Origin of the sequence: Nocardia sp. NBC_00565 (genome assembly GCF_036345915.1) — a bacterium.
Taxonomy (GTDB): Bacteria; Actinomycetota; Actinomycetes; order Mycobacteriales; family Mycobacteriaceae; genus Nocardia.
The window spans coordinates 1-47,640 of sequence record NZ_CP107785.1; the positions used below are offsets into that span (position 1 = coordinate 1).

The 47,640-nt window shown below is 63.9% G+C and carries 100 protein-coding genes (1 of these 100 only partly in view); 94 read left to right on the top strand and 6 right to left on the bottom strand.

Annotated features, from left to right (window positions below; all coding sequences use genetic code 11):
- The first annotated feature begins 157 nt into the window (after positions 1 to 157).
- Entirely contained in the window at positions 158 to 1,570 is a 1,413-nt protein-coding gene (locus tag OG874_RS00005) for a tyrosine-type recombinase/integrase (protein WP_330253032.1), read from the top strand.
- A gap of 602 nt (positions 1,571 to 2,172) precedes the next feature.
- Here the strand turns inward: OG874_RS00005 and OG874_RS00010 are convergent.
- A complete protein-coding gene (locus OG874_RS00010; RefSeq protein ID WP_330253033.1) occupies positions 2,173 to 2,601 on the bottom strand; it encodes a helix-turn-helix domain-containing protein in 429 nt (142 codons plus the stop codon).
- 165 nt (positions 2,602 to 2,766) lie between these two features.
- Here OG874_RS00010 and OG874_RS00015 point away from each other — a divergent pair, with 165 nt between their 5' ends.
- The 44 genes from OG874_RS00015 to OG874_RS00225 all read left to right on the top strand — a co-directional run bounded on the left by OG874_RS00015 (position 2,767) and on the right by OG874_RS00225 (position 22,271).
- On the top strand, positions 2,767 to 3,021 hold the full coding sequence (locus OG874_RS00015; protein WP_330253034.1) for a helix-turn-helix domain-containing protein: 255 nt from the start codon (positions 2,767 to 2,769) through the stop codon (positions 3,019 to 3,021).
- Positions 3,018 to 3,983: a hypothetical protein gene (locus OG874_RS00020; RefSeq protein ID WP_330253035.1), complete on the top strand. Its 966-nt coding sequence runs from the start codon at positions 3,018 to 3,020 to the stop codon at positions 3,981 to 3,983. Before OG874_RS00015 ends, OG874_RS00020 begins: the two co-directional genes overlap by 4 nt.
- Positions 3,980 to 4,267, top strand: a complete 288-nt coding sequence (locus OG874_RS00025; RefSeq protein WP_330253036.1) for a hypothetical protein — start codon at positions 3,980 to 3,982, stop codon at positions 4,265 to 4,267. The genes OG874_RS00020 and OG874_RS00025 overlap by 4 nt, the downstream gene beginning before the upstream one ends.
- 207 nt (positions 4,268 to 4,474) lie before the next feature.
- The gene (locus OG874_RS00030) at positions 4,475 to 4,771 is read left to right on the top strand and encodes a hypothetical protein (RefSeq protein ID WP_330253037.1); all 297 of its coding nucleotides are present in this window, start codon (positions 4,475 to 4,477) and stop codon (positions 4,769 to 4,771) included.
- Positions 4,768 to 5,043 carry a hypothetical protein gene (locus tag OG874_RS00035; protein ID WP_330253038.1) on the top strand — a complete coding sequence of 92 codons (276 nt, stop codon included), beginning with the start codon at positions 4,768 to 4,770 and terminating at the stop codon, positions 5,041 to 5,043. The genes OG874_RS00030 and OG874_RS00035 overlap by 4 nt, the downstream gene beginning before the upstream one ends.
- Positions 5,040 to 5,474: a hypothetical protein gene (locus OG874_RS00040; protein WP_330253039.1), complete on the top strand. Its 435-nt coding sequence runs from the start codon at positions 5,040 to 5,042 to the stop codon at positions 5,472 to 5,474. Before OG874_RS00035 ends, OG874_RS00040 begins: the two co-directional genes overlap by 4 nt.
- 76 nt (positions 5,475 to 5,550) lie before the next feature.
- A complete protein-coding gene (locus OG874_RS00045) occupies positions 5,551 to 5,775 on the top strand; it encodes a hypothetical protein (RefSeq protein ID WP_330253040.1) in 225 nt (74 codons plus the stop codon).
- Positions 5,772 to 6,143 carry a hypothetical protein gene (locus OG874_RS00050; RefSeq protein ID WP_330253041.1) on the top strand — a complete coding sequence of 124 codons (372 nt, stop codon included), beginning with the start codon at positions 5,772 to 5,774 and terminating at the stop codon, positions 6,141 to 6,143. Before OG874_RS00045 ends, OG874_RS00050 begins: the two co-directional genes overlap by 4 nt.
- Positions 6,140 to 6,376, top strand: coding sequence for a hypothetical protein (locus OG874_RS00055; protein ID WP_330253042.1), 237 nt, complete (start codon positions 6,140 to 6,142; stop codon positions 6,374 to 6,376). Before OG874_RS00050 ends, OG874_RS00055 begins: the two co-directional genes overlap by 4 nt.
- Positions 6,373 to 6,591, top strand: a complete 219-nt coding sequence (locus tag OG874_RS00060) for a hypothetical protein (RefSeq protein WP_330253043.1) — start codon at positions 6,373 to 6,375, stop codon at positions 6,589 to 6,591. The genes OG874_RS00055 and OG874_RS00060 overlap by 4 nt, the downstream gene beginning before the upstream one ends.
- Positions 6,588 to 6,812, top strand: coding sequence for a hypothetical protein (locus OG874_RS00065; RefSeq protein WP_330253044.1), 225 nt, complete (start codon positions 6,588 to 6,590; stop codon positions 6,810 to 6,812). Before OG874_RS00060 ends, OG874_RS00065 begins: the two co-directional genes overlap by 4 nt.
- Positions 6,809 to 7,408 (top strand): hypothetical protein, encoded by a 600-nt coding sequence (locus OG874_RS00070; RefSeq protein WP_330253045.1) that lies wholly within the window; start codon positions 6,809 to 6,811, stop codon positions 7,406 to 7,408. Before OG874_RS00065 ends, OG874_RS00070 begins: the two co-directional genes overlap by 4 nt.
- Positions 7,405 to 7,587 (top strand): hypothetical protein, encoded by a 183-nt coding sequence (locus OG874_RS00075; RefSeq protein WP_330253046.1) that lies wholly within the window; start codon positions 7,405 to 7,407, stop codon positions 7,585 to 7,587. The genes OG874_RS00070 and OG874_RS00075 overlap by 4 nt, the downstream gene beginning before the upstream one ends.
- Positions 7,584 to 8,003, top strand: coding sequence for a DUF6283 family protein (locus tag OG874_RS00080; RefSeq protein WP_330253047.1), 420 nt, complete (start codon positions 7,584 to 7,586; stop codon positions 8,001 to 8,003). Before OG874_RS00075 ends, OG874_RS00080 begins: the two co-directional genes overlap by 4 nt.
- Positions 8,000 to 8,239 (top strand): hypothetical protein, encoded by a 240-nt coding sequence (locus tag OG874_RS00085; protein ID WP_330253048.1) that lies wholly within the window; start codon positions 8,000 to 8,002, stop codon positions 8,237 to 8,239. Before OG874_RS00080 ends, OG874_RS00085 begins: the two co-directional genes overlap by 4 nt.
- Positions 8,226 to 8,486 carry a hypothetical protein gene (locus OG874_RS00090; protein WP_330253049.1) on the top strand — a complete coding sequence of 87 codons (261 nt, stop codon included), beginning with the start codon at positions 8,226 to 8,228 and terminating at the stop codon, positions 8,484 to 8,486. Before OG874_RS00085 ends, OG874_RS00090 begins: the two co-directional genes overlap by 14 nt.
- Before the next feature lie 234 nt (positions 8,487 to 8,720).
- On the top strand, positions 8,721 to 9,080 hold the full coding sequence (locus tag OG874_RS00095; protein WP_330253050.1) for a hypothetical protein: 360 nt from the start codon (positions 8,721 to 8,723) through the stop codon (positions 9,078 to 9,080).
- A gap of 25 nt (positions 9,081 to 9,105) precedes the next feature.
- Positions 9,106 to 9,357, top strand: a complete 252-nt coding sequence (locus tag OG874_RS00100) for a hypothetical protein (protein ID WP_330253051.1) — start codon at positions 9,106 to 9,108, stop codon at positions 9,355 to 9,357.
- Entirely contained in the window at positions 9,354 to 9,521 is a 168-nt protein-coding gene (locus OG874_RS00105; protein WP_330253052.1) for a hypothetical protein, read from the top strand. The genes OG874_RS00100 and OG874_RS00105 overlap by 4 nt, the downstream gene beginning before the upstream one ends.
- The gene (locus OG874_RS00110) at positions 9,518 to 9,727 is read left to right on the top strand and encodes a hypothetical protein (protein ID WP_330253053.1); all 210 of its coding nucleotides are present in this window, start codon (positions 9,518 to 9,520) and stop codon (positions 9,725 to 9,727) included. Before OG874_RS00105 ends, OG874_RS00110 begins: the two co-directional genes overlap by 4 nt.
- The gene (locus OG874_RS00115) at positions 9,724 to 10,086 is read left to right on the top strand and encodes a helix-turn-helix domain-containing protein (protein ID WP_330253054.1); all 363 of its coding nucleotides are present in this window, start codon (positions 9,724 to 9,726) and stop codon (positions 10,084 to 10,086) included. The genes OG874_RS00110 and OG874_RS00115 overlap by 4 nt, the downstream gene beginning before the upstream one ends.
- A complete protein-coding gene (locus tag OG874_RS44560) occupies positions 10,083 to 10,367 on the top strand; it encodes a WhiB family transcriptional regulator (RefSeq protein ID WP_442943246.1) in 285 nt (94 codons plus the stop codon). The genes OG874_RS00115 and OG874_RS44560 overlap by 4 nt, the downstream gene beginning before the upstream one ends.
- Entirely contained in the window at positions 10,367 to 10,618 is a 252-nt protein-coding gene (locus tag OG874_RS00120; protein WP_330253055.1) for a hypothetical protein, read from the top strand. Before OG874_RS44560 ends, OG874_RS00120 begins: the two co-directional genes overlap by 1 nt.
- Positions 10,615 to 11,076 carry a hypothetical protein gene (locus OG874_RS00125; RefSeq protein WP_330253056.1) on the top strand — a complete coding sequence of 154 codons (462 nt, stop codon included), beginning with the start codon at positions 10,615 to 10,617 and terminating at the stop codon, positions 11,074 to 11,076. Before OG874_RS00120 ends, OG874_RS00125 begins: the two co-directional genes overlap by 4 nt.
- Entirely contained in the window at positions 11,073 to 11,261 is a 189-nt protein-coding gene (locus OG874_RS00130; protein WP_330253057.1) for a hypothetical protein, read from the top strand. The genes OG874_RS00125 and OG874_RS00130 overlap by 4 nt, the downstream gene beginning before the upstream one ends.
- A complete protein-coding gene (locus OG874_RS00135) occupies positions 11,258 to 12,181 on the top strand; it encodes a PD-(D/E)XK nuclease-like domain-containing protein (RefSeq protein ID WP_330253058.1) in 924 nt (307 codons plus the stop codon). The genes OG874_RS00130 and OG874_RS00135 overlap by 4 nt, the downstream gene beginning before the upstream one ends.
- Complete coding sequence (locus OG874_RS00140) at positions 12,178 to 12,729, top strand: hypothetical protein (RefSeq protein WP_330253059.1); 552 nt, start codon at positions 12,178 to 12,180, stop codon at positions 12,727 to 12,729. The genes OG874_RS00135 and OG874_RS00140 overlap by 4 nt, the downstream gene beginning before the upstream one ends.
- The gene (locus OG874_RS00145) at positions 12,726 to 13,082 is read left to right on the top strand and encodes a hypothetical protein (RefSeq protein WP_330253060.1); all 357 of its coding nucleotides are present in this window, start codon (positions 12,726 to 12,728) and stop codon (positions 13,080 to 13,082) included. The genes OG874_RS00140 and OG874_RS00145 overlap by 4 nt, the downstream gene beginning before the upstream one ends.
- Positions 13,079 to 13,780 carry an HNH endonuclease signature motif containing protein gene (locus OG874_RS00150; protein WP_330253061.1) on the top strand — a complete coding sequence of 234 codons (702 nt, stop codon included), beginning with the start codon at positions 13,079 to 13,081 and terminating at the stop codon, positions 13,778 to 13,780. The genes OG874_RS00145 and OG874_RS00150 overlap by 4 nt, the downstream gene beginning before the upstream one ends.
- Positions 13,777 to 14,229 carry a hypothetical protein gene (locus tag OG874_RS00155; protein WP_330253062.1) on the top strand — a complete coding sequence of 151 codons (453 nt, stop codon included), beginning with the start codon at positions 13,777 to 13,779 and terminating at the stop codon, positions 14,227 to 14,229. The genes OG874_RS00150 and OG874_RS00155 overlap by 4 nt, the downstream gene beginning before the upstream one ends.
- Positions 14,226 to 14,927, top strand: coding sequence for an N-6 DNA methylase (locus OG874_RS00160; protein WP_330253063.1), 702 nt, complete (start codon positions 14,226 to 14,228; stop codon positions 14,925 to 14,927). Before OG874_RS00155 ends, OG874_RS00160 begins: the two co-directional genes overlap by 4 nt.
- Positions 14,924 to 16,228 (top strand): DEAD/DEAH box helicase, encoded by a 1,305-nt coding sequence (locus tag OG874_RS00165; protein ID WP_330253064.1) that lies wholly within the window; start codon positions 14,924 to 14,926, stop codon positions 16,226 to 16,228. Before OG874_RS00160 ends, OG874_RS00165 begins: the two co-directional genes overlap by 4 nt.
- A complete protein-coding gene (locus OG874_RS00170; protein WP_330253065.1) occupies positions 16,225 to 17,178 on the top strand; it encodes a DNA-methyltransferase in 954 nt (317 codons plus the stop codon). The genes OG874_RS00165 and OG874_RS00170 overlap by 4 nt, the downstream gene beginning before the upstream one ends.
- 313 nt (positions 17,179 to 17,491) lie before the next feature.
- Entirely contained in the window at positions 17,492 to 18,229 is a 738-nt protein-coding gene (locus OG874_RS00175) for a PE-PPE domain-containing protein (RefSeq protein WP_330253066.1), read from the top strand.
- Complete coding sequence (locus tag OG874_RS00180) at positions 18,229 to 18,462, top strand: hypothetical protein (RefSeq protein WP_330253067.1); 234 nt, start codon at positions 18,229 to 18,231, stop codon at positions 18,460 to 18,462. The genes OG874_RS00175 and OG874_RS00180 overlap by 1 nt, the downstream gene beginning before the upstream one ends.
- Before the next feature lie 120 nt (positions 18,463 to 18,582).
- Positions 18,583 to 18,924, top strand: coding sequence for a helix-turn-helix domain-containing protein (locus tag OG874_RS00185; protein WP_330253068.1), 342 nt, complete (start codon positions 18,583 to 18,585; stop codon positions 18,922 to 18,924).
- A 457-nt stretch (positions 18,925 to 19,381) separates the two neighbouring features.
- A complete protein-coding gene (locus OG874_RS00190; protein ID WP_330253069.1) occupies positions 19,382 to 19,699 on the top strand; it encodes a hypothetical protein in 318 nt (105 codons plus the stop codon).
- Positions 19,692 to 19,973, top strand: a complete 282-nt coding sequence (locus tag OG874_RS00195; RefSeq protein ID WP_330253070.1) for a hypothetical protein — start codon at positions 19,692 to 19,694, stop codon at positions 19,971 to 19,973. Before OG874_RS00190 ends, OG874_RS00195 begins: the two co-directional genes overlap by 8 nt.
- On the top strand, positions 19,966 to 20,694 hold the full coding sequence (locus OG874_RS00200; RefSeq protein ID WP_330253071.1) for a hypothetical protein: 729 nt from the start codon (positions 19,966 to 19,968) through the stop codon (positions 20,692 to 20,694). The genes OG874_RS00195 and OG874_RS00200 overlap by 8 nt, the downstream gene beginning before the upstream one ends.
- The gene (locus tag OG874_RS00205; protein WP_330253072.1) at positions 20,687 to 21,037 is read left to right on the top strand and encodes a hypothetical protein; all 351 of its coding nucleotides are present in this window, start codon (positions 20,687 to 20,689) and stop codon (positions 21,035 to 21,037) included. Before OG874_RS00200 ends, OG874_RS00205 begins: the two co-directional genes overlap by 8 nt.
- The gene (locus tag OG874_RS00210; protein ID WP_330253073.1) at positions 21,030 to 21,488 is read left to right on the top strand and encodes an SLOG family protein; all 459 of its coding nucleotides are present in this window, start codon (positions 21,030 to 21,032) and stop codon (positions 21,486 to 21,488) included. The genes OG874_RS00205 and OG874_RS00210 overlap by 8 nt, the downstream gene beginning before the upstream one ends.
- A complete protein-coding gene (locus tag OG874_RS00215; protein WP_330253074.1) occupies positions 21,485 to 21,733 on the top strand; it encodes a hypothetical protein in 249 nt (82 codons plus the stop codon). Before OG874_RS00210 ends, OG874_RS00215 begins: the two co-directional genes overlap by 4 nt.
- A complete protein-coding gene (locus tag OG874_RS00220) occupies positions 21,730 to 21,963 on the top strand; it encodes a hypothetical protein (protein ID WP_330253075.1) in 234 nt (77 codons plus the stop codon). The genes OG874_RS00215 and OG874_RS00220 overlap by 4 nt, the downstream gene beginning before the upstream one ends.
- Positions 21,960 to 22,271, top strand: a complete 312-nt coding sequence (locus OG874_RS00225) for a hypothetical protein (RefSeq protein WP_330253076.1) — start codon at positions 21,960 to 21,962, stop codon at positions 22,269 to 22,271. Before OG874_RS00220 ends, OG874_RS00225 begins: the two co-directional genes overlap by 4 nt.
- Here OG874_RS00225 and OG874_RS00230 read toward each other — a convergent pair.
- Positions 22,247 to 22,522: a hypothetical protein gene (locus OG874_RS00230; protein WP_330253077.1), complete on the bottom strand. Its 276-nt coding sequence runs from the start codon at positions 22,520 to 22,522 to the stop codon at positions 22,247 to 22,249. The two genes, OG874_RS00225 and OG874_RS00230, sit on opposite strands and share 25 nt — an antisense overlap.
- A gap of 326 nt (positions 22,523 to 22,848) precedes the next feature.
- Between OG874_RS00230 and OG874_RS00235 the strand changes: the two genes are divergently transcribed.
- The 19 genes from OG874_RS00235 to OG874_RS00320 all read left to right on the top strand — a co-directional run bounded on the left by OG874_RS00235 (position 22,849) and on the right by OG874_RS00320 (position 30,080).
- Positions 22,849 to 23,244, top strand: coding sequence for a hypothetical protein (locus tag OG874_RS00235; protein WP_330253078.1), 396 nt, complete (start codon positions 22,849 to 22,851; stop codon positions 23,242 to 23,244).
- Between the two features lie 134 nt (positions 23,245 to 23,378).
- Positions 23,379 to 23,792: a hypothetical protein gene (locus OG874_RS00240; protein ID WP_330253079.1), complete on the top strand. Its 414-nt coding sequence runs from the start codon at positions 23,379 to 23,381 to the stop codon at positions 23,790 to 23,792.
- Entirely contained in the window at positions 23,789 to 24,037 is a 249-nt protein-coding gene (locus tag OG874_RS00245; protein WP_330253080.1) for a hypothetical protein, read from the top strand. The genes OG874_RS00240 and OG874_RS00245 overlap by 4 nt, the downstream gene beginning before the upstream one ends.
- Positions 24,027 to 24,389 carry a hypothetical protein gene (locus tag OG874_RS00250; protein WP_330253081.1) on the top strand — a complete coding sequence of 121 codons (363 nt, stop codon included), beginning with the start codon at positions 24,027 to 24,029 and terminating at the stop codon, positions 24,387 to 24,389. Before OG874_RS00245 ends, OG874_RS00250 begins: the two co-directional genes overlap by 11 nt.
- Before the next feature lie 59 nt (positions 24,390 to 24,448).
- Entirely contained in the window at positions 24,449 to 24,682 is a 234-nt protein-coding gene (locus OG874_RS00255; protein WP_330253082.1) for a hypothetical protein, read from the top strand.
- Positions 24,683 to 24,699: 17 nt separating this feature from the next.
- Positions 24,700 to 25,335, top strand: a complete 636-nt coding sequence (locus OG874_RS00260) for a hypothetical protein (protein WP_330253083.1) — start codon at positions 24,700 to 24,702, stop codon at positions 25,333 to 25,335.
- Positions 25,336 to 25,467: 132 nt separating this feature from the next.
- The gene (locus OG874_RS00265) at positions 25,468 to 25,590 is read left to right on the top strand and encodes a hypothetical protein (protein WP_330253084.1); all 123 of its coding nucleotides are present in this window, start codon (positions 25,468 to 25,470) and stop codon (positions 25,588 to 25,590) included.
- Positions 25,587 to 25,751, top strand: a complete 165-nt coding sequence (locus OG874_RS00270) for a hypothetical protein (RefSeq protein ID WP_330253085.1) — start codon at positions 25,587 to 25,589, stop codon at positions 25,749 to 25,751. The genes OG874_RS00265 and OG874_RS00270 overlap by 4 nt, the downstream gene beginning before the upstream one ends.
- Entirely contained in the window at positions 25,751 to 26,233 is a 483-nt protein-coding gene (locus OG874_RS00275; RefSeq protein ID WP_330253086.1) for a hypothetical protein, read from the top strand. Before OG874_RS00270 ends, OG874_RS00275 begins: the two co-directional genes overlap by 1 nt.
- Positions 26,230 to 26,514, top strand: coding sequence for a hypothetical protein (locus OG874_RS00280; protein WP_330253087.1), 285 nt, complete (start codon positions 26,230 to 26,232; stop codon positions 26,512 to 26,514). Before OG874_RS00275 ends, OG874_RS00280 begins: the two co-directional genes overlap by 4 nt.
- A 163-nt stretch (positions 26,515 to 26,677) precedes the next feature.
- Positions 26,678 to 27,061 carry a hypothetical protein gene (locus tag OG874_RS00285; RefSeq protein WP_330253088.1) on the top strand — a complete coding sequence of 128 codons (384 nt, stop codon included), beginning with the start codon at positions 26,678 to 26,680 and terminating at the stop codon, positions 27,059 to 27,061.
- On the top strand, positions 27,058 to 27,324 hold the full coding sequence (locus OG874_RS00290; protein WP_330253089.1) for a hypothetical protein: 267 nt from the start codon (positions 27,058 to 27,060) through the stop codon (positions 27,322 to 27,324). Before OG874_RS00285 ends, OG874_RS00290 begins: the two co-directional genes overlap by 4 nt.
- Positions 27,321 to 27,713: a hypothetical protein gene (locus OG874_RS00295; protein WP_330253090.1), complete on the top strand. Its 393-nt coding sequence runs from the start codon at positions 27,321 to 27,323 to the stop codon at positions 27,711 to 27,713. The genes OG874_RS00290 and OG874_RS00295 overlap by 4 nt, the downstream gene beginning before the upstream one ends.
- Positions 27,710 to 27,955 (top strand): hypothetical protein, encoded by a 246-nt coding sequence (locus OG874_RS00300; RefSeq protein WP_330253091.1) that lies wholly within the window; start codon positions 27,710 to 27,712, stop codon positions 27,953 to 27,955. The genes OG874_RS00295 and OG874_RS00300 overlap by 4 nt, the downstream gene beginning before the upstream one ends.
- The gene (locus OG874_RS44565) at positions 27,952 to 28,173 is read left to right on the top strand and encodes a zinc finger domain-containing protein (RefSeq protein WP_442943248.1); all 222 of its coding nucleotides are present in this window, start codon (positions 27,952 to 27,954) and stop codon (positions 28,171 to 28,173) included. Before OG874_RS00300 ends, OG874_RS44565 begins: the two co-directional genes overlap by 4 nt.
- A complete protein-coding gene (locus OG874_RS00305) occupies positions 28,166 to 28,453 on the top strand; it encodes a hypothetical protein (protein ID WP_330253092.1) in 288 nt (95 codons plus the stop codon). Before OG874_RS44565 ends, OG874_RS00305 begins: the two co-directional genes overlap by 8 nt.
- Positions 28,453 to 29,166: a GTP cyclohydrolase II RibA gene (gene ribA, locus OG874_RS00310; RefSeq protein WP_330253093.1), complete on the top strand. Its 714-nt coding sequence runs from the start codon at positions 28,453 to 28,455 to the stop codon at positions 29,164 to 29,166. The genes OG874_RS00305 and ribA overlap by 1 nt, the downstream gene beginning before the upstream one ends.
- Positions 29,166 to 29,561: a hypothetical protein gene (locus OG874_RS00315; RefSeq protein WP_330253094.1), complete on the top strand. Its 396-nt coding sequence runs from the start codon at positions 29,166 to 29,168 to the stop codon at positions 29,559 to 29,561. The genes ribA and OG874_RS00315 overlap by 1 nt, the downstream gene beginning before the upstream one ends.
- Positions 29,562 to 29,912: 351 nt before the next feature.
- Positions 29,913 to 30,080: a hypothetical protein gene (locus OG874_RS00320; RefSeq protein ID WP_330253095.1), complete on the top strand. Its 168-nt coding sequence runs from the start codon at positions 29,913 to 29,915 to the stop codon at positions 30,078 to 30,080.
- A 271-nt stretch (positions 30,081 to 30,351) separates the two neighbouring features.
- Here OG874_RS00320 and OG874_RS00325 read toward each other — a convergent pair whose 3' ends face one another.
- On the bottom strand, positions 30,352 to 30,609 hold the full coding sequence (locus tag OG874_RS00325; protein WP_330253096.1) for a hypothetical protein: 258 nt from the start codon (positions 30,607 to 30,609) through the stop codon (positions 30,352 to 30,354).
- 251 nt (positions 30,610 to 30,860) lie between these two features.
- Positions 30,861 to 31,016 (bottom strand): hypothetical protein, encoded by a 156-nt coding sequence (locus OG874_RS00330; RefSeq protein WP_330253097.1) that lies wholly within the window; start codon positions 31,014 to 31,016, stop codon positions 30,861 to 30,863.
- Positions 31,017 to 31,130: 114 nt separating this feature from the next.
- Between OG874_RS00330 and OG874_RS00335 the strand changes: the two genes are divergently transcribed.
- The 19 genes from OG874_RS00335 to OG874_RS00425 all read left to right on the top strand — a co-directional run bounded on the left by OG874_RS00335 (position 31,131) and on the right by OG874_RS00425 (position 40,123).
- A complete protein-coding gene (locus tag OG874_RS00335; RefSeq protein ID WP_330253098.1) occupies positions 31,131 to 31,298 on the top strand; it encodes a hypothetical protein in 168 nt (55 codons plus the stop codon).
- On the top strand, positions 31,295 to 31,555 hold the full coding sequence (locus tag OG874_RS00340) for a hypothetical protein (RefSeq protein WP_330253099.1): 261 nt from the start codon (positions 31,295 to 31,297) through the stop codon (positions 31,553 to 31,555). The genes OG874_RS00335 and OG874_RS00340 overlap by 4 nt, the downstream gene beginning before the upstream one ends.
- Positions 31,556 to 31,764: 209 nt before the next feature.
- Positions 31,765 to 32,061, top strand: coding sequence for a hypothetical protein (locus OG874_RS00345; protein WP_330253100.1), 297 nt, complete (start codon positions 31,765 to 31,767; stop codon positions 32,059 to 32,061).
- Positions 32,058 to 32,213, top strand: coding sequence for a hypothetical protein (locus OG874_RS00350; RefSeq protein ID WP_330253101.1), 156 nt, complete (start codon positions 32,058 to 32,060; stop codon positions 32,211 to 32,213). The genes OG874_RS00345 and OG874_RS00350 overlap by 4 nt, the downstream gene beginning before the upstream one ends.
- Positions 32,210 to 32,611, top strand: a complete 402-nt coding sequence (locus OG874_RS00355) for a hypothetical protein (protein WP_330253102.1) — start codon at positions 32,210 to 32,212, stop codon at positions 32,609 to 32,611. The genes OG874_RS00350 and OG874_RS00355 overlap by 4 nt, the downstream gene beginning before the upstream one ends.
- Entirely contained in the window at positions 32,608 to 33,060 is a 453-nt protein-coding gene (locus OG874_RS00360) for a hypothetical protein (protein WP_330253103.1), read from the top strand. The genes OG874_RS00355 and OG874_RS00360 overlap by 4 nt, the downstream gene beginning before the upstream one ends.
- A complete protein-coding gene (locus tag OG874_RS00365) occupies positions 33,057 to 33,227 on the top strand; it encodes a hypothetical protein (protein ID WP_330253104.1) in 171 nt (56 codons plus the stop codon). The genes OG874_RS00360 and OG874_RS00365 overlap by 4 nt, the downstream gene beginning before the upstream one ends.
- A 5-nt stretch (positions 33,228 to 33,232) precedes the next feature.
- Complete coding sequence (locus tag OG874_RS00370; RefSeq protein ID WP_330253105.1) at positions 33,233 to 33,622, top strand: DUF6221 family protein; 390 nt, start codon at positions 33,233 to 33,235, stop codon at positions 33,620 to 33,622.
- Positions 33,619 to 33,978, top strand: a complete 360-nt coding sequence (locus tag OG874_RS00375) for a DUF6221 family protein (RefSeq protein ID WP_330253106.1) — start codon at positions 33,619 to 33,621, stop codon at positions 33,976 to 33,978. The genes OG874_RS00370 and OG874_RS00375 overlap by 4 nt, the downstream gene beginning before the upstream one ends.
- Position 33,979: 1 nt before the next feature.
- Positions 33,980 to 34,159: a hypothetical protein gene (locus tag OG874_RS00380; protein WP_330253107.1), complete on the top strand. Its 180-nt coding sequence runs from the start codon at positions 33,980 to 33,982 to the stop codon at positions 34,157 to 34,159.
- Complete coding sequence (locus OG874_RS00385; protein WP_330253108.1) at positions 34,156 to 34,350, top strand: hypothetical protein; 195 nt, start codon at positions 34,156 to 34,158, stop codon at positions 34,348 to 34,350. Before OG874_RS00380 ends, OG874_RS00385 begins: the two co-directional genes overlap by 4 nt.
- Positions 34,347 to 34,634 (top strand): hypothetical protein, encoded by a 288-nt coding sequence (locus tag OG874_RS00390; protein WP_330253109.1) that lies wholly within the window; start codon positions 34,347 to 34,349, stop codon positions 34,632 to 34,634. The genes OG874_RS00385 and OG874_RS00390 overlap by 4 nt, the downstream gene beginning before the upstream one ends.
- On the top strand, positions 34,631 to 34,930 hold the full coding sequence (locus OG874_RS00395; protein WP_330253110.1) for a hypothetical protein: 300 nt from the start codon (positions 34,631 to 34,633) through the stop codon (positions 34,928 to 34,930). The genes OG874_RS00390 and OG874_RS00395 overlap by 4 nt, the downstream gene beginning before the upstream one ends.
- Positions 34,927 to 35,187 carry a hypothetical protein gene (locus tag OG874_RS00400; RefSeq protein WP_330253111.1) on the top strand — a complete coding sequence of 87 codons (261 nt, stop codon included), beginning with the start codon at positions 34,927 to 34,929 and terminating at the stop codon, positions 35,185 to 35,187. Before OG874_RS00395 ends, OG874_RS00400 begins: the two co-directional genes overlap by 4 nt.
- Positions 35,184 to 35,486: a hypothetical protein gene (locus OG874_RS00405; RefSeq protein ID WP_330253112.1), complete on the top strand. Its 303-nt coding sequence runs from the start codon at positions 35,184 to 35,186 to the stop codon at positions 35,484 to 35,486. The genes OG874_RS00400 and OG874_RS00405 overlap by 4 nt, the downstream gene beginning before the upstream one ends.
- Positions 35,483 to 35,716, top strand: coding sequence for a hypothetical protein (locus tag OG874_RS00410; protein ID WP_330253113.1), 234 nt, complete (start codon positions 35,483 to 35,485; stop codon positions 35,714 to 35,716). Before OG874_RS00405 ends, OG874_RS00410 begins: the two co-directional genes overlap by 4 nt.
- 81 nt (positions 35,717 to 35,797) lie before the next feature.
- The gene (locus OG874_RS00415; RefSeq protein ID WP_330253114.1) at positions 35,798 to 36,673 is read left to right on the top strand and encodes a hypothetical protein; all 876 of its coding nucleotides are present in this window, start codon (positions 35,798 to 35,800) and stop codon (positions 36,671 to 36,673) included.
- A 603-nt stretch (positions 36,674 to 37,276) separates the two neighbouring features.
- Positions 37,277 to 38,875 carry a TROVE domain-containing protein gene (locus OG874_RS00420; protein WP_330253115.1) on the top strand — a complete coding sequence of 533 codons (1,599 nt, stop codon included), beginning with the start codon at positions 37,277 to 37,279 and terminating at the stop codon, positions 38,873 to 38,875.
- Positions 38,876 to 38,944: 69 nt separating this feature from the next.
- Positions 38,945 to 40,123: an RtcB family protein gene (locus OG874_RS00425; protein ID WP_330253116.1), complete on the top strand. Its 1,179-nt coding sequence runs from the start codon at positions 38,945 to 38,947 to the stop codon at positions 40,121 to 40,123.
- A 187-nt stretch (positions 40,124 to 40,310) separates the two neighbouring features.
- Here OG874_RS00425 and OG874_RS00430 read toward each other — a convergent pair whose 3' ends face one another.
- Together OG874_RS00430 and OG874_RS00435 are read right to left on the bottom strand one after the other, a co-directional pair.
- Entirely contained in the window at positions 40,311 to 40,874 is a 564-nt protein-coding gene (locus tag OG874_RS00430) for a hypothetical protein (protein WP_330253117.1), read from the bottom strand.
- 2 nt (positions 40,875 to 40,876) lie between these two features.
- A complete protein-coding gene (locus OG874_RS00435; RefSeq protein ID WP_330253118.1) occupies positions 40,877 to 41,092 on the bottom strand; it encodes a type II toxin-antitoxin system HicA family toxin in 216 nt (71 codons plus the stop codon).
- Positions 41,093 to 41,244: 152 nt separating this feature from the next.
- Between OG874_RS00435 and OG874_RS00440 the strand changes: the two genes are divergently transcribed.
- The 11 genes from OG874_RS00440 to OG874_RS00490 all read left to right on the top strand — a co-directional run.
- The gene (locus tag OG874_RS00440; RefSeq protein ID WP_330253119.1) at positions 41,245 to 41,961 is read left to right on the top strand and encodes a hypothetical protein; all 717 of its coding nucleotides are present in this window, start codon (positions 41,245 to 41,247) and stop codon (positions 41,959 to 41,961) included.
- Entirely contained in the window at positions 41,958 to 42,335 is a 378-nt protein-coding gene (locus tag OG874_RS00445) for a hypothetical protein (RefSeq protein WP_330253120.1), read from the top strand. The genes OG874_RS00440 and OG874_RS00445 overlap by 4 nt, the downstream gene beginning before the upstream one ends.
- A 339-nt stretch (positions 42,336 to 42,674) precedes the next feature.
- Positions 42,675 to 42,878 carry a hypothetical protein gene (locus OG874_RS00450; RefSeq protein WP_330253121.1) on the top strand — a complete coding sequence of 68 codons (204 nt, stop codon included), beginning with the start codon at positions 42,675 to 42,677 and terminating at the stop codon, positions 42,876 to 42,878.
- Positions 42,878 to 43,087, top strand: a complete 210-nt coding sequence (locus OG874_RS00455) for a hypothetical protein (RefSeq protein ID WP_330253122.1) — start codon at positions 42,878 to 42,880, stop codon at positions 43,085 to 43,087. The genes OG874_RS00450 and OG874_RS00455 overlap by 1 nt, the downstream gene beginning before the upstream one ends.
- Before the next feature lie 88 nt (positions 43,088 to 43,175).
- Entirely contained in the window at positions 43,176 to 43,355 is a 180-nt protein-coding gene (locus tag OG874_RS00460; protein WP_330253123.1) for a hypothetical protein, read from the top strand.
- A complete protein-coding gene (locus OG874_RS00465; protein WP_330253124.1) occupies positions 43,355 to 43,597 on the top strand; it encodes a hypothetical protein in 243 nt (80 codons plus the stop codon). The genes OG874_RS00460 and OG874_RS00465 overlap by 1 nt, the downstream gene beginning before the upstream one ends.
- 745 nt (positions 43,598 to 44,342) lie before the next feature.
- Positions 44,343 to 45,128, top strand: coding sequence for a VWA domain-containing protein (locus OG874_RS00470; protein ID WP_330253125.1), 786 nt, complete (start codon positions 44,343 to 44,345; stop codon positions 45,126 to 45,128).
- A 148-nt stretch (positions 45,129 to 45,276) separates the two neighbouring features.
- Complete coding sequence (locus OG874_RS00475) at positions 45,277 to 45,537, top strand: hypothetical protein (RefSeq protein WP_330253126.1); 261 nt, start codon at positions 45,277 to 45,279, stop codon at positions 45,535 to 45,537.
- 21 nt (positions 45,538 to 45,558) lie between these two features.
- Positions 45,559 to 46,296, top strand: a complete 738-nt coding sequence (locus OG874_RS00480) for an AAA family ATPase (RefSeq protein WP_330253127.1) — start codon at positions 45,559 to 45,561, stop codon at positions 46,294 to 46,296.
- A gap of 459 nt (positions 46,297 to 46,755) precedes the next feature.
- The gene (locus OG874_RS00485) at positions 46,756 to 47,142 is read left to right on the top strand and encodes a hypothetical protein (RefSeq protein WP_330253128.1); all 387 of its coding nucleotides are present in this window, start codon (positions 46,756 to 46,758) and stop codon (positions 47,140 to 47,142) included.
- Positions 47,123 to 47,640, top strand: partial view of a hypothetical protein gene (locus OG874_RS00490; protein ID WP_330253129.1) — the 5' end (the start) only. Its footprint extends 988 nt past the window's final position; only the first 518 of its 1,506 coding nucleotides appear in the window; the start codon lies at positions 47,123 to 47,125; its stop codon lies off the right edge, out of view. The genes OG874_RS00485 and OG874_RS00490 overlap by 20 nt, the downstream gene beginning before the upstream one ends.

Sequence of the window (47,640 nt, forward strand, 5' to 3'; positions counted from 1 at the left end):
CTTAGAATCGAGGCGAATCCCCTGGTCAGGGGTATTTTCCGGTGGACCGCAGATCAAGCCGTGACGGCTGGAGCAATCTGTATCAGTCTGTAGTAGCCTACAGTTTCAGCCTACAGTTGGACAAGGGCAGGAATCGCACAAGTAGGAGCTGTCATCCATGACCGAAGAGCGCGCCGACGAAGCTCATGAGATCGGGCAGAGGGATGGAATCTGGCAGCGCAGAGTCGATGTCACCGCGCCTAGTCATGCCGAGCTGATCAAGCGCGTCGCCGCGGTCGAGCGGCTGCTGAAGAAGTTGGCCACCGAGAAACCCAAGCCGCGGCGTGCGCGCGGGGAGGGTGCGTTGTACAAGCGCGGCGAGGACGGCATGTGGGTGGGGCAGATCGAACTACCGAAGGGCCCGGATGGCAAGCGGCGCAAGACCAAACCCGTCTACAGTTCCGACCAAGCAGAAGCCGTCAAGAAACTCAACAAGGTCAAGGATGATATCGCAAAGGGCATCATCGAACAGGCCGACCGGAGGCTTACGGTCAAGGCGTATCTGAAGACGTGGGTGGAGCAGGTCGCCAGACCGCGCCTCGACCCGGGGGCATACGCGAACTATTGCTCTGCCATCGACACTCGCATAGTGCCCGCGATCGGAGGGCGCCGGCTGGCCGAGTTGTCCACCGATGATGTCCGGCAGATGCACAAGTGGATCAGGTCGGCGACCTACAAGCGTGGCAAGACGGTCAAGACGTACAGCACGCGCTCGGTGGAGGAGGCGCACAACGTCTTGTCCAAAGCGCTGGCGGACGCGATGTCGGACGGGGACAAGGGAGTTCACCGCAACGTGTGCAAACTCGTCGGCAAGCCGGGCGTGACCTCGCAGTCTCACGGCGCACTCACCGCCGAGCAGGCCAGGCAGGTGCTCCGCTCGGCGCTCGAGGACAAGGATCCGATGGTAACCAGGTGGGCGGCTGGGCTGATGCTGGGCGGTCGCCAGGGTGAACTGCTCGGCCTGCAATGGGACAGGGTGAATCTCGAAGACGGGACATTGGATCTGGCATGGCAGCTCGACTGGCTCAAGCTCAAGCCGGAGTGCAAGTCCGACGATCCGGACCGGTTCGAGGTTCCGGACGGATTCGAACTGATCCCGTTGTGGCGCGGGGCGGCATTGAAGCGGCCGAAGACAGTGAAGTCTCAGCGCCTGATTCCGCTTCCTGAGCCGCTGACGGCGATCCTGACCGTGTATCGGGATCGTGCGCCGTCGAACCCATGGGGGCTCGTCTGGGTGACGGTGCCTACCGAGAAGTCGAGATTCAAGGGGCCCAAGCCGATCTCGAACAAGGATGACTTGGCCAGCTGGAAGGCCGCGCAGGTTCGCGCGGGGATCGATCCGGTTGATGTGCACGCGATGCGTGGAACCACGGCCACACTTCTTATGGAGGCCGGGGTTGACGCACGGATCATTCAGGAGATCCTCGGACATTCGAACGTGGTGACGACTCGCGGTTACCAGCAAGTCAACCTCGAGGCGCAGCGGAGGTCTCTCGGCAGCCTGGATGGTTTGCTGAAGCTCGAGCATTGAGTTGCCCGCTGGACGGTCGGAATGTTGATCGAATTGCAATCTCCGATGGTGCCATCATCCGGATGTTTGCTGTATGCGGATAACTCGAAGGTTAGGGTCGGATCAGTTACCGGCCGGTTAGCCCGCTATGCCAGTGCATATGTGCTTGCAAGTGACCACATAGAGCAGTGCATGGTTCGGTATGGACTGCGAAAAACGTTGGCTTGCTGGGTGATTGCGAAGGATATTCAGACCGCCCAGTCCGAACCGATTCGCCGGTTTTGTTCGCCGAACCGCTTCAGGATCATTCCAGCACAACCTATGCTCTGGTTTACATCTCAACGATGTCTGTACATCAAGAACTGGGTCGGGGCCTGGTAACTGGAGAGTGACGTGTGAACAGGGATGAGGCCGGACCGACAGCGAACCTGGCACGATTATCGGACCCGGCGGACCGCAATTGCGTTAGCCCAGAAGCCCTCTCGGTGGCGTTGCTCAGATTGAGCCCGACCGCACTGGACTGCGCACTCGGGCACGCGGCAGCTACGAGGTTCCGGCACAGACGGGAAACGGTCTGCGACCTCATCGTGGGCGCTGTCGTGATGGGCATTAGCCCGATCGCGTTATTCGACTCCCTCGATATCCCCTAGGGCGAGGCCGAGGAACTTCTGTAGCGGCATGTCGAGCGCCCTGAGGATTGCGGCCAGCTGCTGAAGATCTGGTGATCGTTCGCCGTTCTCGAAACGCTGGATCGTGCTGAGCCCCAAGCCTGTTAGTTCCTTGAGCTCTGGCCGGGACAGCCCCCTTTTGCCGCGCAGCCCGCGCAGCTCGTCTCCGATGGCCTTGTTGATGGCGGCGGCCAGAGCGTCGTTATCCATGTGGAACAGTTTGAGTTCCGAACGGCCCTCGCGCAAGTCTTGGCCGATATGCATTCTTGCGAACTCACGATAGAAACAGTTCACTTCGGGGTTGCTCGGGTTCCAAATCGAGCGTAATCTACTCCGTATGGAACAGCTCGACGAGGCGGCGACGCAGAACATCTTGCGTGCCATGAGCATAGCTGGCGTAGACCTAGACGGACTAGCCACAGCATCCGGAATCCATAAGGCGACCTTGCTTCGCAGGATGGCCAGCGGACCCTGGAAGCTGCAAGAACTCGGCCGGATCGCACGCGCGCTGGGCTGCCGCACCATGGACCTGGTGTCAGAGGTCGCGGCATGAACAGTCAGTCAGTCGACACAGCCATCCAGGCCACGCTTCAGCAGATCTCCTACAACGTGCGCCAAGCCCATCTGGCCACTGGCATTGGCGAGTCGACGCTCCGGAAGCTGGTTCGTGAAGGCCACCTCGCTGCCCGCTATCTCGGGTCGACTCTGCTGATCGACGCCGACGACCTGAAGCGGCTCTTCGCATCTCTGCCCAGCGAGAAGCAGGTCGACCGTGACGTCGCCGCGAATCGCGGTGTGGCATGAGCGACTTGACCCTGGCCACTGCCCGCGCCGAACGCGATGCCCTCGCCGCACGCACCGATGTCCTCGACAAGGTCGGGGTGTTGCGCTCCCTCCCGGGCGGGATGTACGTCACCACGGAGATGGCCGCCGAGTTCTACGAGGTGAGTGTCGAACTCATCCGTCGAGTCGTCAGCGACAATCGCGCCGAGCTCGACAGCGACGGTTACCGCGTCACGATCCGGTCGGCATTTGAGAGTGAATACGGCTCACTCTCAAATCTGGACCCGCGCGCCCGGCAGATCGCCCTGTTCCCCCGCCGCGCAGTGCTGCGGATCGGAATGCTATTGCGCGACTCCGACGTAGCGCGTCGCGTCCGTGACTACCTCCTCAACTCCGAAGAGCGCGAGCGAACTCTCGACCCGGCGAACCTCACGCGGCTGCAAATCCTTGAGATCGCAATGGATTCTGAGCGCCGAGCCCTAGAGTTGGCCGCGCAGGTCGAAGCCGACCGGCCGATGGTGGAGCGCGCGAAGCAGCACGCTGGCGGCTCCGGCATGGAGACCAGGACCCAGTTCTTCCGTGAGGTCAAGGCGTGGGCGCAGAAGAACCACGGTGTGGTCGTCAAGCGTGACCACGTCAATGACTTCCTGTCGACCCTCAAGCTCGGCCTGTTCGTGCGCGGTAGACGTGGCGACTCGGGCGAGGCGACAGCGTGGGCGATCGAGAAGGGCTACGCCGACAACGCCCAAGGAACTTCCGACAGCGGCCACAACTATGCGACCGGGAAGTTGACGGCGCGCGGCCAGCAGTACGCCTGGGAGCGGATCGTCCGCTACATCGACGCGAACGGCACGTTGGCGCTGCCCCGTCAGATCGGATCGGCGCAGGTCGCTCAGGTTGTCGACGCCGACAAGCTGGCTGCCACCAGCGATTTTGCTGACGCCGACAACATGGTCCTTCCAGGGATGGAGGGGTCGGCATGAATGTCTGGGGCAAGTCGGTAGCCGAGGTTATTGATCCCGATCGTGAGCGCCAGGTGGATGCCATCGTGTGGCGGCGGCTCGGCAAGCGGTTCCGTGAGTGCACGCTGGACGAAATTCAGCGGCTGATTGTTGTGCTCAATGCAGAGGCTTCTGCGGATCACCGCCGCGCGCTCGCAGCCGAACGGAAGATCGCCGCTGGTCTGGCGATGATCGACCAATACAACGCATCCGTCGCTGATGGTGCGAATCGCGCTGAGCAGTGGGCGAACGGCGGTGCTGCATGACCGCCCCATCGAAGGCCCGTCCTGATACTGCCGCTGCGGCCGTGCTCGTGGTCAGCGCTGCTGTCCTGCTGTGGGATGCCCTGCTCGAGCGTGCGGAGCGGAGGGCGGAGCGGTGATCACCGGTATCTGCATTTTCCTCGGCGTGTGGGCGTCGGTTGTCGCCGTGATCCTCGGTCTCGTCGGCCGCACCCTGTTCGGGAGGCGGCGATGAGCGACGACTCGAACATCAGCTACCTGAGCAACCAGTCCACGAAGGTGTCTCGTCTGCGTGAATACACCTCCGACGCGGTAAAGGCCAGCCTGCCGTCCGTGCTCTACCCGGCTGCCGTGGTCAGTGTTATCGGCTGGTGCCTGTATCTGCCGGGGTGGATCGACGCTGATCTTTTCGTGGCGATTCTGCGGTGCTCGTTGGCCTATGCCGCTGGTGGTGCTGTAGCTGTTCCTGGACTTATTGCGGTCGAACTGTGGCGGGACCGGTTGCGCGGCAAGGGGGCACGTCGATGAACCTCCGCACCTTCTGGTCCCTGCTGCGCGCCGAACTCGGTGCGACCGTCGACGGCTATATCGCCGAACGGTTGCCCACCCCGAACTCCCTCCCGGCGGAACTCCCCGCTGAACGCGCCGCCGGCGAGGGTGAAGGGGCGCATCCTGCGGAGGAGATCTCCGTCGGACCCCTCACCGATGTAGAGGTCCCGCAGGATGCGTCCCACCGCCACCGGTATTTCCGGTGGCTGAACCCGCAGGTGTGTATCGAGTGCGGCGGGGTGCAGCGATGACCGCCGATCGGTTGGCCGACCTCGCGCACCGGGCGCTCGCTGAGACCCGTGAGCCTGGTTGGCCGTATGACGGGGGCGGTGCCGATGCTTGGTCTGGCTGTGTCGACGGGATGCTCGGCGGTGCGACCGGCGAGTACTGCGCCGCGGTACGTCCGGCCGCGATCTTGGCGGTGCTGGATCTGCTGAAGCTGATCGCGGGCGACCGGTGCTCACGAGTCTGGAGCGGTTCGCGCTGTTGGGATGACCCGACCTTGACGCCTGACTGCCCATGGACGGCGGACCGGTGGTGCGAATGCTGCACCGCCCAGGCGGCACTCGATGCCCTGACTTCCTCATTGCCAGTGACTAGCTCCGGCGATGAGGCTGCGCACCCCGAATCGTCACGTGATGACGATCTCGCCGATTCGGGGTGCGCCTCCCACTTCCCGTGAAAACGGGATCGGCCGCCGCGGGCCCAATCCGCGACAGCCAGCAAATAACTAAATGCCAAGAAGAAAGTCTACCGCAATGACTATCCACACGCCCGCGTGCCAAACCGCACTCGCTGAGTTCCTTTCCGCCGCAGAGGATTCCGTGCAATACCGCATTGCTCATTACGTCGAGGAGCATGAGGCTCCCGAAGGTTTGGATCTGCTGTTGACGGTGCTGTTCGAGGACGCCCCGGAGACGCCGGAGTTCGTGACGGCCCAGCGTCTGCTGCCGTCCCTGCTCGCTGAGGCGGTCCAGTCATGACCGAGTCATTCATCAGCCTGCGTCACGTCCCGATCACCGCCGACGGTATCGACGTGAACTGGTTCCCGAACGAGAGCCTGCATTGCGTCGGATTCCTCGTGGGCTTCGAGACGCGAGTCTCGATCTACCTGACCGACGCCGACGCCCGCGCGCTGCACGACGCCTTGGGCAAGGGGATCAAAGACCTCGCCAGCAAGCGAGCCGCCGAAGTCCTCGCCGCGACCATTGTCGACGGGGAGCCGTCGGCCCCCGAGTTCTGCCCGGACTGCGGCCACACGAACGGACATGGCCTGGTCCATAGGCGCAACACCGCCGGTGGCGGCGGCAGCAACGTGCCGTGCCCGAACACAGAGGCGGTGCAGGCATGAGCACATCCCGTTTGCCGGACTGGGCGGAATTCGTGATCGCCCTGCTGAACACCGACCCGACTTCGACCGGCTACGGAATCGCCGCCCACGTCAAGACTTTGACCGACGAGGACGAGGTGGTCGCCTTCCTGCACGGCACCATGCGTAACTGTCCGGCGGATTCCCGTTCCGCAGAGGTTGCGTGGGAACTGCTGTGGCTCATCGGCGCTGCGGAACTGGCGGTGCAGCCGTGAGCAGCGTCGTCAACTTCAAGCAAGCCGAGTTCTCCTCCTCCGACATCCAGGTCGAGTGGGATCCGCCCACCGACGTGCACACGGTGTGGTTGGGCGGTCAAGCCCGGGTGCAGCTCTCGCCGGCGGATGCGCAAACCCTGCTGGAGTTGCTCGGTGCGTCCGTCACTTCCGCTCTCGCCCTGCGGGCGTCTCTGACTGCCGAGGTGCAGTCATGAGGGGCTGGAGGCGCGCGCCGTGGCAGGCATACGTCGACGACTTGGGGCGGATGCCGAAGGGGTCGACGGAGCGAGGGATCGCGGACTACATCACCGGACCGGTCGGGCCGGACCAGATCGATGTCTACCTCGAGCAGTTGATGCGGGAGAACCCCGAGAACAACCGCGCGCATGAGATCGCTTGGGAGATCTGGACTCTGATGCACGGGAGGGTGGCATGACTTCCATAGAGCAGGACGCGAAGCGGTCATTCCTGGGATACGTCAAGGGCAAGGAGATGACGGTCCTTCATGACGAGGGCCTGTATCGACACCTCCGTTTCGGTGCGCGCGGCAGCGTCGGCTGGTTCGAGCTTGTCACCTGGCCGGGAAGCCTTGCCATCAAAGGCGATATCGGAGGGTCGTACATCTTCGCCCGGCTCGACGACATGTTTCAGTTCTTCGGCAGCAATCCGGACTACATCAACCCCGGCTACTGGGACGAGAAGATCCAGGCGGGCGGCCCGACTCGGGCGTTCTCCGACGACCTGTTCAAGCAGCGGGTTGTCGAATACTTCTGGGACATTCGTCACGCCTACAAGGGGGAGTCCGCGCGCCTGTTCCGTGCGATCCGCGAAGACGTTCTGGACTACGGCGAATGCCAGGACGAAGCCCGCACTGCGCTCAACACCTTCGCGTATCGCGACAACGACGGCGAACTGTTCGAGTTCGGCGACACATGGGAATGGAACTTCACCGACTGGTCCATCCACTATCTGCGTGCCTGCTACGCGATCGTGTGGGGCATCAGTCGCTACCGGGCGGTGGTGTCGGCGTGACCAAGCATCTGCATATGCCGCACCTGCCCGAGGTGGCCGCCGAGGCGGTAGAGAACGCCCTTCACCACTTTCGCAAGCCCCAGCCTGTCTACACCGACCCGGCCGCTATTGCGCGGTGGGCGGAGTGGCTGACCCCGGACGAGTGGGAGCGCCAGCACGACGGGAGGTCTGAGCGATGAAGTCTCCTGCCCCTCGCCCTTGCGAGTCCTGCCCCTACCGCCGCGATGTCCCGTCCGGGGTTTGGGCGGCCGAGGAATACGACAAGCTCCGCGACTTCGACGACCAGCACGGGGCACGCATGACGGCTCTGTTCTATTGCCATCAGCACGACGCTGATGACGAGCGCTCCCGTCTGTGCGCGGGATGGGTTGGATGCCACGGGCATAGCTCGATCGGACTGCGGATCGCCGTCGCCTCTGGCCGGGTGAGCCGCACCGTGTTCGAGTACGAATCTCCGGTGCCGCTGTTCGCCAGCGGGGCCGAGGCTGCCGATCACGGACAGGCTGACATCGCCGATCCCAGTGAAGATGCGGCGCGGCTGATCGACAAGATCACCGCCAACCGTCCGAGCGTGGACGCAGGTGATCAGCGATGACCCGCCAACATGTCAGCGAAACGAACCGTGACTGGGTCATGGTGTGCGACGAGGAGGGTTGCGCTACCGCGTCGGAGGTGTTCCCGAAGCAGCCGGACCTGGAGGTATTTCACGGGCGCGGCTGGTTCATCGCCGCCTGCTCTGGTGACATATGCCCGGCATGCCTCGCCAACGGTGTCACACCGACCGTGGAGCCGTATCTGATGCCCGAGGCGGTGACTGATGGGCACGCGTGAGGACCGGCAGCAGATCGCGGTGCTGCTCAACAAGATCCCAACAGCCTGCCCCGCCGACATGCACGAGTGGGTGCTGACCGGCCACCAGCTGATCGAGGACGACCGCGGCGACATCGTTTTCAGCCCAGATCCTGACACGGCCAGTGGGGCGTTCTGCGCGCTAGCGGCTGCGGTGCACGAGCCCGGCCGCTGTTACTGCGGCAAATTCCGCACGGCCGGACGGGAGTTGACCGATGGACGCGCATGAGGGCCCGTCGTTCTGGCGACGTTTGCTGTCGGTGCTGGCTGGCGCCTGGCCAGCTTTCCGGCCGAGCAGTGAGCGAGCGACCGATGAGTCGTGATCCGTGGTGGCAGCCATATGAGCAGCCCGGCCGCACCGGTCAGGTAGCGGTCCAGCGTGCTGGTTCTGTCGGCTGCCCCTGCCTGTCGTTTGAGCCGTGCCCGTGCGGGCGGGGCGTCTATGCACCTCGGGAGGAAACACATGACTGCATCTGAACCACATTCGCTGCGCGTCGAGCAGCTGCTCGACCGTGGCCGCGTAGAGCTGAGCGAGCGAGTCAGTCTGGAACGAGAAGCGCACGCGCTCGGATGGAGCGTTCTGCATCCCGCACCCAACGTCATGTACATGGCCAGGGCCGGATGGGTCGTCTCGGTGCGGTGGTCGGCGGACGGTGTGATCACCGTTGCGATGGCGACCGAGCCTGGCGGGCTCAGTTGGGTCCGCGATCAGTCCACCAACGGGGCAGGGGTCGGGCGCTGGGTGTCCTCAGTGCTGCAAGGCCGGGTCTGTGCCGAATGCGGCGAGTATCGAGTTGCGGGGGACGCACATGACTGCCTGTGACGTCACTGAGCGCACCGAGATAGAGGTGCTCGCAATCGATCTCGGCTGGGTCATCTGGAAGGACGAGACCCGGACAGTGTTCGGGTACAACGCCCAGACGTTGACCGTGGCCTGGGTTGGTGGTGTCGCTATCCGCGCTCGCATCACTAACGCTGCCGGGCAGGAGACGGTACGCCGAGACTCCTATGACTGGCAGACACAACCTGTCGGGGCGTGGGTGCGGATGATGTTGCACGCCATCGTCACCTCCCGTCCGGCAGGGGAGGTTGTGGCGTGAGCGACGAACTGATCGCAGCCGCCGAGAAGCATCTCGCCGCCGACCATGCCCGCGACGAAATCCTCGACAAGGTCCGCCGGTTCGCTGAAGCCCTCGCATCCGATGAGTGCGCCGAGCTGCGCGCCGTCGGCACCGAGCTTCAGGGATTGGTCGGTGTTCCATGACCGGCCTGTGGTTGGCGCTGCTCGGGCGCGGCTGGGAACTGGTCGCCGTGGGCTTCCTGATGATCGCCGTCGCGGCGATCATCCTCGGCCCTGGAGACGACTACTCCTGTGCCCCCGCGCGCGAGGAGGACGACGGCGAAGAGATCCCGTACGACCCTGACCGGCAGCGGGATTGGGACATCGCAGACCGGATGGAGGCAATGTGAATACCGTCCGCGCCCGCCTCACCGATGACGAGGTCCGGGAGATCCGTGTCCTCATCGGCCAGGCCTGGACTCACGCCGACATCGCCCGCAACTTCTGTGTGCACCAATCCACGATCACGCGTATCGCGAGGGGTGAGAGCCACGCCGATGTCCTGGATGACGCAGAACGCAGCGGTCCGTGCCGCTGCCACAACTGCCTGATCGACGAACGCCGCGAACTGAACCTGGACCTCGCGAACGGTGTTGACGCACCCCAGGTGTGCGTTCACTGCGGCGGCACCACGAGCGCCAAGTCCAGCACGATCCGGAATTCGCGCGGTCACACGATCTGCACCAACTGCGAGGGGAGGAAGAAGTGAGCGAGCACTGGGGCGATAAGGCTGCGTGCCGGTCGATATATCCCGAGACGTTCTTCCCTCCCGGACGCGTCGATTCCGTCAACCGGCAGAAGCAGGTACAGGTAGCTGTCGCGGTCTGCACACCTTGCAAGGTCCGGCGGGAATGCGCAGATGACGCTATCCGACGCAACGCCGCACACGGTGTGGTCGCTGGTGTCGACCTTGGCGACAACTCTTCGAGCCATTCGCTGACACCGGAGTGTGAACGCGCGTTGCGTGCTGTCGCCGATGGGGTGGCGTGATGGCCCGCTACGAAGACCACCACAAGATCGCCATCGCTGCCCTGGATCTCGCCGAGCAGGTCCGCGATAGCGACCCGATGCAGCTGTACCGGCACCTGGCCCTGCAGTGCGCGCGAGACCCAGAGCGGATGGCGCAGATCATCATGTGCCTCGCTGTGTGGTTGGACCCGACAACGTCCACGCTGCAGCTCGGCCGCCGCGCTGAGGCCGCTGCAGCGTCGCGCGTCAAACCAGTAGGAGCGGCGTCATGACCCGCCTGACCGAGAACGAGCGGGACCTACTGCGCCGCATACCCCAGTACGTCGGGCACTGCATCGCCGACCCAGAAGGCGGCATCGAGCACCTGCGGGACGGGCACGGCAGCGGTGGTGGTGGCGGATTCACCTACCAGTTCACGAAGACCGCGGTCACCGGGCAGTGGCACGAATGGATCCCGGTCGCATGGGCAACGGCTGGCGACCGCCGGCCGGAGGGCCAACCGATCAGATGGCGCCAGGGGGAGCTGCTTCGTGAGGCGCGGGTGAGCTACGGCAGCCTGCAGCAGTGGTGCGAATCGGTCCCCGCTGAGGTGCGCGATCAGGCGTTGACATGGTGGCGGACCTACCCGGAGGACACGCGTGATCTCGCGGCCCTGGTCCGGCTGACGTTGCAGCAGTTGGCTGATCCCGAACCGGCAGACCTTCTCGAGCTGCTGGAGGTTCAGGGATGAGCCGCCCCGGCGCCCAGGACTGGCGCCGCACATGGACTGATGGACGTTCCAGTTTCACCGTCGAGCACGACGTCGACGGCCGGATCCGCGTCAGCGTCGATGACGTTGAGCACCCAGGTTTCGCTGCCAATTTCAGCCGTTCCACGCGCGCCGAGATCGCCGACTTCATCGAGGAGGGTGCATGACAACCCCTGCTGTGCACGACTGCCCGTTCTGCCGCGGCGAGGGTTGCCCACACTGTGGAGGCGGCGGGGAGGTCGACGACCGCGAGATCTACGAAGCGCCAACCACGCCGGGCGTCTTCGACGGCATCAGCGATGCGGTCTATCACGGCGACAGGAATTCGTTGTCATCGTCGGGCGGCCGGAAGCTGCTGCCGCCCAGTTGTCCTGCGGTATTCAAGTGGGAGCGCGACAACCCGCCCGACTCCAACGAGGACTACGACCTCGGCCACGCCGTGCACGCCCTGGTGCTCGGCACGGGTCTGGAGATCGACGAGGTGAAGGCCACCTCGTGGCGCACCAACGACGCGAAGAAGCAGCGCGCCGACGCCTACAAGGCAGGCAAGGTGCCGCTACTCACCGCGGGGGTGAAGAAGGCACACGCCATGGCTGAGGCGGTCCCCCGCAACGCACAAGCGCGAGACCTGTTGTCCGAAGGCCGCCCCGAGGTGTCGATGTATTGGACGGACCCGGCGACGTGGGTTCGGTTGCGGTCGCGCCCGGACTGGATGATCGAGTCTGGTCCGCTGATGCTGGTCGACCTCAAGACGACCAAAGCCGCAGACCCGCAACTGTTCCGTGCATCAGCGTCCTCGATCGGCTACCACCAGCAAGCCGCCTGGTATATCGACGGCGCTCGCGACCTGCTGGACGTGGATCCGCGGTTCGTGTTCATCGCATTGGAGAAAGAGCCGCCGCACCTGGTGTCGGTGCACGAGTTCGAACGCGAGGACATCGAGATCGGCCGCCAGCTCAATCGCCTGGCCATCGAGATCTACGCCGCCTGCACCGCCGAGGACTACTGGCCTGGCTACGGCGATTTCATCCACTCCATGCGCCTGACCTCTCGGGCGCGCTACCACGCTGAGGAGCTGCTCCGGTGAGCATCGACATGAATTACGTTGACGTCGCTGAACGCATCGTCGATGTCCGCGGCGATGCAGAACGCGTCTACCCGAAAGGGTCGTTCCAGCCCTGGGATAAGGCTCACCCATACCGGATCGAGACGATCGGCGACCAGACCTACGTCGTCGTGGTCGCCGCCTTCTATCGCACACCTGACGATCCATGCCCCGGCGTCGGCATGGCGTGGGAGATCGTCCCCGGCCGTACATCGTTCACGAAGTTCAGCGAGCTACAAAACGCCGAGACCAGCGCCTGGGGTAGGGCTCTCGTCGCCGCCCTGGCTGCCGACACCAAGCGCGGCATCGCCTCGGCGCAGGAGATGCAGGGCCGTGAGGAACCGATCGACCCCGTGAAGGCCGCGCGGATCGAGCTGTCGCAATTGCTGAAGAAGATCGGTATCCAGCCTGACGAAGCAGCTGAGCGGTTCGCCGCTGACGGACACGGAGCCATTGGTCAGTCCGCTGATGTCGAGGCGATCAAGAATCTCACCGCCCACTACCGCGAGATGGCGGGCGAAAAGTCATGACCACCGACTACAACCCGGTTCGCATCGAAGAGGCAATCAGGGAATGCGCCAACCAGATCGCCGAAGGCGTGAAGGTGTGTGGCGAACGATACAAGGCTTACCTCGACGCCGATCGCGAGTACGACGTCGCATTCGCCCTCGCATATGTGGACGCCGACGGGATGCCACAGCAGCAGCGGAAGTACCACGCCGAGCTGAGGACCGAGTCCAAAAGGGCAGCTCGGGATGACGCCGACGCAGCCTACAGGTACGCGGACCGGCGCGCTCGCGCGCTCGAGGCTGAGCTTCGCGCGCTGCAGTCGGTGAACAAGTCGGTTGTCAGCGCGTACAACGTCGCAGGGAGGGGCGAGTGAGATTCACCATCACCTGCAAGACATGCGGCACGGTCGTGGAGAAGACCCGCACCCCAGCACAGTTCGCCCAACGGGGCGCACCGCAGTTCTGCTCCAATGCATGTCAAGGCTCGGCCATGCGCCGAAATCGGACCTGCTCGATCAAGAGCTGCGGCGAGCGGAACCATGCCCACGGATACTGCGCAGTCCACGCCGCTCGGCTGGCGCGTAGCGGCGACCCATTGGCGACCCGCCGGACGACCACCGAAGAGAGCTTCTGGTCGCGCGTCAACAAGAACGGACTCGGCGGCTGTTGGATCTGGACGGGCGAGATCCAGAAGGAGAACGGCTACGGCAAGTTGGCATCCCGACTGCCACTGATCCCTGGAGGCAGCAAGCTTGCCCATCGCGCATCCTACGAACTGCATACCGGCCCCATCGGCGAGGGCTTGCAGGTTGATCACCTCTGCCATATCCGAGCCTGCGTCAACCCTGACCATTTGGAAGCCGTGACGCCGAAGGAGAATACACGCCGCGGGCTGCACGGGGAGATGCGCACCCATTGCAAGTACGGGCATGAACTGGTCGGGGAAAACATCGCCTACGACGCCAAGCGGAACTGCCGTCGGTGCCGAACATGCGCGCGGACACGCGACCGGCGTAGGCGCGCCAGTGTGCGGCAGATGTACGGCGTTGCTGGGCGAGGTGAGGGCGCATGACCGTCCATCCCTCAGCCAAGAACTTGGCGAAGGACATCGCCCGGCAGATGTGGCCGAAGGTGCAGCCGCGCCGTAAGCGCGCGAGCAAGACAGCCCGCCGCGCACCGGAGGGCTTCTCGAAACCGGTGAAGGCTCTCATGTTCGTGCGCGCCGGTGGCCGCTGCGAGATCGACGACTGCGGCCCTATCGAGCACTGGCATCACCGCGGCGCCCGATCCCTCGGCGGGACGAAAGCGCCATGGGTGAACCGGGCCGCCAACGGGTTAGGGCTCGCTGCGGCTTGTCATGAGCATGTGGAGGCGTACCGGACCAACGCGTACCGCAACGGCTGGCTGGTGTCGCGCAACGGCACACAGACCGCCGTCGACGTCCCTGTCCTGTACCGCGGCCGGCTGGTGTTGCTCGACGATGCCGGCGGTATCCGCCCGATCGAGGGAAGGGCAGCATGACCATCTCGGCGAAGGGGGCAGCGGAACAGATACGCAAGCTCGGGGTTGACCACGGCGAAGCGATTCGAGGTCTGCTGAATGGCGTGGCCGCTGCGCATGGGACTGAACTCCCATGGCCAGTTTCGATATCTGGCCTGCCGCCGGTGGACACCATCGCAATGGTCGGAGAGGTCCATCAGCTGCTGTTAGGCGGGCAGTCCGGCAAGAGGGGCGATCAAGGTTCCTACTACACCCCGAACCCGCTGGCGGGGTTCATGGCCCGATTCACTGCCGAGATCGAGGAGTCCCGGCTCGCTGGTGTGTATCCGACCGACATTGTCGCGATAGACCCCGCGTGCGGCGCTGGCGTGATGCTGGTACAGAAAGCGCACGCACTGATCGGACAGCTCCTGGTCGCACAGGCCGCGCAGATCAATGAGATGACGGGCGGGCACGTTCCGCAGGATGTGGTGCGGCGCGGCCTGTTTGCCGACCTGGCCCTCGACTGCATTTTTGGTGTCGATATTGACCCTGTCGCGGTGGACATCACGAAGACGGCGTTGTGGCTGGAGACGGATGGGTCAGTTCCGGTCACATGGATGGACGGCAACGTGATCGCGGGGAATGTCCTGGCAGGCGATCTTCCGCCGCGCTTCATCGAGCGTTACGACGACAACCCGCCGGACATCATCAGCGAGATAGCAGGGGGTGCGGGGTGACCGCGTACGCAGAATTCTTACAAGGGAAAAAGAGGCGCGTGGAACAGGCAGGCCGGTACGTGGACCTCACCGCCATCCATCCGATGCTCCACCCATGGCAGGCCGAACTCGTCCAGTGGGCAGTAGGAGCGTCCCGCGCGGCGCTCTGGGCGGACACGGGGATGGGCAAGACCGTAATGCAAGTCGAGTGGGCTCGCCTGTCTGGCGACACGGCGTTAATCGTGGCGCCGCTTGCGGTGTGTCAGCAGACAGTCCGCGAGGCGGCGAAGGTCGGCGTCTCGGCGACCTATGTCCGCTCCGGCGCGGAGATCGAAGGACCCGGCGTGTGGGTCACCAACTACGAGATGGTTCCCCACTTCGACGCCGACAAGCTGGATGCTGTTGCGTTGGATGAGAGTTCGATCCTGAAGCAGTCCGACGGCAAGACCCGCTCCATGCTGATCGAGCACTTCCGTGCGGTCCCGCATCGGTTGGCATGCTCAGCGACACCAGCGCCAAATGACCCGGAAGAGCTAACGAACCAGGCTGAGTTCCTGGGCCGCATGTCCCGCGCGCACATGCTGGCTGCGTACTTCATCCACGACGCTGACGGGTGGAGGCTCAAGGGCCACGCGAAGGCGCCGATGATGCGCTGGATGGCACAGTGGGCGGTTGCCCTGACTCGCCCATCGGATGTCGGCGGCGATGACACCGGATACGACCTGCCGGGGTTGAAGATTGTTCCGCACCTGCTGGCGGTCGATGTGGTGCCCGATGATCAGTTGTTTGCCACCGAGATAGGTGGCGTGAGCGGTCGCGCAGAGGTTCGCAGGAAGACCTTGAACGCGAGGGTCGCTGAAGCCGCACGGCTTGTCGCCCACGAGCCGGATGAGCCGTGGCTGTTGTGGTGTGGACTCAACGCTGAAGCTGACCTTCTTGCGGCCATGATCCCCGACGCGGTCAACGTGCACGGTGGGCTGTCGCCAGAAGAGAAGTCGCAGCATCTGCTGGACTTCGCGGACGGCAAAATCCGCCGGATCATCACTAAGCCGAGCATCGCGTCTCTCGGCTTGAACTGGCAGCACTGCCACAAGATGGCGTTCGTCGGGCTCGGCGACTCGTACGAGCAGTACTACCAGGCGATCCGCCGCTGCTACCGATACGGGCAAACCAGAGTGGTTGAGGCGCACGTGATCCTGTCCGAACTCGAATCCCAAATCGCCGCGAACATTTCCCGCAAAGAACGCCAAGCCGGTGACATTACCGCCGCCCTGGTCGCCGAGATGCGCCGCGCTCGCACACAATTTGAGGTAGCAGTATGAACTCGTACATCACAGACGACGCAGCCGGAAGAAACTGGGAACTCAAACTCGGTGATTCGTGCGAGCGGCTCGCCGAAATAGCGGATGACAGTGTCGACCTGTCGGTGTGTAGCCCGCCGTTCGACAGCCTCTACACCTACAGCCCATCAGTCCGGGACCTCGGCAATAGTTCCTCGCGAGGCGAGTTCCTGGAGCATTACCGGTTCATCGTCGAGCACCAGTTGCGGGTGACCAAACCTGGTCGGATCGCCTGCATCCATGTGCAACAGGTGGCCACAAAGAAGGCCGTTGACGGGTATATCGGGCTCACCGATTTTCGTGGCGATGTCATTCGGTTGTTCCAGTCGGTCGGGTGGATCTTCTTCGGCGAGGTAACCATCTGGAAGGACCCGCAAGCACAGTCGATCCGGACGAAGTCGCAGCAGTTGGCGTTCGCCAGCAAGAACCGGGACTCCGCTCGTATCCGGCCAGCATTGGCTGACTACCTGCTGGTGTTCAAGAAGCCCGGCGACAACGCGGTGAAGATCCCACACGAGGCGACTCGTGGTGAAGTCACCAACGACGACTGGATCGACTGGGCAAGCCCGATCTGGACCGACCATCAGGAGGGTGGATGGATCGGCGAGGACGGGAACCTCTGTCCAGTGTGGTTCGGGATCAAGGAGACGGACACGCTCAATGTCCGAGTCGCGCGTGAGCAAGCGGACGAGCGGCATATAGCGCCACTGCAGTTGGGTTTCATCGAGCGCTGCGTGCGGCTGTGGAGCAATCCGGGCGAGTTGGTTCTCACACCGTTCGGCGGGATCGGATCCGAGCTGTACATGTCGGTCCGCTTGGGGCGCAGGGCGATCGGGATCGAATTGAAGCCATCATATTGGCGTACCGCAGTGGACAGCCTCACCCGTCTCGAGGCGGAGTTGGCGGCACCGTCACTGTTCGAGGTGTCGTGATGGCTAGCCCGGAAACCATGCCGTTGGAGGCGGGCGGAGCCGTCATGGCCGACGCCACTCAAAGGACCATTTGCCCCGCGTGTCGACCGGAACTCGAGTGGACATACGAGATCGGTTGCCCCGCGCGGCATCCGAAGAATCCCGAACTCCGCTGTTTCCGGGAGGCCGGGCATCGGGGCATACATCTGGCCAACGACTGGCACCTCACGATCGAGCCGACGACTCTGCTGAGCGGGCGTACGCCCACCCGAACTGGACTGAATGCCGGATGGGATAGCAGGCGCCTATCCGCCCCGATCGAAGGAGCCGCATCGTGACCACCTATTCCGTTCTGTGGCTGCCGGGTACCGGATTCTCTACAGGCCCCGACCTCATCAGCTCTACGTTCGGTGCCGCCCTGGACCCATACCGGTTCCAGTTCGAGTCTCTGCGGTACCCGGCTAGCTACGGGTCGCTTGAAATGTCGTTCGCCGAAAGCAAGGCGGTCGGCCGTCAGATCCTGATCGACGCCATCCGCGCCACCCCTTACCGGGCGATCCTCGGCGGTTACAGCCAGGGTGCAGGCATTGCAGGATCGCTGGCCGCTGAGATCGGCCGCGGTGAACACCCGGACCTCGAGGTGGCGGCGTGCGCGTTGATCGCCGATCCCGCTCGTCCCGCCGGCGCAGGTATGCCGGACTGGCCTGTCGCTTCCGGGTACGGCATCGCCGGGCAACGACCGGTCGACGGTGTGCCTACTTGGTGGGCCGCAAACGAGGGCGACCCGATCTGTGCCCTGCCCGTCGGGAATCCTCTGCGGACTCTGGCTGATGTGTCGGAGTACTACTCGCTGCGCTCACCGGGGGATGCGCGGCAGTGGATGGAGAAGCTGCTCGAACGGGCGTCGCAGAACCGTTGGCAACGCTGGTGGTCGATTGAGAACGTCAGGTCGTGGGGCGGTGCTGTCGCCTACGCGCGCGGCTATCTGCTCGACGGCAGGCATACCGGCGACTACATCGGCAGGGGCCACGCCGTTCGTCTCGCCCAGGTAGTGAATGAGGCGGTCGGCTGATGGGGAACCTGACGGACCACGCCCTGGCCTCCCTCATCCCTACCGGCGCCGCCCATGTCGCGCGGTGCGTGTGCGGGGAGAAGTTCACACGCCGTTTTTGGGAGCAGGCGGAGGAGTCCCACACCAAACACGCCGCCGAGATGGCGCGGGTAGCGGCGAGACGACCGAGCGCGGCGGAGAACCGTACCGCGGTCGAGGCCCTGCATGAGCCGCTGTTCGGGGAGGTGTCGTGAGTACCGACCTGAAGGCGATCATGGCGCGCGACGAGCGGCGCCGGGAAGCACCTTCCGATTCAGGGGGCGTCTTGATGCAGCGCAAGGGGATTGGTGCGGGGGTCGCGGAAGGTGGACGTGATGGTCAGGGACGCCTTCGTGCGCAAGCCCGTAGACCGCTACGAATGGGAGCGTTGGTTGCGGCGGACGTTGATGCCTGCACCGCTGAAGTATCTGGGGCTGATGGCGGCCACGTACGGCAACCAGGACGGCACGGAGGTGCGTCCGGGCGTGGGGCGGCTTGCGCGGGTCATGTGCGTGTCGGAGCGGACGGTGAAGCGGTCGCTGTCGGACTTGCGGGAGTACGGGTTCCTGGAGCGGACGAAGCAAGGGAATCGGCATGCGAAGCACGCAGACACGTATCGGTTGACGGTGCCGTCGGATGTGTTGGAGTTGCCGATTCTGGATCCGGACGAACGGTAGCAGTCTGGGGGACATCAGTGGCCCCTGGAGTTATCCACAGGCTGGCATGTCTGGGGGTCACCGGTGTCACTCAGAGTTGTTGTGGCCGAGCGGGTCTGGGGGCCATGGGTGGCACTCGGACATGTGAAACGCCGACAAGTCTAGGTGACATCTCAGCAATGTCTGGGGGCCATCTCAGCAATGTCTGGGGGCCATGGGTGTCACCCCACCAACCCATACATACCAACCAACACCAACCCACTACTACGTCCCCGGCTTTTCAACGCAACTCACCAGCGCCCGTGCGAGCCCTGTGGATAAACCCAGATTCGATTCATGTCGGCGGCGGGTTGGGGGACGCGCCCGACTTGCGCGCACATAGCCCGTTTCCGCACGCCAGTCCAGTAACGGACACCCGACCGGTATCGGACAGGTATACCGCCACACCCCCGAAATTCCGACCACCGCAAGGAAAGCCATGCCTGACCAGACCGAACTCGATCAACTGAAAGCGCTTCTCGCTGACAGCGAATGGCACGACCTCACCTACGAGGAGGACGTGGACGGCTTCGACTTCGTCGAACGCGTAAACGGCGAGAACCGGAGCTGGACCCGCAGCGTTGCGATCATCACGCGCGGGCCGTCCGGACAACATTATCGGTGGCGTTTCGAGGAAGGGCTCAATGAGGACCATCCCGATTTCGGTCCGGCCAGTAGCGGTGACCCCAAGGTGACGCCAGTCCATTCGGTCGAGGAGACCGTGGTCGTCCGCAAGTGGGTGGCCAGCCATGCCTGACCAGACCGCACGTCTCCGCGACGAACGTCTCCGCGAACTTCGGGACAACGAAAACGTGTGCACCAACAAGGGTGAGCGCGCCATGGCCGCCGAGTTGCTCGAGCTGCGCCAGCGTCTCGCCGAGCTGGAGGCCGAGCGGGAGCGTGTGGTCGCTCTCGCCGAACGGTGGGAATCCGCAACCGAACTCGGCACCGGCACCGGCACCCCAAGCATCATCACCCGGGCATTCGCTGCGGAAGTCCGTGCCGCCCTGGAAGGAACCCGAAGTGTCTGAGATCCCCACCCCCACGCAGGATCTCGTCGCCCTGGATCGGGTCACCGAGATCGCCAGCGACGCAGGACTGTGCACCTCCGGTCTGGTGGTCCTGCTCGAGCGCCTCCGTGAACCGATCCTCACTGACCGCAAGCGGCGTCAGGCGCTCGGTCGGGCACTCGCCACCGAGTGGAAGTGGGTCGACCAGGACAGCGAGGGATACGACGAGATAGCCGGGCACCTCCTCGCCGCTATCGCCTCTGTGGGCGCTGAGATCGTTTGGCCGTCACCGGATAGCGCGGAGACACCTGAAAGTCCGGCAGCGGACGCCACAGCCCCAGGAGCGGTGACCTCCGCATCACGCTGCCAGGCGACGACCGTGGATCCGTCCGACAAGACGGGCTGCGCAGTCTGGTGCGAACTCCCCAACAGCCATGCGGGCAGACACTTCGCCCACGTCCGATTTGTGGAGCCCTCCATCTCGCGGGCGCCAGTACCGACTGTCCACTGGGCCGATCCGGAATCGTCCGCGCGGGAGAAGATTCTCGCCGAACTGGCGGCCACCCAAGCGCACTTCCAAATCCCGGCGGCACCGCGCGAGCTTGTCGCCGAGGCGTTCAAGCTTGCCCACAAGACGGACGATGCCGAGCGCGGCGTGGATGTGTTCCTCCGCGAGAACCTGCTCGGCGCAGCGGCGCGGCTCATCGAGGCGATCGAGTGGATGGATTCGATCGATGCCTGACCCCACTCCGCTCGAGACGGCCCTCGTCGAGGCATGCGAATTCGCTGTCGCTCACGGTGTCGACTCCGCGATCTGCCCTGACGATTTCGCTGTCCAGCATCGCCCACCCGGCATCCACGCAGTGTTCGTCAACTCCGATGTCGCGGTGATCGTCGTACTCGACCACCGCGGCACCGGGACATTCGGGCTCGCTGATCTCGACTGGCTGCACTTCCCCGATTCGGAGAACGGCACCGAACCGTGCGGTGACTACTGCACTCCATACCGGCCGATGGAAACCGTCTACCTGCCTGGCGACGAGCCCGCGTCCGCCACCCCGAGAGTTGAGGTAACCCGTGCCTGACACCTTCCGAGTTCTGGTAACTGGCTCCCGGTCGTTCCCGTCCGAGGACGCCGTGTGGGAGCGGCTGGCGTTCGTCCTCGCCGAGAACCTCCCGGACGGCGGAACCCTGACCGTCGTGCACGGGGATTGCCCGACGGGCGCTGACCATTTCGCGCACACCTGGTGTGCGCTCCCGAGCGGAGACGAAGTCATCGTCGAGGAATGCCACCCCGCCGACTGGGCGAAGCATGGGAAAGCGGCGGGCCCGATCCGCAACGCCGAGACGGTCGCGGCCGGAGCGGATCTCGTGCTGGCGTTCCCGCTTCCCGGTGACCGCAACCAGTCTCGCGGCACCTGGCATTGCATCGACACCGCCCGCGCTGCTGGGTTGACGGTGGAGATCGTGCCACCGGCCGGACCGCGGTTCACTGCCGGCGAAATCGCTGAGGCGAGACGGGCGGCCCAGGGATGAGCGAACCAACTGAGGACCCGTTCGAGTCGCTGCGCTCAGCAATCGCTTTCAGCTCCGCCGACTGGTCTGAAGCCCGGGACTTGGCTTGGATCTACGGGATTGTCCTGGGCTGGGATCCCGACCCAGGTGAGGACGAAGACGGCGCGATGGATGTGGTGGCGCAGCGCTTCAGCTGGGACGCCGCGAACGTTGCGCGCTTGCGGCGTCTGCACGCCGCGTTCGAACAGCATGCGGGGATGCCGTGAGCCCTGACAGGTACGGGGACAGCGACCCGCCGACCCGCTGCCGTGACCCCCGCTGCGGGAACGGCTGCCCGAAGGGGTGGATCGGCTACGACGACGAGGGCCGCCCCATTCCGTGCCTGGCGTGCAAACCGCATCTGGCGAAGACCAGCGCCGACGTCAACGACTACTCCGAGCGCACACCGAGCGCTCGAGCACAAGCAGCAATCGACAACGAGGAGAACCGCAAATGACCATCACCGCTGACACCTACCGCAAGAAACCCGTCGAGATCCAGGCGATGCAGTGGGACGGCACCACCGAGGGCGCGACAGCGATCATCGACTGGGCACTGTCGCTCGACGGAACCATCCGGTACCACTGCGAGCCGGAAAACGGCTGCGACGGCACCGCTGGATCGCATCGCCTCGCCGTTGACACGCTGGAGGGCACGATGCTCGCCAATCCTCGCGACTGGGTGATCCGTGGCATCAAGGGCGAATTTTATCCCTGTAAAGACGAAATATTCCGGGCTACCTATGAGGCTGTGGCGTCGTGCTGACGCTCCCAGGTTCGCGTCTCCCAGGACTTGATGCGGTGGCAGTTGGCACAGCGCACAACGCAACGGTGCCGCTCGATCTCGGCTTGCACGGCCGCGACCGACTTGAGCGACGAGATGTTGGCCGTCTTCCCTTCCATGTGGTCGATGTCCAGTGCGGCCGGATGTTTGTTATAGCCGCAGTCCACGCAGCCTTGTGTGGTCTTGTACATCGAGATCCAGTCCTTGACCACGCGGATGCGCTTGTTCGCCACCGCGTTGTAATGCGCCCTGCGCTGAGGGTTCGATGCGCGGTTCGCGTAGTCCCGGCGACGCTTCTCTGGCTCATACGACCTCTTCGGCCGCGCTCGATTCCTGCACAACGGCGAACAGTACTTCGCGACTCGCTTCGTCTCGAACTTGACGTCGCACACGACGCAAATCCGTTGCTGCGCTACAACTTTATCCCACGGAGGCACCCTCAAATGATACCAGAACATGATCGTGAACCGTGCACGCCCAACATGTTCTACCCATGTCGCGATGACATCTTCCAGGGCAGCTACGACGCAGTGGAGGCAGGCGAGTGAGCACACCAGGTATGGGCGCCGACGAAATGCGTGGCTTCCCTGGCCGTGAAGCGTTCGGCGCGAAGATCCGTGCATCCTCGGCGATCCCGCAACACCATGGCCTGCCCCGCGAGTACGACGCGATCCTCGTCGGGGTTGTTACCGAACTCGGAGAGGTGTCACGGCGATTCCCGCCCCGCAACTCGATGCATGAGGGCTGGGCGCTTCTTCGTGAGGAGGTGGATGAGCTGTGGGATGAGGTGAAAGCCGGGGACGTCGATAGGGCGCTGGCCGAGGCTCAGCAGGTGGCGGTGTCGGCGCTGCGGTTCATTCACGACATACAGGCGTTGCGCAGGAAGGCCGACGGCTCGGAGGATGACGAGCCCGTGCATCCGAGGATGCGTCTAGGTGGGGAGCAGGGCGCATGACCCAGATCGTCAGAACTCCTCGGCTCGGAGAACGCCCGCACGACTACCTGTCGACAGCGTGCTGGCATGAGAACCACGACCGGTGCCGCCAGGAGTGCAAGTTCTGTGAGCGTCCGTGCCGCTGCCATTGCCACGTGTTCGCTCAGGGTGTCGAAACCCCCTCGCCCTCACCCGTTGTCGCGACACCAACCGCTGGGTCGGCAGCGTTGAAGCTGGACGGCAGTTTCGGGGGTCCTGCGCCACACGCGAACTCACCCGCCGGGGCCGAGTATGCACCGCAGCTGGATCCGGTGGCGTGCATCGCCAAGTTGGAGGCCCAGTTGCAGACCGCCCGGGAGATGTACACCAGCGCAAGGGAACGCGCCGCGGAGCTACGCACCGAACTGGACGCGAAGAAACGTCAGCACGCTGAAACCCTCAACTACCTCGAGCGCGCCTACGAGGTAATCGAGAAGGATACCGCCGCCCACCAACGCCTGATCCGAGCGTTGTGGAAGTCCCGCCGCGACTGGCAGACCCGCGACATCGCCGAAAGTCCCGGCAAATGAAGCAGGGCGAGATCAAGCACTGGTACCCGGGCGAATTCGTCTTCGCCGTAGTCGACGGCGAACACGTCTGTTTGAGCATCAAGGACATGCCAGTCGCCGACGCCGAGATGCGGGCATTGCGACGCAAGCTACGGGACCGGAACCGGGAGTACGGGCGGGCATCGCGAACCATCCACGCTCTGCGTGCCGAGGTCGCGCTCCTGCGTCAGCGACTCAACACCGAAAGGCCCGCTAATGGCGAGTGACCGCGACACCCTGGCCAGCGCCTTGGCCGTCCTACTGCGCGCCAGAGGGGTGCTCTACCCAGAGAATGCCGCCGAGGTTGCAGTCGACGGTGGTTGGCGTCCACCCGCCCAGGTGATCGAGACACCCGAGAACGAAGGCGATTACACCCCAGCTATCGCAGCCCTCGACGCGCTTCCGTACCGCACTGTCGTCCAGGTTCGGAACCACGTGTACCAGGGCATCGGGTCGGGTTGGTGGGACACGGTCGGCCGCCATCGTTCATTCAGCACCGAGCAGGTGGTCGACGTGGCGGACGGCGACGAGATCGCCGTCGTGTGGTCCCCGACCGAGAAGGCGGGGGACAGCAAGTGAGCCGGATCGACGGTCTACCGACAGAGAAGCTGGCCGCAATCGATCTGACGATCCGACTAGTGAGCGAGCGAAATCGTCACCCGCTGGTTCCTCCGGTCCTGTCGGAACTCCGCAGTGAAGTCAACGCCGAGTTGGAGCGTGACCGCGCCTTCGGTGCCGCGCTCGCCCGGACGGGACTACTCGATATGCGGCCTGCTGAATTGTCGCCGGATGTCTTGGGTGCGTTGGTGCGAGCGGCAGTGGAGGCGACTGGACACGTGATTGTGTCGACCGAGAAGGCGAGGACCGAATGAGTGACCCTCGAGAGGCGTTGGCACGCCTGCTGATGGATTGGGGATGCACCGACGAGGACGCCGGTCAATGCGCCCGCGAGATCCTCGCCGAGTTCCTGGTTGTCCCTCGCTATACAGATGGCACCGAGTACGCCACAGTTTCCATGGTCCGCGAAGGGGAAGCGCCAGGCAAGCTGCTGCCGCTGTGCACCCTGACCGATGCCCGTCTCGACATTCAGACCTACACGACAGGTAGCCGCGTCTACCTCGCGGGCTGCATCGCGACGAGCGACACCGAAGCAGGCGAAGCGATCAACCGAGTAGATCTCTTAACCACCCTGTTTGCCGTGTGGGGCGCGGAGTACCTGCGCATCAATGCGTGGCGCAGAGACCGTATGTCCGGTGGGTACATCATCGAATGCAGCCAAGCCGCCGACGTCGGCTACGCGAAGATCAACGGCAAGGATACGTGCCTGCGACTCGTCGAGCCTTCGCCTCCACGGCCTTGCGAAGAATGGTTGCCTGCCGAGCGCGACCGAGCGATCCGAGATCTCGTCGGGAAGGTCATCCCCCGGCCGAGTGTGCTGGTTCCAGACTGGGCGAGCACGCCGATGCAGCTTGTGCGGTGCGATCCATGGTCGGTTATCCCGCTGCCCGAGGAGCGCCATGCGTAACCCGTGGCTGCCTCCTATACCCACACCTTGCCCGGTTTGCAGTGAGCCGATCGTGTGGTTCTACGAGGTTCATGTCTGCCCCCGAGAGCGGCAACGCCACCCTATCCCGCTGCCCGAGAACGGAGAGCAGCGATGAACTACGAGATCCGTTGTCCGCATTGCGGCGCGAAATTTACGGCGTACGAGTGGAGCCACCACGCGCCTGACTGTCCGTACGTGACCGATCCGCTGGCCGAGGATGGAGAGCAGTCGTGAGCGCCGACCCATTCACCGCAGCGGACGCCATGGATGACATTCGACAGACGCTGGCCGACAACGGGTTCCACATCCTCCTCCATTGGAGTCAGGGCCTGATCTATCGGATGCCGAATGGTGACCGGTTTGAACTTCGTGTGAGTAAGAAGAGGGGCAAGTGATGGCTGACCGTGACCTGATAGCCGAAGTCGAGAAGCTGTTGTCGGTGCAGCCTTCCGATCATCAAGCCGCCTACGAATGGCTGCGACGCAACCAACGCGACTTCGTTGCCGCGTTGGAGGCTGCTCAGCGCCCCCCACAGATGCCGGGATACCCGATGGCGCTGGCTGATTTCGACGGCTGGTTGAACCACGGCGACCGCGGACTCAGCTCGAACATGATCGTGGCCGTCATCACCGGCGTCACCGATCTACCCGGCAAACGTGTGCAGGCCAGCCTCCACCTTCCCGGCGATGCGGGCGATTTCTGGCGCTGCGAGAACCTCCTGCGCGCTGTCCCTAACGCACGTGAACACCTCGACCTGGTGGCTGCGGAGAGTCCGGAATGGGCTGCGCTGGTCGAGCATTGGGACGAACTGGTGACGCTCGACCGTGATGCTTTGACGCGGCGGATTAAGGCCCTGATTCGGGAGGTGAAGCCGTGAGCGACTTGACCCGCGAGCATCTCGAGACCTTCGTGGCCGATCCGCACCGTGCGAGCGAGGACGAAATCCGGGCTATGGCGCGCGAACTGATCGCGCTCGGATCCCCGGACGGCTACGTCGTGCTGTGCAAGTCCCGGCTGCTCGATGGCGGTTGGCGCTACCGCACTGTCGGCTCTGCTGTCCAGGTGCATGCGACCGAAGCGGAGGCCGCGAAGTATCGCGCTGTCTCCTCCGATGAGCGCGCCTATGTCGTCGCCGAGGTCCGGGAGGTGCAGCCGTGATCCCCGAGGCCGATACCGATCTCACCCCTCAGCAGTCCGCCCGCTGGAAGCTGACAAAGCTGGCTGCTTCCCTTGTCCGTGACGGGGTGCCGGTTGCGTTGGTGATGTCGGATGCCCGGCAGGGATGCGACCTCGCTACAGGGCAGCGGCGGGAGGTTCAGCCGTGACCGACAATCGACCAACCGACGAACAGCTCACCGCTTGGGCTGAGGACGCCTTCGATTTCCCGCGCTACTGGCAGCCCGAGCATGACCGCTACATCGAGTCTATGGCTGCCGAACTGATCGCCGCCCGCGCCGCGGTGGCATCGCAGCGTCCCACACTCGAGCTTCCGACCCTGGACGGCATCCAACGCTACCTCACAGCCCACCAATGGTTGCCGGGCAAGACGGGGCCAGTCGGAACGCTTTGGGCGAAAGGGGATGTCCGCATCGGTGTGCCGCACGAACTGGACGAAGAGTCAGTGAGTGGGGTGCTGGACAGGCTCGCTCAAGCTGAGCAGCTCGACGTCGGTGCCGTGCTCGCCGAGATCCGGGAGCAGCCGTGACCGTCCCGAACCTGCCTGCCAGGACATGCCTCGCCGACAGGCTGGAGGCCGCGAGGTCGATGATCGCGAAGAAACTCCGCCACCTCGCCGACCGGGTCGACCCGGACACGGGGCCGCGAGCGTTCGGCGCCTACTGGAACCACACCCCAAACGGCATCGTGATCACCAAGACCGATGGGATTCGAATCCATCCCCCAGTTCCTGGGTGCCCACTGTGGTACATGGCCGAGGACTACGACCGGAGTTGGGAGGGCATGTCGTGACCGACGAGCACATTCTCGTGAAGACCGCCGCAGGAATTGGTTTCGCGTACACGATCGAATGCCCCGGCCGCCCGGATTGTGACAGCCGCATCGAATGTCACAAGGACCACAAGGTTGATGGCCGCGACGCCGATGATGGACCGGACGACTGCGAGGAAGGCGACCCCTGGTGCGGCGCCGAGGAATGGGAGTTCCACGGCGCATTCCACCTCTGGATGAGCGAATACGGCTGGACTATCCCGGCCGGGGATTGCGGAGCGAAAACGCATCCATGGCTGTACGACACAGCGAGCGACCTGCTGCACGATCGGCCACCGGGCCGGTATCCGGTACGTGTCAGCTGGGCTGAGGAGATCTTCGATCTCGACCTGCTCGAGGTGCAGCCGTGACCGCCGAGCAGATCCAAGCCTTGCGTGACGCGCTCATCGCCTACGCCAAGACCGACACTGTCGCTGAGGACTGGACACCAGACGCCTGCCGTCAGGTGTTCGCTGATGCCGGGATCACCCTGACTGAACGGCAACTCGAGGCAGCAGCCAAAACGTTCCGGCAGCTGCCATTCCATGGAGGCAGCTACACCGCCGACGCGAAACGACTCCTCAAGGCCATCAAGGAGGCATCACAGCCGTGACCGCGACCATTCACAGCCTGGCCGCCCATCGCCCCTGCCGGCAGGCGCAAGCCTTCGCCGCCCGCCAGAACGCGAAACAGGTCTGTTGCCCGTACTGCGGGGCTCTACCGGGACGCCCGTGTGTCAACCGTTCCACTGTGCAGGCACGCCCGGAAGGGCCACATCGGGGACGTCTCGCCGCAGCAGAAGCTGAACTCGAAAGGAGTCAGGATGCCTGAGGGCACCGACAAGAACACAGCCGAGCTTGCACGCAAGGCGCTCGAATGGTGCGAACGCAACGACGGCGGCCGGATGTACGCCGATGACCGCGACGAAGACCATCCGCAGATGGTCATCCTCTGGGACAACGGAGGCCAAGACGAACTCGGGCATTTCGATGGGGACCATATCGAGGACCTTGAGCTGATCTGCGACCTCGTCAACTGGGCTGTCGAACAGTTGGTGCCGTCCGAGACCCATTACGGCACCCGTACCTATGCCGCCGATAGCGAGAACTGATGGACGCCGTCGCGCACCGCTTGACCCGCAAAGGCCGCGAACTACAGGTGCACGTCATCCAGATATCCGATGACGTCGATGGCGGGCACGCACTGATCTTCGGTGAAGCCACCGATGGGTGCCTGGTCCGGATCCACTCCCGTTGCCTCTACGGGGATGTCCTGGCCTCCGATGACTGCGACTGCGGCCCCGAACTAGAGCAGGCGTTGGACGCGATCCAGGAGGCGGGCGCGGGCATTCTGGTCTACCTCGAGCAGGAAGGCCGTGGCGCCGGGTTGACCAACAAAGCCCGCGGCCTCCAGACCTCCGAACGCCTTGGGCTCGACACCTATGCAGCCTATGAGCGACTCGGACTCGACGCCGACACCCGCTGCTTCAAGCTCGCCGCGGAGGCACTGGCCAGCCTGGGCTTGCGATCCGCGCGGCTGCTCACCAGCAACCCAGCGAAGGTCGGTGCGTTGCGGGAGGCGGGCATCTCGGTGGCTGTGGTGGATGTGTCGACCGAGCCACGTAGCGAGCGGGCCCGCGCGTATCAGGCTGCGAAACGCCGCCGGGCCCAAGCGGCAGGCACGGACCGGCCCTCGATCCTCCAGCCGTACTACAACCACGCCGCACTCATGGACTCGCGGCCAACCCCAACCCCACCGCCGCCCCGCCGGCGGTCACTGTGGGATCGGTTGATCGCGGTCCTGCGCGACGATGGGAGGCAGTGATGAGTCCAGAAGGCCGCGCCTGCGCTGTCCTCGAACTGCCATGGCGGGCACCGAAGCTGTCCCCGAACCTGCGCCTGCACTGGGCTGCTCGAGGACGTATCACCGCCGACGTACGCCAGCAGGCTGGGTGGATAGCGAAGGCCGCGAAGCTCACACCCACGCACCCGTTCGAGGTGACGTTGCATTATCGGCCGGCGCGCAACGGCCGCCGCGATCCTGGGAACCTATCTCTCGACTGCAAAGCTTGTATCGATGGCTTGGTTGATGCCGGTTTCGCACCTGATGACACCCCTGAATTCATCCACGAAACTATCCCCGTCATCCACCTTGCCGAGAAGGGCAAGCCGGGCGCGATGTGGATCGAACTCGTATGGCAGACCAAGGAGGTGGAATGAATGCCTCTCGATGAGATTTGGCGCCGTTTCGAAGAGAAGAAGTGGCTGCTCGAGAAGGAGATCGAGCGCTTGCGACGGATTCGCAGGGCTGCGCGGCGTCCCAGCCTGTTGACCTCCGCCGTCCAGGCTCTGACCGAGAGGTGGAAGCGGTGAGCACTGAGCACATTTATCGCGTCCGCGGAGTCGACCGCGACGGCGGGTCGGTTGAGGCGGCGAAGCCCAGCGCCCGCAGCGCCCGCGCGAGCGTTGAGGATTTGAACCGTCACGCCATGGACCACGGCCGAGCACAGTGCTGGGTTGCTGAGGTCGCAACGGTCGATTGGAAACCACTCGCAGAGGAGGAGTCGACCAATGTCTGACCGGAGCGGCCTGCTGTTCACGCAGCTGGAAGCGGCCACCGTCTTCCAGATCTCGCCGGAGCAAGTCCAGCACCACATCGACCACGGACTGTTCGCTCACATCGGCAACACACTTTCAGGTGTCGCGCTGTACCGGCAGAGAGGGGAGACGCCCGGCTAGAGGCGCGGCCCGAAGACGTCCATGCGGCTGTCGCCCGGCCGCCGCTGCAATCCACGCAGGAAGGCGAGCAACCGGTGGGCGAGATCTCGCCACTGCTGACGTGTCATGCATCGATCGTTGCACGGGCCGGGACTGCCCGGTATAGCAGGCGAGAGGCCGCAACCAGATGGTTACGGCCCAAGCCTTCGGGGCGGTCGCGGGCGACCTCGTTGTCGCCCACTTGCACGCGTCGTTGCGGCTAGCCCTGGAATCAGGTCTGTCGTGCGTCGGACTACTGGCCGAGGTTGGGGAAGGTCTCGCGGACCATGGCGTCATGGTCGGCCTGGCCGACGACGTGCGGTGGTCGAATCCCCGCATTGAGGTAGGCGTACAGGTCGTCGTCGGTGAACTTCGCCCGGAACGCCTTGGACTGCGCCTCGAGTTCTGCGTCTTCTTCGTCGCGGCCGTAGAAGTGTGCTTCGTCAGCTGCGTCGCCGAGGCGGTAGTGCTCGTTGATGGCGTGGATGGCTTCGCGGGTGAGCGCGCTCATCGGATTCTCCTGTCGGGGTTTGGGTTCTGGTCAGTACCGCGCCCACAGGATGGGCGCGAGGGCTAGTCGGTGTAGGTCTCGTCCCAGTGGGCGTCGATGACGTGGTTGATGAGTGCGATGCGGCTGCCGCAGTGCTCTCCGGAGGTGTTGCACTGGGTGGCGGTGGCGGTCATCTATATCTCCTTGGTTGGTCGGACTGGCGGACTGGCCGACGCGGTCCGCACCTTTTCGGTGCGGGCCACGTAAGCGGCTCAGTGGCTGGTGTAGGCCCAATCGCGGAGGTTGGCGGAGGTGAGCGGGGTGCCGTAGTCGGTCATGTGGGTGATGGCTTCGGCGGCTTGCTCAGTGGTGAGGTTGTGGCCGGTGAGGAAGTGGATGGCTTCGGCGGGGGTGAGGGTGGTGGTCATCTGAATCTCCTTGCCTGTGCTGGTGATAGCTCAAGTATGCGTGCATCGAACGCTACAGTCAAGAGGGAGTGTTGCCACTGGCTATACGATGGATTGGCATGTAGCATGTGATGCATGAACGTGGAACGAGCGGAAGCCATGCTGAAAGGCTGGCGGGCCATGCATGATCAACGTGACGACCTAGTCCGCGAGGCGCACAAAGCGGGGATCTCCGTCATGCGCATCCATCACCTCACCGGTATCGCCCGGACCACCATCGACCGCATCCTGGAGAAGAAATGACCGAGCCCGAACAGGACATCCGCGTCGATAACGCGGGCTTTCATGCTGCGTTGGAGGCGTTCATGATGAGCGACCCACACCCGAAGGGCTGGATCACCGAATCGCCCGCCGCCCGAATCGACAGGGCCCTGTACGCCTACGAGTGGGCCAAGCGGGAATACCCGGTCAGTGAGCGACCTGATGGCGGCTGGTCGCAGCAACTGCCTGATCTCGACAAGGTGAAAGAGGCAGTCAAGGCGAAAGAGGCCACCGAATGACCGCCGACTCCACTACCCGCTCAGCCCTCCCGGGTGAGCGCTGCACCTGCGGTCGCCCCGCCCGCGAAGTAATCGTTCACGCTGATGGCCGTGAGACGGGATATTGCGGTCGAGACGATCGCGGTGACTGGTCGGGGCCGTGCCCGTTCTGCGGTGAGGCACGGCATGAGATCGGTCCGTGCCCGCAGTACCGGATACGGGGAGGAAGCATGAGCAAGTGGACCGAAGATCAAGTCTCACTCCCCGCATGGGTTGTGCCGGGCGGGAAGGTGTTCGAGCTTCTCTGCACCACGCGTGGGTATCGAACCCTTGACCAGACCTGGTCCACAATCGACCGTGCGACCGCCGAGTTCGTGACGTTGGTCAACGGCGCCCGGTATCGGATCGCCGACCTGTCGACGGACGAGCCCGCAACGTTCCATCGCGACGGCCGCTCGGACAACCGCTATGTCCTGATGGTTGGCCCCGCCGATCCCCGCATCCAAGAGGAAGGACCGCAGTCGTGAGCGCTGTCCGCACTTTCATCATGCTTGGTATGGCCGCGATCGTCGTTCTTGCGGTAGCCACTGGGCGTCCCGCCAGTGAGGTCATCGTCTGCGCCTTGGTACTCGCTGCCATGCTGCTCGGGTCCGCCTACCTCGGGAGGGTGTCCAGATGACGGATGAGCGCACCCGGTTGGCCGAGTACGTCTACAACCTCGGTCACGCCTTGCATTCGATGGCCTGCCATGGCAACCCGCCCCGCAGCGGGGAGTTGGCGTACAAGCGGATGTCACATCCCCGTCCTGGCGATCTGGTCGTCGAGATCAGCGGGTGGCGTAAGACGTTCGACCCGGACGCGGTCGGTCGTTTGATCCGCATCGACGGCGACCCCAAGTTAGCTGACCGGTGGGTGATCGAACCGTTGCTGCGCCCTGGTGAGGAACAGGGTTGGGGTAACGCACAGTTCGTGGCCGTCCCCGATATCGACTCGCTGGATCGGTGGTCGGGGTTGTACGACGAGCTGGAGGCAGAGCGATCCGCTCGCCGTGCCGCCGAGGAAGGAACGCAGGCATGATCGACCCGGACGACCGTATCGCGGAGCTTCGCCGCCTCCAACAGCACTGGCTGCGCGAGAGCGACCGGCAACGTACCGCCGAGATGGAAGCCGAACTCGCCGCCGTTCCCAAGACCGGCCCGGACGGTATCCCGCTGCCGTCCACCTGCCATCCGTACTACGCGCAGGATAGGGCGCGGGTCCTGTCGTGGCTGGACGGCACTCTCGGCTACGGCTCGCGCGACCGGCTGACCATTCCGCGGATGCCAGTGCTCAAGGCGGCGGACTTCTTCAAGCCGATCGAACCGCAGGCGACGTTGAAGACGGACGAGTTGGAGCGCCGCAAGTTCCGGGCTCCCGCCCCGTACGTGGGGGAGCCATACGAGTTGTGGTGGTCCGCTGGGGTGGATAGGCGCGGCAGGGCGGTTGCGGGCGAGATCCGGTACGAGTTCCTGGTGGTGAAGCCGTGAGCGTTGACGACCAGATCTCCCGCCTGCTGGACGAGACCATGGAAATTGCACGGGCAGCGATCGAGAGGCAGAAGACCACACGCTGGGTAGACCTTGTGGCGCAGGGGGATCGAGACGCCTCGAATGCGTACACGCTGGCGTCGTTGCCGATCAGCGGCAGGAGGTGACGGTCATGACCGCATCTGACCCCCTCGCCCGCCTGACCGCTGGCCTGGACCGAGACGAAGCGATAGCGCAAGCAGCGCTCCGTGATTCGCCGATCATGATGATTCGGACCGGCGAATCGGAGGCGCGAACTGTCATGGTGGATCGCGGCGAATGGGTAGCCCATGGCACAACGGTGGACTCGTACGCCTCGGTCAGTTTCGACGCAGGCCGACGCGAGGTCGCCGCTCACGCTGCTCGCCAGAACCCGAAGGCGACGCTGGATCGGGTAGCGGCACTGCGGGAGGCGGTAGGCATCGCTCAAGACCTGATCAAGCCGGGAGAGCCGTACGCGGCCTACAAGGGTGAGCGGCTCCTTGCTGCCCTGGCCGACGCCTACACCGAGGAGTCCGAGTGACTGCCGATGATGCGCTAGCCCGCCTGACAGCTGGGCTTGCAGAGGACGAACAGATCGCGCGAGCGGCCGACGACTTGCAGGAAGACAGCGGCTGGAGCTTCAGCCCGACCGCAGGAACGCGCGGCTTCACCATCCACCCGCACATCGGCCACATACATGAGGTACAGGCAGCCGAACACGTCGTCCGCAACGGCCCTGACCGCTCCCTGCGCACGGTAGAGGCGATACGGAAGGCGCTCCGTCTACACGGCGAGGCGGAACGCGATTCAGCCCTGTCGGATCGAGACGCCGGGTTTGAGGCTGGAGTGTATGCCGCCCTGGAGATGTTGGCCGGTATCTACACCGAGGAGGGCTGACGTGGCTGACGTAGGTGGACTGTATGCGCTGCTGGTCCTTCATTTCCCGCGCGACATGATGGATGAGGAAGGCCGGGAGTGGCAGGAGTGCACGTGCGAGTTCCGGTTCGAGGAGCCGGAGGAATGGGCGCAGCACATTGCAGCTCAGATCGCCGCCGAGCCCGCCGAGGAGAAGGGGTGAGCGAAATGTCCGACGACCCCTGGATCTCAGAGTGGATGGATGAGTTTGATGACGCGCTGGGATGGGCGGACCCGGTGGCGCCGCATGTTGCGGCAAAGCTGGCAGCACTCGGTTACATTCCGCCGAGGGGAAGTTCCACGGCGAAGGGCGCGAACGACCTGTACACCGAGCCCGCCGAGGAGGAGCCATGAGCGTCACAACCATCGGTGCAGTGATCGCCGTGAGTCCACTGGTCCTGCTGCTCATAGCCGTGATGGCGATGGGCGCCTCCACCTCCGACGGCCGCTGGGGTGCACTGTTCGTGTTCGGCGCCACGACCCTGACGATGATCCCGATCATTATCGGCTTGGCGGTCGCGGGGAATCCAGCATGGGTCGTGGGCGTGTGGGTCACGGTCGGGATTGATCTACTGGTTGCGGTGATCATCGCCGTGATGGCCCGCGTAGAGCACGTGCGGAAGGGGTCGAGCCAATGAGTGCATCGGAGCACTGGTCCAAGGCCGAAACCCTCATGGCCGAGCACCAATACCTCACCGCCGCCGAGATCGCGGACGAACTGGCCAGTGCGGGCTACATCCTCACCGCCGACCGAAACGCGGTCGCGGAAGAGATCACCGCCCACGATGCCGTCTACGCACGCGAAGACTTCGACGCGGACTGCAAATGCGGGAAGTGGTTGGAGGACGACGCGTACGAGTGGCCCGATCACATCGGTTCTGTGCTCGACCAGTGGATCACCGAGGCAGGCAACAAGGGAAGGTCGGACGCATGATGATTGAGAAGGCATGGGAGGCATGGTTGCGTGCGGTGAGAGCCATTGTCTTGGTTCTGGTCGTTGTCGGGTTTCCCGTGATGACATTCATCGCGGTACCGGCCGCAGTCGTTAAAGTGTTCATCGAGGCGGGGGCGTGGTCGCTGCTGGTCGCAGTGCCGCTTACCTTGCTGCTGTGGACGGCTGCAGCGGAGGCGTTTCTGTCGCTGCGTGGCGGCGCGAGTTCTACCCCGACCGACGGAGGATCGACACCGTGAGCGAAGCCTTAACCGAGTTGGAGCAGCGCGTCACCGCGAAGCTGTATGCAGCTCTCCCGCAGTGGGAGCTACCCCCGGACCCGCTACAGGATCCTGCGGAGTTCTGGCGCCGTGCCGTCGAGGAGGCGGATGTCCCACCGCTGCCTGATGACTGGCCGCAGTTCCCGCGCGAGCAGTGGATCACCTACCCGGCCCGCCGCGCCTACGCTCTGCTCCTGGCGGACAACGCCATCGACCACGGCTACCTCTCCGAGGCCGGCTTCCTCGTCCAGTACGGCGGCAAGGAGCGCATTTCGTGAGCACAGCGACTTACGACCCGTCGACCAACTCGACTCCAGTGTCGGAATGGCTGACCACCACCTTCCCCGAGGCTGACCCGTGCCAACTCGAGTCGGCGGCGGCTGTGATGGAGATGGGAGCCGGGCCACTGACGGTCGAGTCTCGGCCAGGGCAGTTGATCGTCCACGCCAGCCTGCCTGTAGGGAACGGTGTCGTGATCGGACTGGGGACCAACGATGTCATCTGGTAACCCAGAACAGCGTGTGCTGGACCATGGACCCGATCGGCGGCTCGAGTTCCACCCCGACCGAAACGTAGGAGGATTGACGACATGGCGCTGGCATCGAGAGCGTTCCGGGCAAGGATGGAGGCGATGCTTCGGCAGCACTTGGCGGAATGGCAGATCCCCGAAGACCCAATGGACGCCAGTCGGTGGATACATGCGGAGACCGTGCCGGGCGACGACATCGACGCTCTCGTGGTCGATCAGATGCGCGACGGAGAGCCCGCCACAGGCTACGACTTCAATGACCCCACGTTCCCGGTGTGCCCTCATCCTTGGTGCGGTGAGCACTGGCATGGGCTGGCGATCACACGCCGCATGCGGCAGATGCGGGCCCGTGGCGACATCGACCCCGACTATCGGTACGTCGACGACAACTCCGAAGTCCTGTGCCCGGGGTCGTTGTTCGAGGGCGAGTTCGAGCCGCCATCCATGCCAGTAGCCCAACATCTGGGCGCACCTGTTCTGATCAACGAATCCGACTACGCACTGCTGGGGACACCGGATCGGGACACGCTGTACATGATCGTTCCCGAACCGACACCGCGACCTGTCCCGATGGACGACGTCACACCTCCGGAGTCCGGGCAGTGGTTCGGAGAGGTATGGACGCTCGCCCGCGAGTTCCGACTACGTCCGCTCCACGATCTGATGCACGGGATCCTCGCCGACGCTGACCTGACGTGGACCCCGCGCGATGGCTTCAGTTCGAATGATCCGCTGGCACCTGAGCGGCCGGACGCGTTCGTCGGCGAGATCTACACCCCAGGCGGAGACAACTCCAACCCGGAGACGATCCGCATCGAGCGCGGTGACCGAGTGGGGTGGCAAGGCTCGGATGGGGTGCTGCATCAAACGGTGGTGAACGACTTCACGGTGACACCATCCGGGGAGTGGACCTTCATGACCAGCCCGCTCGAGTAGGGCGCGTGGCGGCTCGAGTTCCAACCCGCCACCGCGTATCGTCGTAGACGCCACGTGTGGTGCACAGCTGAGTCGATGTCGCAATCTCTCCGGGCTGAAACCATCGGAAGTCGCACATGCTGCGGCGGATCCTAAGGCCACCCCTTTCTAGCGGGGGGTGGCCTTAGCTTGTTTCTCGGGGACGCGTAAAGGATCGCGCCGTAATCTCACATGTCCTGCGGGCATGTCAAGAAACTTGGCGCGCGTGGATCAAGATCAGCAATCGACACGGCAGCAAATGTTTTGGTCGGCTGAAGGATGAGCCGATAGAGTGGGCTTTGCTTCCGTTGCCGAAGGCTCGGCGTTACTTCACATTTGGGATGAGATCCGTACGTTGAGCCGCCTTCATTTCTCGGGAGCTACAAACTTCAGAACGTGATGTCCGTTGCCGAGACGGTGGTTACTTCGCCTTGTAAGCGGGGTGGTCGCGGGTTCAAATCCCGTCATCGCGCCCAGTGCGTGATGTAGCTCAGCTTGGTAGAGCACCTGCGTCACCTTCGTCGCCTCATTCCTCGGGCATCACGTTCTCGGTTTGCAGTTCCCCGTTGCCGAGAGGGGAACGATATGTCGAAGTTCAATACGCGCACCGCATTTCCGGTCGGGCGTGGACCCATCGCCACCGAAACTCAGCCGTCAGGTGCTACCTTCCAAGGTGCGCCAGGATTCGCGCGAGACGAGAAGTCTGAGCTTTTCTTGCTCTCGGTGTCGAACATGGTCGGGGAGAGCACGTTCTATGAGAACGCCACTGATCGCGATGACCGCTTCACCGGCTTGGTGCGTGCTGTCGCTGCCGCTGATCCCGATTGGCTGATTCGGTTCGCTGGCTGGCTGCGCGGCACCGCGAATATGCGGTCGGCGTCGCTGGTTCTCGCCGCGGAGGGCACGAAGGCGCTCCTGGAATCCAAGCAGCTCGGTTCGCGGAAGCTGATTGGCTCGGTGCTGCAGCGCGCCGACGAGCCCGGAGAGTTCCTCGCCTACTGGCGGACTCATTTCGGCAGCAAGTTGCCGATGCCGGTAAAACGTGGTGTCGCCGATTCCGTTTCGCGGCTGTACACCGAGCGGAACATCATCAAGTACAACGTCGCGGGCAAGGCGGTGCGGTTCGGCACGGTCGTGCACGCCACGCACCCGAACCTGACGCCAGTCCTGCGCTACCTGCTCTCGCTGTCGAAGGTGTCCGACGTCGACATCCCAGATGAACTGGGGCTGCTGCGCGCGAATGCCGAGTTCGTGAAGTCCACGCCTGAGCAGATCAAGGGATGGGCGCAGAACGGATCGCTTGCCGAGCATCTCCGCACTGCGGGCATGACATGGGAGGCCGTGCCGTCGCTGGTGAACGGCCCGTGGACTCGGGAGCTGTGGGAGTCGATCATCCCGTCGATGGGCTACATGGCGCTGCTGCGGAACCTGCGCAACCTGGATCAGGCTGAGGTGTCGGATGTCGTGGCCGCGACGGTAGCGGCCCGGCTGGCCGACCCTGAGCAGGTAGCGAAGTCGCGGCAGTTCCCGTTCCGGTTCTACGCCGCCCACAAGAACGTCGGTTCGCTGCGGTGGGGTCATGCCCTGGAGACAGGATTGCGGCATTCGCTGTCGAACGTGCCCGCTCTGACCGGCCGCACTCTGGTGCTGGTTGATCAGTCACCGTCGATGTTCCCCGGCCCGTACTACGCGGGGGATGCCAGCAAGAGCGACATCGTGTTCGCGGAGAAGGCGGCACTGTTCGGGTCCGCGCTGGCATTGCGCTGCGACCACGCCGACCTGTACGGCTATGGCTTCCGCAGTTACCCGGTGCAGTTCCGCAAGGGTGACGCAGTGCTGAAGACGATGGAAAAGTTCCATGTCGACGACGGCACCGACACGTTCGGAGCATTGCAACGCCACTACGCCAACCATGATCGGGTGGTCATCGTCACCGACGAGCAGACCGCAGTCAACCGGCAGATGGCCGATCCGTACCTGCGTCGGCAGTACGGCCTGGACAAGCTGGGCCCGTTCGGAGCGCTTGTCCCGGCGCATGTTCCGGTGTTCACCTGGAACCTGTGCGGCTACCAGTACGGCCATGCGACCGGCCCGAACTGGCACACCTCAGGCGGGCTGACCGATCAGGCGTTCAGCATGATCCCGCTCATCGAGCAAGGGCGCGACGCTGACTGGCCGTTCTGACACCAGGCCGGGCTGCTGCGATGTGGCGGCCCGGCTTGGAACACCTCACCTTCGGAAGGGATCCCCCTGTTGACCGTCACCAAGCTCGGCCCGAAGTTGCTGTCATGGGCCACTGAGATCGATGAGACCACGATCGCACAGGCTAACGAGACCGCGCGGATGCCGTTCATCTTCCCGCATGTGGCGTTGATGCCCGACGCGCATTCCGGAAAAGGCGCTGCGGTCGGCACCGTGATCCCAACGAAAGGCGCTGTGATCCCGGCCGCGGTCGGAGTCGACATCGGCTGCGGCATGTCGAGCATCGAGACCCGCTTCACCGCCGCCGACATTCAAGGCCATGATCTGGCGGTGTTGCGGGCAGCGATCGAGCAGGCGATCCCGCTCAGCCCAGGCAACTACAACGACGCCATCGAGCGAGACCACACTCGCGCTCACGTCGCCGAGCTGGAGGGGCGGGCTGATCGGGATGGGGTTGATCTGTCGCATTCGCCGAAATGGCGTGAGCAACTCGGGTCGCTCGGCGGCGGGAACCATTTCATCGAACTATGCCTCGACGAACGCGATCATGTGTGGCTGTTCCTGCACTCTGGATCGCGTGGTGTCGGGAACAAGATCGCGCAACGCCACATCAAAATCGCCCAACAGTTGTGCAAGCGTTGGTGGATCGACCTCCCCAACCCGGAACTGGCCTACATCGTCGAAGGCACCCACGAGTTCACCCGCTACATCAAGGATTTGAACTGGGCGCAAAAGTTCGCGGCACTGAACCGGGACGACATGCTCAACCGGTTCGCCGCGGTGTTCGCGGACTGGCTCGGCGTCGACGACCACGGTGAGGTCGACAGGATCACAAGCCACCACAATTACACGCGTATGGAGAATCATTTCGGCCGTGGTGTGTGGCTAACCCGCAAGGGGGCCGTCGACGCGCACGCTGGTGTTCGGTCCATGATCCCCGGCAGCATGGGCACCCACTCGTATGTGGTGGAGGGGAAGGGTTGCGTGCCTGCCCTGCATTCGGCGCCGCACGGGGCCGGGCGGCGCATGTCCCGCACCGAAGCGAAGAAACGCTTCACCGCCGACGACCTCGCCGCCCGCATGGAGGGCATCGAGTATCGGGCTGGTGAGGAGTGGGTGGACGAGATCCCGGACGCCTACAAGCCGATCGACGAAATCATGGTCGCGGCCGAACCTCTTGTGACTGTGCTGCATGAGTTGCGGCAGTTAATGAACGTCAAAGGCACGTGACGGACGACGCGGAGGAGCAGCGGATGGGCAACTTGCTGCTGGAAGGTGTTCTGATAGTGCGCGCCGTCGGCGAGGCGGTTTAGCTGCGACCTGGGGATTCGGAGAATCGGTGCAGGTCAGCACCTTCGCGCCGCGTTGCTCACACGACTGAGGCCACCCATTCGCGGTGGCCTCAGTGGTGTCCGGATCAGGCAGTAGATGCGCGCCGGCGGACCCTGCTCACTCGCACCTGCCTGTCCGCTAGCCCCGCGGTCACGTCGGGTTGCACAGCAGCTCGATGCAGTTCGGTGAAGATCTCCCGGGCTCGTTCGAACAGATCCGCATCCACACCGGCGACCGCCCACAGTGACATCGGAGCGCCGTGGACAGAGGCGAGCTGTCCGACCCTCTGAAATGTGGTGCCTACCAACTGTGCGATCTCTCGCATAGGCACATTCTCGGCTGTGAGTTCAGTAGTCAACGCTTGGGTTTCGCGTTGCACGTCATCTTCGAGCTGCTCGATGAGTTTGCGTGCGGCCCGAATCCAGTTGGATCGTTCCTGAAGGTTGTGTGCCCGCCCGAAATCGTCGATGATCACCTCGATTTCGACGGTGGACGGCGCGACGTCGAGGGTGACCGCGATGTAGTCGCGGGCTTCGTCTTCGACTTCGGAGAGTTTGCGTGCCTGTGTCAGCGCATCCTCACCCAGAGCGGGAATGGTGACGGCCCACCAGCGGCCGTCACGTCCGGTGACGTGTGCTTCGTACTTCACGGTTACTCCTCCTGTTCACAGGAACAACCCGCGATCGCCTTGTTGACTGTGCGTACCACTCCGGCACTGACGGCTCCGTGCCCGGTGGAGACGGTCACGGGATGCTTGCCGGTGGGGCACTCCCACACCTCGTGGCTTCCCTTGCCGTTCCTTTTGAAGGACCATCCAGCGGTGGTGAGGGTCCTGAGGACGACTCGGACGGGTTGTTCGGTGATCATGAGTGTAAGTCTAATCGGTAGACGAAATCAAGTCAAATCGCTAGACAATACCCGGCTACAGGGCATTGTCCCCACCAGCGCGCGGCGGCTCGAGACATTCATCTCGAGCCTATAAACTCGCAGTCAGTTGGCTAACTGGCTGTGGAGGTCCGATGAGCGCACGCGAGAATCCCGAACACCAATGCCGCCAGGGCCGCCGCTGCAAAGCGCGCCTACGTGACACCGAGGGCGAGTTCCACGGCATGGGAGTGGAGCGACCGAACTCGTTGTGCCGGCCATGCGAAGAGTGCGCGTTCGACGCGATCCGGGAACTCGACACGGACTATGGACTGCTTTCCGCAGAGTTCGCTGAAGAGCGTTCCATCGCACCGGACCCGAAGGTGTCAGGGAGCAGCGAACTTCCGATCCCCATCCCGCTCGGCATCGATACCTTGATGACTGAGATCAGCGAGGAAGCTGCTCGTTGGGCTAGGCGGTTGCCGGGAGAAGACCCCTACTACGTCGGCGAGTGCCTGACGAAGATCTGCTCAAACCTCGGCACCATCGTCGACATGCCGCCGCGCCAGTTCACGATATGGGCACCTCATCCCGATGGCGGCGACGGCTTCACTACGACCATCCTCGATGGAGTGGACGGCATCCTGGGCCTCGCGGACCTGCATAGGCGCGCGCAGATCATCTTAGGGATCGTCGAGACTACGACGTATCTGCGTGACCCCTGTCCGCACTGTGCCCGGAAAGCGCTCGCGGTATCGAAAGACCAGGAGCGCGTCACCTGCAAAGGCTGCCGGATCGTTTGGGACAAGCAGCATTTCGCGCTGCTCAGCAATGTCCTCGACTTCGAGAAGCAGAAAGCGCTGGTGGCGTGAAGGATCCATGGCCGTGGCCCGAAGACACTCAACTCGAGCGAGCGCGCCGGATCACGCAGTCCTACCGCTGGGCGCTGATGACCGTCGACCCCGATCATTGCCGCAAGTTGGATGACCGCGCCGTCGAGCTGGGACAGGCTTGGGTGCGTCCGATCGAGTCCGAAGTGGTGGACCTGGATGAGCTGTTGTCTCCTGAGCAGATCGGCCAGTTGCTGTCGGTGATGCCGGGTACGGTCAGGAAGTGGGGTGAGCGTGGCCATATCGAGAATCTGGGGCAGAATCGCGCACCACTCTTCCGGTGGCGGGACGTGATCGACTACTGCGCGAGGGCACGTCAAGCGCGCCAACGTGACAAGATCGCACGCGACGCGTAGCGTCCGGTGGTAACCACTCGTGTGCCCATTTCGGCTCGGTCGGTTGGCCTGCGGGCTGGACAGTAAGACCAGGTGCTCTCCTGGCGGGGGAACAGGCGCGAAGAATCGGGCACGAGCCTTATGGCCGCGAGACGAGTAACGAGCCCTACGGGCGATGCCGATCCCGTCCAGCACGCAGGCGAACCAACCGCCCCCACAATCCCCGCAGCGCGCCGAGGTCCGCAAACGCCTCACGGGGCCCTACCTCCACAGCCGGGGAACCAGCGCGCTGCGGCCCCAACTCCTAACCAAAACCAAATTCAGCCAAATTTTGGGGATGGACGGATAAGGAGTCTTCCGATGGCCGATCTTCGAGTTGCCGAGGTGGAACGGATCGCCGACGCCATGACGTCCACCCTCAGCGGCTTCTCGGAGATGCTCGGCGTACCGCCTCTCGAGTGGATGCGCGAACTCGCCGCCGAGATGGCTGACGATCTCGCTCTCATGTGGTCCGCAGCCGCGGTCATGGCGGATGGGTCGCAACCGATCGGATCGGAGTCCTGATGCCCGAATACGTTGACGGCGGCGTCATCCTGTCGCCCGAAGAGCTTGAGGCGATTCCGACGCTGGACGGCAGCCTCGAACCGAGCCTTCCGATCGTCTACTGCGACGGCGGCTACCACGCGCCCACCGGCGCGGTGCGCATCCTTCCCAAGCCGCTGCTGATTCGAATCAATGACAGCGAAGGCGCCACCGTCACCGAGGAGTCCTGATGGACCTGTACGCCGCTATCGATCTGATCCTCGCCCCACTGGCTGAGGACATCCAACGGGCCTACGACGAGTGGGCTGCGGAGTCCTGATGCCTGATTTCGCCACTGGTGGCCTCATCGAGCGCGGCACGGGAGAGCGGGGCGACATCATCCCGACCAGCTTGACGGGCTGCAGCTTCCGGACATCCGCTGCGAGGCTCTCTCCGAACGCGCAAGCTTTCATGCTCGCCGCCATCAACGCGGGCGTCGAGGCTGCGGAGAAGCCCTGATGGCTACAGCCTCTCTGGCGATCGACACCGAGCGTTTGGCGGCCATCGTGGCAGCAAAACTCCTGCATGACAACGACATGGTGATGGTGTCCCGCAAGGACATCGAGCATGTGGCTCTGTCGATGCCCGACTGCTTCTCTGACGCCGAGGCAGCAACCCTGAACCGCTTGCGTGCAGCGATCGGCTATGGGCCGGTGACGAAGACCGGCCACGGTGCCGGGAGAGGATGGACACCGAAGTGATCGACTGGACCTTGATCATCCGCATCCTGCTGCATCACCCGGTCGGCATCCTGCCCCCCGTGTACCAGGAGCCGGTATTGAGGATCCCGCTGTGAGCGCAGACGACAGCGTGTGCAGAACCTCGCACACCGCTTCGGCTGGCGCTGAGGCTCGCATCGTTGCTGGTCGCATTCAGTCGTAGCCCGCAGCCGCCCGCTGAGCCCGCAGCTTAGCCCGCGACCGAGCGTTCGCTGCTCGCTTGCAGATGCGGCAGGTGCCATCCTTGAGACGGGTCTCCGGAGTGCGAGGATGGCCGTTCTTGCAGGCGTCGGAGTTGTATCGAGCCGCACCGGGGTTGGCAGCGCGGTACTTTGCTCGATAGCGAGCGTTGCGACAGGTGCGACATTCGCGCCCGCCCTTGCGGTCGATGACCACATTTGAGCCGGTCAGCTCATGGCCGTTGCGGCATCGGTTGGTCCGGTGCCCCACAGCAGAAGGCCCTGGCTCGGCGGAAAGGGAAGCGGCTCTGCCGCAACGCTTTACCCCTTCCGTAGTTGCCTCAATTCTATCGGAAGTGTGCGACAAATCTGCTGGTGTGTCCACGAGCGGAGGAGTTACCGCGCCGGTTTGTTTCGCCCGTTATGACCGATTAGGAGCCTGCGATGACTGCCCTGCTTCCCCTGCTGTGGACCATCATCAGCTACAACGACTTCATGCTGCCCCGCCTCCTGTGGGGCGCCATCACAGGCTCGGCGAGCTGACGACTATGGGGATCTTCAGCCGCGACCGGATGCGCAGTACCGCAGATCTCGCCCGTGACTGTGCTGCCCGGCCCATCACCCTCGTTAAGGGATCAGGCCCGGCCGTCAATAGGGCGACCGTCGAGCAGCGTGGTGGAGTCGACCTCACCAAGAAGTTCGACAAGGCCGGAATCAGCCTCTCGAAGGCCGGTCTGGACGGCATTCGCGCCGAGGCCGTGATGATCCTCGACCACTCCGGTTCGATGTGCTCCGGCTACCAGAACGGCATGGTGCAGACCCTCGTGGATCGCGCCCTCGCGTTTGCGCTACAGATCGACGGCGACGGCAAAATCCCCGTCATCCCGTTCGACTCCCGACTGTGGCCCACCGTCGAGGTCGCGTTGGACAACTACGCCAACGTCGTCAACCGCGAGATCTTCCGGCCGAGCCAGATGGGCGGCACACTGCTGGCTCCTGCGCTGCGGCAGGTGCTCGACATGGCGAAGACCGCAGTCGCGCCGCTGTACGTGGTGATCGTGACCGACGACGACCCCCACGACCGCGCGGAAGTGGTACAGCTGCTCAAGGAGCTGAAGCGGTACGCCGTGTTCGTCAAGGTGCTGACCCTCGTCAACGCACCGTTCTGGGACTCGATGGACGACCTGGACGTCCCTGGCCTGATCGACAACCTCGACGCCAAGCGGGTCATCAACCCGGCAAGCATGAGCGATCTGGCGTTCGCGGATGTCATGGTCGATGAGTGGCAATCGTGGGTCACCGCGGCGACCAGCGCGGGGATCCTGGCCAGCTGATGCGGCAAACAGTTCTCGCTGACCTCCAGCTCTCGGCTTGCGTCCACTGCAGCCAACCCATCGGTGACAACACCATCACCGACCAGCGGGGCGTGTGGCATGAGCGCTGCTACGTCGAGGCGAACCAGCCGGGATATGAGGTCAGCCAGTGAGCACTACCGAGGGCAAGCCGGTCATCCTCCTCGCCATCGATATGGACGACGCGCAGGCGTGGCGGCCCGGATACCCAGCTCACCTGACGGTTACTCTGCGCAACCACAACGCCCGCGACGGCAAAGGCCGAGGCATCGCAGCAGCGGCCATCGACAGCACGCCAGCGATCCGTCTCCACCCCAAGTACGACGCGATGCGGGCCGAGGTCCTGCCCTGCCTGGCATCAGCTACCGCGATCGCTGGCGTCGCACCGTAGATCTTCCGGCGAGGTGATCCCATGCTGTATGTGGTGATCGGCCCGCCGGCAGCCGGCAAGAGCACGTGGTGCAGACAGCAGGCCAAGAGCGGTGACCTCATCATCGATTACGACCGGCTAGCTTCCGCCCTGACAGGCGATCAGGACCCTGACAGCCACGAACACCCGAAGACCGTCAAGGCTGTCACCAAAGCGGCCAGGCAGGCAGCCATCGACAAGGCCCTGACTCTGGCCCATGAGTGCGACGTCTACCTCATTCACTCCACCCCCTCAGCTCAGTTACTGCACCGCTACAAGATGGCTGGTGCTGAGGTGATCACCATCGACCCAGGCGTGGATGTCGTGATGGAGCGAGCCAAGGCGGAGCGACCGTGGTGGATGCAGGGCGCGATCAAACGCTGGTATGAGCAACAGTCCGGCGATCAACCGCAAACCCACAGGTCAGAGCCACGCACACCGAAACGAGCGAAGACCACAGCCGAGAGAGGTTACGGCCAAGCGCACCGCAAGCAGCGTGAAGCGCTCATACCTGTGGTCATGGCCGGCAAGGCAACCTGCTGGCGCTGCCTCGCTCAAGGCCGAACACCTGACGAGGCACGCATCCTTCCCGGCCAACCATGGGACCTCGGACACGACGACCATGACCGGACGAAGTATCGCGGTCCCGAGCATGTGAGTTGCAACCGATCGGCAGGTGGAAGATCTTCGGCGGAGACCCGTAAATCTTCCGGTCCACCACCGCGTTCGCGTGACTGGTAGGCCGATGCCGACCCGACCGTAAATCCTCCGGAAAATCTACGGTCGGGCCACCGGAAATATTCCGGGGTGACCGTAAGATTTACGGCGAAAAGGGTCGAAGTCTGACTTCAGCTGTTTTCGCGGTACCCCCCACGGGTAATTCAGATAGGGGGGAGGGGTATCCGCGAGGCTGTGACCATGCACTTCGCGACTCTTTCGCCCAGTCCCTCCTTCTCTCCCTCAGGAATGAGCGGATGCCTAGCACATCGGGCGCGCATAGCGCAAGCCCTGTAGGCAGGAATATCGGCAGAAAGCGGCCAAATCGGCAAGTCCGTAAAATTTCCGGCCCCATTTTGACCTCAGATTGACCGAAATATTTACGGTCGAACAAAGTCGCAGGTCACAGGGGTTGACAGGAATTTCTACGGTCCGCGATGGCGGCTGATCCAGCTTACCAGCAGGTCCGGAGCGGAGGTAGCCATGCGCGTCTGCGATTACTGCGCCGGCCCGATCGAACCAGGCAAGCCGAGGACCACGAAATACTGCTCGCCCGAATGCCGAACCGCCAACGCCCAGCAACCTCGCCGTGAACCTACCGTCACTCACCTGCCGGGCGGCGATGAACCCGTTACAGATCCGCTGGTAGAGGCGGTGCGCCAGGAGTTAACCGAGGCGGGGCGGCTGGACACCGTGCTCGGGCGCCAAGCCGTTGCTCTGGCAGAGCGCATGGGCGACGCGTCTGGTGCGGCAATGGCGGCGCTGTCGAAGGAACTGCGGACCGTGATGGGGACGGCGACGCAGGGCGTGACCTCGCAGGCTGATCCGGTCGACGAACTCAGGCTGCGTCGTGACCGCAAGTCTGGCTAAACGGCTGCTCGACCCGGCGTACTTCACGCACCCGGAGTACGTGCAGACCTATGGCCCTGAAGTGGCTGATCTGTCAGCCCTGGCAGGGTTCGAGCCAGACCCTGAGCAGGAGATGGCGCTCGACGTTCTTTTCGCACTGGACGCCGACGGTTTGCCGTTGGTGTTCGAGTTCGCTGTTATCGCGCCCCGGCAGAACATGAAGTCCGGACTGCTGAAGATGGCGGCGCTGGGCTGGCTGTACATCACCGAGGAGCGGTTGGTGGTGTGGTCGGCGCACGAGATGCAGACCACCAAGGAAGCCTTCCTCGACCTGACGACGTTGATCGAGGACTGTGCACCGCTGCGGAAACGGTTGGCGCCGGGGCCGTCGAACGGCATCTACCGCGGCAACGGTGACGAGAGCATCGAACTGGCGACCAAGCAGCGGATGCTGTTCCGGGCGCGCACCCACCGCGGCGGGCGCGGCCTGACCGGCGACAAACTGATTCTGGACGAAGC

Coding starts and splice junctions, on each gene's coding strand:
- OG874_RS00005 (WP_330253032.1), top strand. CDS start 158: ATGACCGAAGAGCGCGCCGACGAAGCTCATGAGATCGGGCAGAGGGAT.
- OG874_RS00010 (WP_330253033.1), bottom strand. CDS start 2,601: ATGGCACGCAAGATGTTCTGCGTCGCCGCCTCGTCGAGCTGTTCCATA.
- OG874_RS00015 (WP_330253034.1), top strand. CDS start 2,767: ATGAACAGTCAGTCAGTCGACACAGCCATCCAGGCCACGCTTCAGCAG.
- OG874_RS00020 (WP_330253035.1), top strand. CDS start 3,018: ATGAGCGACTTGACCCTGGCCACTGCCCGCGCCGAACGCGATGCCCTC.
- OG874_RS00025 (WP_330253036.1), top strand. CDS start 3,980: ATGAATGTCTGGGGCAAGTCGGTAGCCGAGGTTATTGATCCCGATCGT.
- OG874_RS00030 (WP_330253037.1), top strand. CDS start 4,475: ATGAGCGACGACTCGAACATCAGCTACCTGAGCAACCAGTCCACGAAG.
- OG874_RS00035 (WP_330253038.1), top strand. CDS start 4,768: ATGAACCTCCGCACCTTCTGGTCCCTGCTGCGCGCCGAACTCGGTGCG.
- OG874_RS00040 (WP_330253039.1), top strand. CDS start 5,040: ATGACCGCCGATCGGTTGGCCGACCTCGCGCACCGGGCGCTCGCTGAG.
- OG874_RS00045 (WP_330253040.1), top strand. CDS start 5,551: ATGACTATCCACACGCCCGCGTGCCAAACCGCACTCGCTGAGTTCCTT.
- OG874_RS00050 (WP_330253041.1), top strand. CDS start 5,772: ATGACCGAGTCATTCATCAGCCTGCGTCACGTCCCGATCACCGCCGAC.
- OG874_RS00055 (WP_330253042.1), top strand. CDS start 6,140: ATGAGCACATCCCGTTTGCCGGACTGGGCGGAATTCGTGATCGCCCTG.
- OG874_RS00065 (WP_330253044.1), top strand. CDS start 6,588: ATGAGGGGCTGGAGGCGCGCGCCGTGGCAGGCATACGTCGACGACTTG.
- OG874_RS00070 (WP_330253045.1), top strand. CDS start 6,809: ATGACTTCCATAGAGCAGGACGCGAAGCGGTCATTCCTGGGATACGTC.
- OG874_RS00080 (WP_330253047.1), top strand. CDS start 7,584: ATGAAGTCTCCTGCCCCTCGCCCTTGCGAGTCCTGCCCCTACCGCCGC.
- OG874_RS00085 (WP_330253048.1), top strand. CDS start 8,000: ATGACCCGCCAACATGTCAGCGAAACGAACCGTGACTGGGTCATGGTG.
- OG874_RS00090 (WP_330253049.1), top strand. CDS start 8,226: ATGGGCACGCGTGAGGACCGGCAGCAGATCGCGGTGCTGCTCAACAAG.
- OG874_RS00095 (WP_330253050.1), top strand. CDS start 8,721: ATGACTGCATCTGAACCACATTCGCTGCGCGTCGAGCAGCTGCTCGAC.
- OG874_RS00110 (WP_330253053.1), top strand. CDS start 9,518: ATGACCGGCCTGTGGTTGGCGCTGCTCGGGCGCGGCTGGGAACTGGTC.
- OG874_RS00120 (WP_330253055.1), top strand. CDS start 10,367: ATGGCCCGCTACGAAGACCACCACAAGATCGCCATCGCTGCCCTGGAT.
- OG874_RS00125 (WP_330253056.1), top strand. CDS start 10,615: ATGACCCGCCTGACCGAGAACGAGCGGGACCTACTGCGCCGCATACCC.
- OG874_RS00130 (WP_330253057.1), top strand. CDS start 11,073: ATGAGCCGCCCCGGCGCCCAGGACTGGCGCCGCACATGGACTGATGGA.
- OG874_RS00135 (WP_330253058.1), top strand. CDS start 11,258: ATGACAACCCCTGCTGTGCACGACTGCCCGTTCTGCCGCGGCGAGGGT.
- OG874_RS00145 (WP_330253060.1), top strand. CDS start 12,726: ATGACCACCGACTACAACCCGGTTCGCATCGAAGAGGCAATCAGGGAA.
- OG874_RS00155 (WP_330253062.1), top strand. CDS start 13,777: ATGACCGTCCATCCCTCAGCCAAGAACTTGGCGAAGGACATCGCCCGG.
- OG874_RS00160 (WP_330253063.1), top strand. CDS start 14,226: ATGACCATCTCGGCGAAGGGGGCAGCGGAACAGATACGCAAGCTCGGG.
- OG874_RS00170 (WP_330253065.1), top strand. CDS start 16,225: ATGAACTCGTACATCACAGACGACGCAGCCGGAAGAAACTGGGAACTC.
- OG874_RS00180 (WP_330253067.1), top strand. CDS start 18,229: ATGGGGAACCTGACGGACCACGCCCTGGCCTCCCTCATCCCTACCGGC.
- OG874_RS00185 (WP_330253068.1), top strand. CDS start 18,583: ATGGTCAGGGACGCCTTCGTGCGCAAGCCCGTAGACCGCTACGAATGG.
- OG874_RS00190 (WP_330253069.1), top strand. CDS start 19,382: ATGCCTGACCAGACCGAACTCGATCAACTGAAAGCGCTTCTCGCTGAC.
- OG874_RS00195 (WP_330253070.1), top strand. CDS start 19,692: ATGCCTGACCAGACCGCACGTCTCCGCGACGAACGTCTCCGCGAACTT.
- OG874_RS00205 (WP_330253072.1), top strand. CDS start 20,687: ATGCCTGACCCCACTCCGCTCGAGACGGCCCTCGTCGAGGCATGCGAA.
- OG874_RS00215 (WP_330253074.1), top strand. CDS start 21,485: ATGAGCGAACCAACTGAGGACCCGTTCGAGTCGCTGCGCTCAGCAATC.
- OG874_RS00225 (WP_330253076.1), top strand. CDS start 21,960: ATGACCATCACCGCTGACACCTACCGCAAGAAACCCGTCGAGATCCAG.
- OG874_RS00235 (WP_330253078.1), top strand. CDS start 22,849: ATGGGCGCCGACGAAATGCGTGGCTTCCCTGGCCGTGAAGCGTTCGGC.
- OG874_RS00245 (WP_330253080.1), top strand. CDS start 23,789: ATGAAGCAGGGCGAGATCAAGCACTGGTACCCGGGCGAATTCGTCTTC.
- OG874_RS00250 (WP_330253081.1), top strand. CDS start 24,027: ATGGCGAGTGACCGCGACACCCTGGCCAGCGCCTTGGCCGTCCTACTG.
- OG874_RS00265 (WP_330253084.1), top strand. CDS start 25,468: ATGAACTACGAGATCCGTTGTCCGCATTGCGGCGCGAAATTTACGGCG.
- OG874_RS00275 (WP_330253086.1), top strand. CDS start 25,751: ATGGCTGACCGTGACCTGATAGCCGAAGTCGAGAAGCTGTTGTCGGTG.
- OG874_RS00305 (WP_330253092.1), top strand. CDS start 28,166: ATGCCTGAGGGCACCGACAAGAACACAGCCGAGCTTGCACGCAAGGCG.
- ribA (WP_330253093.1), top strand. CDS start 28,453: ATGGACGCCGTCGCGCACCGCTTGACCCGCAAAGGCCGCGAACTACAG.
- OG874_RS00315 (WP_330253094.1), top strand. CDS start 29,166: ATGAGTCCAGAAGGCCGCGCCTGCGCTGTCCTCGAACTGCCATGGCGG.
- OG874_RS00320 (WP_330253095.1), top strand. CDS start 29,913: ATGTCTGACCGGAGCGGCCTGCTGTTCACGCAGCTGGAAGCGGCCACC.
- OG874_RS00325 (WP_330253096.1), bottom strand. CDS start 30,609: ATGAGCGCGCTCACCCGCGAAGCCATCCACGCCATCAACGAGCACTAC.
- OG874_RS00330 (WP_330253097.1), bottom strand. CDS start 31,016: ATGACCACCACCCTCACCCCCGCCGAAGCCATCCACTTCCTCACCGGC.
- OG874_RS00335 (WP_330253098.1), top strand. CDS start 31,131: ATGAACGTGGAACGAGCGGAAGCCATGCTGAAAGGCTGGCGGGCCATG.
- OG874_RS00340 (WP_330253099.1), top strand. CDS start 31,295: ATGACCGAGCCCGAACAGGACATCCGCGTCGATAACGCGGGCTTTCAT.
- OG874_RS00345 (WP_330253100.1), top strand. CDS start 31,765: ATGAGCAAGTGGACCGAAGATCAAGTCTCACTCCCCGCATGGGTTGTG.
- OG874_RS00355 (WP_330253102.1), top strand. CDS start 32,210: ATGACGGATGAGCGCACCCGGTTGGCCGAGTACGTCTACAACCTCGGT.
- OG874_RS00360 (WP_330253103.1), top strand. CDS start 32,608: ATGATCGACCCGGACGACCGTATCGCGGAGCTTCGCCGCCTCCAACAG.
- OG874_RS00370 (WP_330253105.1), top strand. CDS start 33,233: ATGACCGCATCTGACCCCCTCGCCCGCCTGACCGCTGGCCTGGACCGA.
- OG874_RS00390 (WP_330253109.1), top strand. CDS start 34,347: ATGAGCGTCACAACCATCGGTGCAGTGATCGCCGTGAGTCCACTGGTC.
- OG874_RS00395 (WP_330253110.1), top strand. CDS start 34,631: ATGAGTGCATCGGAGCACTGGTCCAAGGCCGAAACCCTCATGGCCGAG.
- OG874_RS00400 (WP_330253111.1), top strand. CDS start 34,927: ATGATGATTGAGAAGGCATGGGAGGCATGGTTGCGTGCGGTGAGAGCC.
- OG874_RS00415 (WP_330253114.1), top strand. CDS start 35,798: ATGGCGCTGGCATCGAGAGCGTTCCGGGCAAGGATGGAGGCGATGCTT.
- OG874_RS00420 (WP_330253115.1), top strand. CDS start 37,277: ATGTCGAAGTTCAATACGCGCACCGCATTTCCGGTCGGGCGTGGACCC.
- OG874_RS00435 (WP_330253118.1), bottom strand. CDS start 41,092: ATGATCACCGAACAACCCGTCCGAGTCGTCCTCAGGACCCTCACCACC.
- OG874_RS00440 (WP_330253119.1), top strand. CDS start 41,245: ATGAGCGCACGCGAGAATCCCGAACACCAATGCCGCCAGGGCCGCCGC.
- OG874_RS00450 (WP_330253121.1), top strand. CDS start 42,675: ATGGCCGATCTTCGAGTTGCCGAGGTGGAACGGATCGCCGACGCCATG.
- OG874_RS00455 (WP_330253122.1), top strand. CDS start 42,878: ATGCCCGAATACGTTGACGGCGGCGTCATCCTGTCGCCCGAAGAGCTT.
- OG874_RS00460 (WP_330253123.1), top strand. CDS start 43,176: ATGCCTGATTTCGCCACTGGTGGCCTCATCGAGCGCGGCACGGGAGAG.
- OG874_RS00465 (WP_330253124.1), top strand. CDS start 43,355: ATGGCTACAGCCTCTCTGGCGATCGACACCGAGCGTTTGGCGGCCATC.
- OG874_RS00470 (WP_330253125.1), top strand. CDS start 44,343: ATGGGGATCTTCAGCCGCGACCGGATGCGCAGTACCGCAGATCTCGCC.
- OG874_RS00480 (WP_330253127.1), top strand. CDS start 45,559: ATGCTGTATGTGGTGATCGGCCCGCCGGCAGCCGGCAAGAGCACGTGG.
- OG874_RS00485 (WP_330253128.1), top strand. CDS start 46,756: ATGCGCGTCTGCGATTACTGCGCCGGCCCGATCGAACCAGGCAAGCCG.